The following is a 56,190-nucleotide window of genomic DNA, read 5'->3' on the forward strand; positions in this document are numbered from 1 at the left end:
TAGCATCGGCATTACCGAGGATGGCTGCGAGATCTTCACCGCGAGCCCGAAGGGGCTGCACAAGCCGCCTTATTGAGGATCGCTTGTTGTGACCCCAGGTCATGCTGAGCGAGATTCAGCATCCATCGGGCAGCCAAGCTCAATCTAACTGGGTGGAATGGCCCCTGAAACAAGTTCAGAGTGATGATGTCGTGGGCTGCAGCGTTTAAACTACAACCGCAACCCACTCACCTCATCCAGCCCGGCCATGATGTTCAAATTCTGCACCGCAGCGCCGCTGGCGCCTTTGCCCAGATTGTCGAGCATCGCGACCAAGCGCACCTGATCACCTTTGGGCGAAGCGAAGACGTAAAGGTCTAGCCGGTCCGAAGGGGCCTCTGCCTTGCGGATCAGCAATTCGGATGGCGCAGCTTCGCTATGCACGGTGACAAGCGGTGAACCAGCATAATGGGCGCTGAGCGCGGCGCGCAAGGCATCAGCATTGGCTGCACCGGGCATCGCAGCGAGTGGCAGCGGCACTTCGACCAGCATGCCGCGAAACGCCTGCACCACGGCGGGCGCGAAGATTGGCGGGTGGGTCAGCCCGGCATGGCCCTGCATTTCGGGCACATGCTTATGATTGAGATCGAGGCCATAGGCACGGAAGCCAATATCCGCCCCCTCCCCTTCGAACCGTTCGATCAACGCCTTTCCCCCGCCCGAATAGCCTGACACGGCGTTGACCGTGTAGGGCCAGTCTGCAGGGATCAGCCCTTCGGCAACGAGCGGCGCGACCAGCCCCAGAAAACCTGTAGGATAGCAGCCTGGATTGGAAACGAAGCGCGCGGCGGCAATCGCTGCGCGCTGGCCTTTGCGATATTCGGCGAAGCCATAGGCCCAATCAGGATCGACGCGGTGCGCGGTCGAGGCGTCGATCACGCGCGTGCGATCATTGGCGATCATTGCCACTGCCTCTTTCGCCGCATCGTCGGGCAGGCAGAGGATGACAAAATCGGCATCGTTCAGCGCTTCACGGCGAGCGGCCACATCCTTGCGCCTATCTTCGGGCAGGATGATCTGGGCAAATTCGCTGCGGCCCGAAAGCCTGTCGGCAATTTCGAGCCCGGTGGTGCCGACGGCGCCGTCGATGAAGACCGAAATGGTCACAGTTTCACGCGCTTCCGCGCCAGCACCGGCTTTGCATGTTCGGCAAAGCGGGCGGTTGCTGCCTCAAGCGGTTCGATCGAAACGGCCATTGCCGCGCCATTGGAATGGATCAGGTTGCTCTCATCCGCCATGATACCCACATGGCCGGGGAAGAAGACAAGATCGCCGCGCTGCAATGCCTCGTCTTCGCTCAGCTCCTCTCCAAAACCCGCCTGCTGCATATCGGCATCGCGCGGGGCCTTTATGCCCTTAAGGCCAAAGACAAGCTGGACCAGACCCGAACAGTCAAGCGCATTACCACTGCGTCCGCCCCAGCTATAGGGCACGCCCACCAGTTTCTCGGCAAGGTCTGCAGGCGATCCCTCCACCTTTCCGGGTTCGGAAAGGTGCACGCTGGGAATCCAGCCACCTTCGCAGGCAAGGAATTTGCCGCACTCGCTGGCCTCGCCGCACACAATCTGGGCGCCCATCGGGTAACGCGCCAGCACCGGTGCTTTGATAGACGGCGTTGCAACCAGCAAGGTCGCGGGCGCGCTGACCATATGGGTCGCGGTGAAATCGTCCCCCAGATCAGCAAAGCGCAAATAGCCGAGATAATCATCGTGCAGGCAATAGCCCCAGGCCCATTCGCCCGCGACATCCAGCACAGCAAATTCCTCGCCATGCATCAACGAACTGACCGGCATCGATGTCATATGCGGTTCGGCATGAATTTCGGTAACTGGCGCGATCCCGGTGCGGATCATCGGCACCGCGTAATGCGGCGCGAACAGTTTGCCTGCCAATTTGATGTCGGCAAGGTCGCCGCGGATTGGCGTCGTGCGCTTGTCGCCTTCTATGCTATGCCCACTAAGGCTATAGATGGCGCGTTCTTTGGGTGCCGTGTCGGCCACTGTTTTTCCCCTGACTTTGCGCGCCCCCTTAGCGGACGGGATAGGCCTGCGACAAGTAGCGATACACTGCGCGCAGCCCCAGCGCCTCGCCGCCCTTGGGTCGGCCGGGTTTCGCCGCAGGACGCCAAGCAAAGGTATCGAGATGCGCCCATTTCACATCATCGGGCACGAATTTCTGCATAAACAAGGCTGCGGTTATTGCACCGGCAAAGCCACCCCCGGCATTGGCTGTATCGGCAATGTCACTGTCGAGCATGTCGGCATAGGGTTTCCACAAGGGAAGCCGCCAGAGCGGATCGGCCACCGTCTTGGCGGCATCAAGCAGATCGTCAGCCAGAGCATCGTCATTGGCGAATAACGCCGGAAGATCAGGGCCAAGCGCCACGCGTGCCGCGCCAGTCAATGTCGCGAAATTGAAGATCAGCCCGGCCTTATCCTCCACCGCCTTGGTCAGCGCATCGGCAAGGATCAATCGGCCCTCGGCATCGGTGTTATCGATCTCCACATGGATGCCCACACGGCTTTTCACAATGTCGCCCGGACGAAGCGCGCCACCTGACACGCAGTTTTCAACCGCTGCGACCAGAAGGTGCAGCCGCACCGGCAGATGCGCCTTCATGATCAGGTCTGCGAGTGCGAGGGCATGGGCAGCCCCGCCCATATCCTTTTTCATCTGCCGCATTCCGGCCGCGCTCTTGATGTTGAGCCCGCCCGAATCGAACACGACTCCCTTGCCGACAATCGCGATGCGCGGATGGCGTTCATCGCCCCATTCAACTTCGATCAGCCGCGGAGCATAATCGCGGGATGATGCCATGCCGACCGCATGGATCAACGGATATCCGGTTTCCAGATCATGCCCCTTGGTAACGTGCAGCTTGCCCTTATGCACCTTTGCCAGCCGGGCAGCCTCTGCCTCCAATTCCTGCGGCCCAAGATCAATCGGCGGCCGGTTGACCAGATCGCGCACCAGCGCGGTCGCCTCTGCCTGGCGGACAGCATTCTCGATCCGCCCGGGTTCGCTTGTCAACAGGACCCGTGGCCCCTTGCGCTTGGGTTCGCTGCGATATTCGTCAAACCGATATTGGCCAAGAAGCCAGCCGAACAGCGCGTCACCGGTTTCCGCACCTTTCAGGCGATAAATGCCCTCCGGCAAGACATCGGCCGCTTTTGCCAGCGCCCAATGATCAAGCTTGGCCGCATCGGTCACAACCAACGCCGCCTTCCACTGTTCGCCCCCCGCAATCGGCAGGATCGCAAAATCACCGCTATTGCCGTCGCACTTCTGCGCTGCGGCAACTGCGCGTATGTCGCTAGGTTGCCCGGATAGCCATTCGGCAAAGCCCTGTTTGGCAATGATTTCGATGTCAAAGGCGGCCTGGCCATTGTCGGGCTGGATTAGTGCGGAATAATCGGTCATGCCTGCGCTGTTAGCGGTTTCATTCCTACTGGGGGAGAGATTTTCCATGGTCCGCAAAATTCTTCTGGCGCTGATCTTCGGCCTCGCTGTGATCGCGACGGGTGCATCCGCCCAAAGCCAAGATCAGGCCAAGGAAATCGATGCTGCCAAAATATCAGCCGAGGCTTTCCTGACGGCAATGCAGAAAGCCGACAGGGCCGGCGCGATAGCACTGGTCGCGGCCAATGCGCAGGATGAATTTACAGGGCGTTTCGGCAACGACAGCAAAAGGTTGAAATCGACAGCGCCGCTGCGTTTCGTCTTTGCCGCGCCGCTGAAAAGCCACAGCCTCGATCCGATCGAATATGAGGCTAATCTGCTTTACGCCGTGAAGAATGATGGTGAGTGGACCACCGTGACACTGCGCCTTTACCGCTTCGACACGGATGCGTACCGCGTTGAATATTGGCGGATCGACGATAGCGAACCCAACATCCTCGCCATGTCCGACGATCCGGCATTGCAGAATTTGCCCGCGATGATGCGCTGGATGGGGCTTGGCCTTGCATTTGGTGGCCTGTTGCTGATCGGCTTTATCGTCTGGCTGGCACGCCGCAGGCCGCACATCGTCGCCCCGGAAAGCATTGCCGAAAAGCGGACAGCCGCCGTCACGCGCCGCGACGGCGACCGCTAAAGCAGACTTTATTCGGCGGCTTCGAGAACCGGCGCGCCGCCCGTTTCCTTGGCCTTGCCAGCTGCCTTCTTCGCTTTCGAAAAGACCATCACGCCATCGTCGATGGGCTCCTGTGTCAGGATCTTTTTCTCTGCCTTATAATCCTGCAGCACACGCCAGGGATGGCGATCGCCGTTGATCGGCAGGTTCTGGAATGATCGGGCGAAATAGCCAGAGCTGAAATCCGAGACAAAGGGCAAGCGCGGCATATCGGTTTCACCCAATGCCGGATTGGCGATATCTGCACCCTTGGCGTCCATCGTTTTCAGCAACCGGCAGACATAGTCGGCAACGATATCGGTCTTCAGCGTCCAGCTGGCATTCACATAACCAAACACACTCGCCATGTTCGGAATGTCGCTGAACATCACGCCTTTATAGTTGAAATGGTCGGCGGATACCGTGGCCTTGCCGTCAACGCTGATCTGCGTCTTGCCCAGCGTGACCAAATTGAGCCCGGTCGCGGTGACGATGATATCAGCTTCAAGTTCGCGCCCAGATTTCAGTTTGATGCCGGTGGGCGTGAAATGATCGATATGATCGGTCACAATTTCGGCGCTGCCTTTGGTGATCGCCTTGTACATATCACCATCGGGGATGAGGCACAGCCGCTGTTCCCAAGGGTTGTAGGGCGGGGTGAAGTCACGCTTCAAATTTGTGCCAGCCGGCAACTCCTTCTTCGCCATTTCCAAAAGCTTTTGGCCGGTTTTTTCGGGCTTCTTGCGGGCATGGTTGTAAACTAGCCGCTGCATCAGGATGTTGCGCCACCGAGTGATATCATATGCAAGCTGCGACGGCAGTATCTTGCGCAGGTTATTGGCAAACCAGTCACGCGCCGGACGCGAGACCATCCAGGTCGGCGTGCGTTGCAGCATATAGACCTTGGTGGCGGTCTCGGCCATTACCGGCACGATCGTAACGGCGGTCGCGCCAGACCCAATCACAATGACCTTTTTCCCGCTATAATCCAGATCTTCCGGCCAATGCTGTGGATGGATGATCTGTCCTTGGAAATTTTCCTCTCCCGGGAAATCGGGGCGATAGCCCTTATCATAATCATAATAGCCGGCGCACATGAATAGGAAGTTGGCCGTATAGTGGGTCTCAACGCCGCTATCTTCATGCCGCGCCTTGATCGTCCATCGGGCCGTCTCTGTTGACCAGTCGGCGGAAAGCACGCGGTTGCGGAACCGAATTTTTGGGCCGATGCCATATTCGTCAACCGTTTCATGGACATAATCCCAGATCGCCGGTCCATCGGCGATGGTTTTTTCATGCAGCCATGGTTTGAAACGATAACCGAGCGTGTGCATGTCCGAATCGGAACGGATGCCAGGGTAACGAAACAGATCCCAGGTGCCGCCGACATCATGGCGTTGTTCAAGAATGACGAATGACTTGTTCGGGCATTGCATTGTCAAATGCGCGGCCGCGCCAATGCCCGATAGCCCTGCCCCGACGATCAATACGTCAAAATCGCCACCAAATTCCGTTGCACCCATGTCGACTCTCTCCGCTGCCCTTAACCGGGCGATTAAAGCGGAGATTAGTTACATCGTTGCAGATTGCAACGGATAAGGGGATCAGTTTGCAATCGCTCCGAACAGATCATGCTCGTCGGCATCCTCGATTGCGACATTGACAATTGCGCCGGGGGCGAGCCCTTCAGGAACGTCGCGCAGATAGACATGACCGTCAATTTCCGGGGCGTCCGCCTGCGATCTGCCGGTCGCACCGATACTGCCATCCTCGTCCGCTTCGCCAACCTCATCGATAATAACGGGCAGAACACGGCCAACCTTGACCGCCTGCTTTGCGGCGCTGATCGCAGCAGTTTTGGCCATGATCCGCTGATAGCGCTCTTCCTTCACCTCTTCGGGAACCGGATTGTCGAGCGCATTGGCCGAAGCGCCTTCGACGGGTTCAAATCGGAACGCTCCGACACGGTCAAGCTGCGCTTCATCAAGCCAGTCGAGCAGATATTCGAAATCCGCCTCAGTCTCGCCGGGAAAACCGACAACAAAGCTGGAACGAATGGCGATGTCGGGCGCGATCGCACGCCAGTTGCGAATACGTTCCAGCACCTTGGCTTCATTGGCAGGCCGCTTCATCCGCTTCAGCACCGAAGGTGCAGCGTGCTGGAAGGGGATATCCAGATAAGGCGTGAGCAGGCCTTCGGCCATCAACGGGATCACATCATCAACATGCGGATAGGGATAGACATAATGCAGCCTGACCCAAGGGGCATGACCGTCAATCGTGCGCAATCCGCCCAATTCGCGGGCCAAATCGGTCATATGCGCGCGCACCTGCGCGCCCTTCCATTCGCGCGCTTCGTGTCGGATATCGACGCCATAGGCCGAGGTATCCTGACTGATGACCAGCAATTCTTTCGTCCCGGCCGCTACCAGCTTTTCAGCCTCGCGCAGCACAGCATCAATCCGCCGGCTTGCCAGCTTTCCACGTAGTGACGGGATGATGCAGAAGGCGCAGCTATGGTTGCAGCCTTCTGAAATCTTCAGATAGCTGTAATGGCGCGGCGTCAGCTTCAGACCGCCTTCCGGAATCAGGTCGACAAAAGCACCACGCGCGGGCGGCGCTGCTTGATGGACGGCTGCGACGACATCCTCATATTGATGGGCGCCGGTAATGGCGAGAACTTCGGGAAATCGGGCGCGGATCAGCTCGGCTTCATTGCCCATGCAACCGGTGACGATCACACGGCCATTTTCAGCAATAGCCTCTCCAATCGCATCAAGGCTTTCTTCCTTGGCACTATCGAGAAAGCCGCACGTATTGACGAGCACGACATCCGCGCCTTCATAATCCGGCGACATGGCATAGCCATCGGCCCGGAGTTTCGTGAGAATGCGTTCGCTGTCGACCAGCGCCTTCGGACAGCCCAGGGAGACCATGCCGACCTTGGGCGCTGCTTCAATTTTGGTTGCCATGATGGCCGGGCGCATAGGCTTTTTTGCGACGCTTGTCACCACGCGGTTTGGGGCGCATGATATCGACCGGAGGAAACGACCATGGCGAATGCAAATATCCTGGCGATCCTGATCGCTGCAGCATCGGGTTTTCTGGTTGGCGGCATCTGGTACGGACCATTATTCGGCAAGGCTTGGCAGCGCGCAATCGGACTTTCAGATGACGAACTGAAGTCCGCAAACATGATCAAGATTTTTGGGATCACCTTTTTGTTCAGCCTGTTGTCGGCAGTGTTCCTCGGCCATCTTCTTGCCCATTTTGATACCGATTTTTATCGCACCATGATGATTTCAACCGGCATCGCGCTGGGCTTTGTCGCGCCCGCCATTGGCACCAACTATCTTTATGGCCGCAAATCCGGAAAGCTGTTTGCCATCGATGCCGGTTACTGGATCGTTTTTTACGCAGCGATGGGCCTGGTTTTCGGCTTACTTGGAGCCTAGCAGCACGAAAGCTATCGGGCGGGCAGCCGAGTGAGCGGATCAAGCGGCCTGCGATCTTTACGGATTTCGAAATGCAGTTGCGGGCTATCGACATGGCCTGTTTCCCCGACGCCACCCAGCCGCTGCCCGCGCTTTACCCTTTGGCCCTTTGCGACATCCAAACTGGCAAGGTGACCATAAGCGGTGATCCAACCGCCGCCATGGTCGACGAGCACTAGCCCACCTAGCACCGCAATCTCATTTCCAGCATAGACAACAACGCCATCCCCCGCCGCACCGACTGGGGTGGCAGAGGGGGCGGCGATCTTGATCCCGTCATTCACCCGACCGCCACCAATACTGCCAAAGCGCGAGACGACATTTCCTGCCACCGGCCAAGCGAAGCTGCCCGCAAAACCGACTGGCGCCGGGGCAATACGGGCCGGAGCCGACGCAGCACGGGCGGGCGCGCCACCGGTAACGATGCTGTCGATATCTAGGGAAAATGCCGCAGCCCGCGCCTCAGGCGATTGGCTGCTTTCTCGAGCCGGTGCAGCCTCGGCGTCACCATCGGGCAATTGCAGATTCTGTCCGATCTGCAGCGTATAGGGTGGCGGGATGTGGTTGAGCGCGACCACATCGAGCCAGTTGATGCCATAGGCGCGCGCAATCGCAATGCCGGTTTCGCCGACGCCTACACGGTGAAAACGACCGGCAGGAATCTGCAGTCGCTGCCCCGTTTTCAGCATATATGGCGGGGTCAGTGCATTTGCTTCTGCGATTGCCGTAGCACCGGCGCCTGTCGCGGCAGCGATGCCGAACAGCGTGTCACCGCCTTTAACAATATAACTTTGCGCCTCGACCTGGCGGGCATTGCGGTTGACCGCTGCTGGGCTCCAGCTTGGCGTCTGGGCGACGATCTCACGTTCCGGAACGATCACAGGTTCCGCCAGCGGCTCGGCAGGATCGCTTGCATATGGCGCACTATTGGTGTTGCTGGCGATCCGGTAGTCTTGACCTGCAGTTGGAATGCAGCCGGGTAGCAACAGGATCGCAATCGTAACGGCCAGCCCTGATGCCCGATCTGCCATTAACTGCCCCTCATATCTGCCGATAAGCCTCGGCAAGAGTGACGAGCGAAGGCTTATGCGTCAAGTCAAGCTGGAGCGGTGTCACTGCGATGTAACCGTCTTCGACGACTTCCAGGTCGGTGTCATGGCCGGAAGTGTGCTCGACGCCATGCAAACCAAACCAGTAATAATCATAACCGCGCGGATCGGTGCCCTTGACGATCGAACCACGGCTGTAATCGTGGAAACCCTGCCGAACGACCTGAATGCCCTTTACCGCTTCAGGTGCGATGGCGGGGAAATTGATATTGACCAGCGTACGTGGCTCGAACGGGGTCTCCAGCAAAGCCGCAACGACCTTCGCGCCCCACGCCTCTGCAGCCGAGAAAGGAACGGCATCGCCCATGCCTTCGCGGCCATAAACCTGGCTCATTGCGATCGAACGAACGCCGGCCAGCGCGCCTTCCATAGCCGCGGACACAGTGCCCGAATAAGTGATGTCATCGCCCAGATTGGCACCGCGATTGACCCCGGACAGGATGATGTCGGGCTTTGCATCCTTCATCAGCACCCCCAGCGCGATCATCACCGAGTCTGTAGGCGTACCGGTGACCGAATAATGCTGATGGCCATGTTCGCGAATGCGCACTGGCTTGCTCAGTGTCAGCGAGTGACCCGCGCCCGAATTTTCATCGGCGGGCGCCACGATCCAGATATCGTCGCTGAATTCGCGGGCAATCCGTTCAAGAACCCTCAGTCCGGGAGCATTGACGCCATCGTCATTGGTCAGAAGAATACGCATCAGATTATCCGTTCGGTTAGAGTCGATGAAGCTTCAGGCGCGCTTCTCAGGCGTTAATTCTGCAATACCACCCATATAGGGACGCAGCACCTCTGGCACTGTGACGCTGCCGTCTGCCTGCTGGTAATTTTCGATAACCGCCACCAAGGTGCGTCCGACGGCAAGCCCAGATCCGTTGAGCGTATGAACAAAAGCGGTGCCCTTTGCCTCTGCCGGGCGATAACGCGCGTTCATCCGCCGCGCCTGGAAATCGCCGCAGTTCGAGCAGCTTGAAATTTCGCGATACAGCCCCTGTCCCGGCAGCCAGACCTCCAGGTCAAAGGTCTTCCGTGCGCCAAAGCCCATGTCGCCAGTGCAGAGCAGCATTTTACGATAAGGCAGACCCAACGCCTGCAGCACGCTTTCCGCCGCGCCGGTCATCCGTTCATGCTCGCTGGCACTATCCTCCGCCCGGGCGATCGAAACCAGCTCCACCTTTTCAAACTGGTGCTGGCGGATCAGGCCCTTGGTGTCCTTACCGGCCGCACCTGCCTCCGACCGGAAACAGGGCGTCAGCGCGGTCATACGGATCGGCAGTGCCGCATCGTCGAGTATTTGTTCGCGGATGCTGTTGGTTAGCGACACTTCGGCAGTCGGGATCAACCAGCGGCCATCGGTGGTCTGGAAATTATCCTCGGCAAATTTGGGGAGCTGCCCGGTACCGAAAAGCGATTCGGTGCGCACCAGATAGGGCGTCGCACATTCGCTATATCCGTTCACACTGGTCTGGTGATCGAGCATGAACTGGCCAAGCGCCCGGTTCAACCGCGCCATTGCACCGCGCATGAAGGTAAAACGCGCACCGGAAATGGCCACCCCGGTTTCAAAGTCGAGGCCGAGTGGTGGCCCGATTTCGCTATGATCCTTTGGTTCAAAGTCAAAGGCGCGCGGATCGCCCCAGCGTGCAACCTCAACATTTTCCTTTTCATCCGCGCCATCGGGCACATCATCGAATGGCAGGTTGGGGATCGACGCGAGAAGCGCATCCAATTCCGTCGAAACGGCGCGCTCCTGCTCCTCAAGAAGCGGTAGCTTTTCTTTCAGCGCACCGACCTCTGCCTTCAGCGCCTCGGCTGTGGCGGTATCGCCCTTGCCCATTGCGGCTCCGATTGCCTTTGATGCCTCGTTGCGTCGCGCCTGGCCTTCCTGCAGCTCGCTCAGAACGGCGCGGCGACGTTCGTCGAGCGCCAATATCTCTGCAGAGGCAGCAGCAGCGCCGCGGCGCGCAAGGCCAGCGTCAAATGCGGACGGATTTTCGCGGATGGACTTAAGATCATGCATGGTTCCGGCCTATGCCGAGGCACGCCGCTGCGTGCAAGCCGGATAAAAGAAAAGGGCGACCCGCAGGCCGCCCTTCCCATAACATTAAAGCTGAAATCACGCCGTTTTGGTCAGCGCATTTTTCTTGGCTTGGCGACGGCGGGCGAACAGGCCGGCTGCTGCGGCGCCGAAAAGCAGCACCATCGGCGGGGCCGGAACGTCATGCCCGCCACTGCTGCCGCCCGATCCCCCGCTCGACGATGAACTGGACGACGATGAAGAGCTTGAACTGCTTGACGAGCTGCTACCCGACGATCCGGTCGAACCGGAGCTGGTGCCGCCAAAGCTGGACGAGCCGCCTGAAGACGTGCTCGATGACGACGACGAACTGCTGGAACCCGAAGAACCGGATGAACCGCTTGAGCCCGATGAGCCAGTGCTGCCACCATCATGGCCACCACTGCTGGTCCCCGGCTTGCCACCGGTGCTGCCGCCGCCGGAACTTGAAGACGAAGACGAGCTTGAGGAAGATGAACTGCTCGAGGATGAAGAAGAGCTGGATGACGAGCTGCTGACATTGCCCGACGAGGTCGAGACGTTACCCGACGAGGTGGAAACATTGCCGCTCGAGGTGCTGACACCGCCGGTTGACGTTGAAACACCACCCGTGGAAGTCGAAACACCGCCAGTCGATGTGCTGACACCGCCTGTGGACGTCGAAGTGCTGACACCGCCAGTCGAGGTCGAAATGCCCCCCGATGTACTGGATGTGCTCGAACCACCGGTCGATGTACTCGAACCACCGGTCGATGTGCTCGATCCGCCAGTCGATGTGGAGCTGGAGATGCCGCCAGTGCTGCTTGACGTTGACGATATCACGACGGTTCCACCGCCGCTGCTGCCACCACCGCCTCCACCGAAGAAGCCACCGAAGAAGCCACCGCCGCCAAAGCCACCAATGCCGCCGCCGACAACAACGGGGACCCCGCCACCGCCAAATTCGCTTTGTCCCGCAGGAGGCAGCGGCGCGTAAGGCAATTGCATGGGCATGGGCGTGCCCTGGCTGGCCACTGTCACTGTTGCAGGCGCACAGGTTGTCGTCACGGTACGCGTGACCTTGCGAACCCGCTTCACCTTGCGAACCGGTGCATAAGCAACCGAGCGCGCCTTGACCTTTTTCTTGGCTTTATGGACCTTCACCTGAGCCGGCGGATGATCCGCGATCTGGACAGCGCCACCCCCAATAAGCGCGCCACCGCAAGTGCAAGCACATAATTTGGCCAGTGCCATGCGTACAGACATAATGTCGACCTCTTCAGTCCCGGACCCAGCTGCCCTCGCCGAAAAACATTCGACGGCTGCATCCTTCATTGACGTACTTGGGCAGAAGATTGCTGCCGGTTCAATTACATTAACCGTGTTGCGGTTGCAGATTCAAAAAAAATCGGCAGATTTCCAATGTAAAATGGCGAAACGTCCCGAACTGGAACTGTTTACAAATGGGTATGTTAACCAGCACGCCGAATGGCCTTGCGTCTGCGATGACGAACCGCCCCTGATTAGCTGTCACGGCAATTGTCGCTTGTGCGGCCATGGGGGCGAGTCTATAGCGCCGCCAGTGAGTGTGTCCGGATGAATGTCCATCGTGGCGTCGCCGGCTCGATGTGGAGAATAGGGCATGAATGCCGGCACCAAGCTGCAGCACGAATCCGATCAAAACAACGAATTGGACTATGATCTAGACCCCGCTTACATTCCATCTGACGATGAAGAGTTTATGAGCGAAAAGCAGTTGCGGTTTTTCGAGCTGCAGCTTCTGAAATGGCGCAACGACATTCTGGAAGAATCGCGCGGTACGCTGAACCAATTGCAGGATGGCCCGATCCGTGAGCCCGATCTGAATGACCGGGCATCCAGCGAAACCGATTGGGGCATAGAATTGCGCACCCGTGACCGTCAGCGCAAATTGATCGCCAAGATCGATGCGGCGTTGCGGCGGATCAAGGAAGGCGAATATGGATATTGCCAGGTCACTGGCGAACCCATCTCGCTCGCCCGCCTGCGCGCACGCCCGATTGCGACAATGACGTTGGAGGCGCAGGAGCGCCATGAACGGCAAGAACGCGTCTCGCGCGACGATTGATCGCTAACGAAAACCCCGCCCGTCGAACCGGGCGCGCGTTGGCAGCCTTCAATAAGAAACGATCTTCACCTTCTGGCCGGCGGTCAGCTTGGCAGAACCCGTGAGTCCGTTAAGCGCAAGGAACCGTTCCGTCTGAAAGGTCCGGTAAGCCATGCGGGCTGCCAGCGTGGCGACACTATCCGACCTGCCAACCGTTACAACACGGATTTTGCGTGGCTTTATCGCCGATGCCTCATTCGCAGTCATGCGCGCGACGCTGCTATACATGGAATCAAATGGCGACCCGTTCGAGGGCGTAATGGTGACGAAATGAAACGCCTGGTTGGCACCCCATTCATAGGCAAAAACGGTCAGCCGCACCGTCCCCGATTGCTGCGTGTTGACATTGGCTGACGCATAAAAGGCAGGAATACCATTCACGGTTGTCGTCTGGACCTGGCCATAATCCACTTTTTGCTGGTCACCGACAACGGCCTTGAACGCCGCATCGACATAGGCGCGTCGATCACCGTTAAAGGCCTGCGTCGTGAACAGCCCTTTTCCGCCATTACCGTTGATCGTCACCGCCTGCGACCCGTTCGACATGCCGAAACCCTGCGGAACGGAAAATTTCAGGCGAAGGTCAGGATGCAGGAATTCATTGCCTTCGATCACGCCTTCGCGCGGATCGTCATCATACATCAGCCCGTCAATCGCGCGCAGATGCGCATCGGCATTACGCAAGGTGCTTGCCGGATACTTTCGTGCATTATTTGCCGCGCGCACGACGCGCCGCGCCGGGTCCGGGTGGGTGCTGGCCCATTCGGGAATGGAATGCCCGTTTATGCCGGCAACCTTAGCGTCCACCGCCGTTTGCAATGCCAGTGAATTGAGCATCGACGACAAGGCTGTCGGATCATAGCCTGCCCTGCTGAGATACTGGATACCCAGATCGTCCGCCTGTTCCTCCTGGCTGCGCGAATAGCTCAAGGTAAAAAGCTGTGCGATCGTCCCCGAATAATCGCGCGCCGCGCCGCCGAGGATGCCAGCAATCCCGCCCCTATCACCCAAAAGCGCGCCGCCAATCGATCCAACGGCGCCCAAAATATTGGCGATCGTGGCCCGTTGCTGGCGTTTGCGGCTGTGCCGTGCCGCCGTGTGGCCCACTTCATGGCCAAGGACACCCGCCATTTCAGCTTCGCTATTGCACAGCGCCGCCAATTGCCGAGTGATGTAAACATAGCCGCCCTCAATCGCCAAAGCGTTGTTAACAGCCGAATTCAGGAAGGTGACGGTAAAATCCTGTTCTGCGGTGGCCAAACCCGATTGAAGCGCAATTTTCTTTCCCACACGTTCGACATAGGCCGTCTGCGGGCTTTGATAGGCGCCGCCAAATTCCTTCAATATCTCGGGATGCAGTTTCGCGCCGGTCGCCTTTTCCTGCGCGGAAAAAGGCAAGGGCGCCCTTGCCGCTTTCTGGTTCGATGCCAAAGCACCATTGTTGGTGACGCAGGCAACCAGACTTGTCGTTGCCAATACCAATAAGATTTTGCGTCCCATGCCCGACTCCTTTGACTAACAAACAGATGTTAGCATGGTTGAGCGCGAAAAGAGGTAAATTGTTCCGTCAGTTGCCAGACGGCAAAATCAGCGGCAGCGGATCAGAATTGTCCCATCGCCAGGAATTTTTCATGCCGGCCTCGGCGAATGTCGGCCGCATCGCGCCCGTCAAATTCCTTTAGCGCAGAACCGATCGCGCGGCCGAGATTGGCACAGGCCATGGCATGATCGCGATGCGCGCCGCCAACGGGTTCCGGCACAATGGTATCAATCACGCCAAGCGACTTCAGATCGGCCGCCGTCATTTTCATTGCCTGCGCGGCATCGGGCGCGCGATCATTGGTGCGCCACAGGATCGAGGCGCAGCCTTCAGGCGAAATCACCGAATAGACCGCATGTTCGAACATCAATATCTGGTTGGCAGCGGCCAACGCAACCGCGCCGCCCGATCCGCCTTCCCCGACAATGCAGGCGATCATCGGCACGCCCAACTGCAGGCATTTTTCGGTCGAACGGGCAATCGCCTCGGCCTGCCCGCGTTCTTCTGCCTGCACCCCGGGAAAGGCACCCGACGTATCGACGAGCGAAACGACGGGAAGGCCAAAACGGTCGGCCAGTTCCATAAGGCGGATCGCTTTGCGATAGCCTTCGGGCTTACCCATGCCGAAATTATGGCGAAGGCGGCTTTCGGTATCATCGCCCTTTTCATGCCCGATCAGCACCATGCGCCGGTCGCCCATGCGAGCCAGCCCACCTAGGATCGCCTTGTCTTCGGCAAAGGCCCGATCACCGGCCAAGGGAAGGAAATCGTCAAATAGGGTCGCAACGAAATGCTTGAAATGCGGGCGTTCAGGATGGCGCGCGACCTGCGTTTTCTGCCAAGGCGTCAGTTTCGCATAGGTATCGGTCAACAGCTTGTCGGCCTTGGCGCGCAGCTTTGCGATCTCGCTGCTGGCGTCAATTTCGCTCTCCTCCGCCGTGTCCTGCAATTCCTGAATGCGGGCTTCGAGCGCGGCGACGGGCTTTTCGAAATCGAGATAGACTGTCATGCCTCGCCGATAGAAGCTGCGCGCGGCGGGGTCAACGAGAGAGCGAATGTTTCGCCAATGGATGGCGCTGATTCACAAGTTCGACCAGCTTCGATGAGTCGACATGGGTATAGATTTGCGTCGTCGCAATGTCGGCATGGCCGAGCATGGCTTGTAGCGCCCGCAAATTGGCTCCGCCCGCCAAGAGATGCGTTGCAAATGCATGACGCAGCACGTGCGGACTGACTTTGGCTGGATCAATACCGGACTCAGCCGCCAGTTCGCGAATGATCTGAAACAGACGGATCCGGCTGATATGAACATCCCCCTTGCCGGAAGCGCGGGCTGCGCGAGAAGGAAAGAGATATTTTGAATCCCTGGGTACAAAAGCATGCCAGGCCCCAACAGCATGTCGTGCCCGGTCGGAAATCGGAACCAACCGCTCTTTCCCGCCCTTGCCCGAAAGGATGATATAGGGTCTGTCACCAACAATCGACGTACGCGGAAGTGCCACCAACTCGGACGCGCGTAATCCCGATCCATAAAGCAGTTCGACCAGCGCAGAGAGCCGGTAATCGAGCGGCGCCGGCTTCACCTTGGCAAGGCGCCCTTCGATTGTAGCGAACAGGGCTTCGACTTCGCCGGTGTCGAGCACCTTGGGCAATGCGCGGATCTGAGTAGGCCGCGGAAGCGCGGACGAAGGATTATCGCTGCGCATCCCCTCTTCCTCCAAAAAGGCGAAGAAACCCCTGAGCGCTGCCGCTTTGCGCGCGACCGAGCTGTTGGCCAGATGGCTCCAGCCGGCAATAAGGATCGCAATCTTGTCCTTGGTGATCAAAGCCAATTGACCGGCAAGCATATCCGAAGCTGCTTCAAGATCGCTGCGATAGGCCAATAATGTATTGCGCGCGACGCCGCGCTCAGCCGCCAGCATCTCGAGGAAGCGTTCGATCAGGCCCGCATCGGCGCATTGCTTTGCGGAATCGGGCAATCCGATCAGCTCCAGCTGACCGCTTCAGCCGCGATCATTCGCGCTTCGCCATCAAGGCCAACTTTTCGCAAGGCGCGAACGATATGGTATAGGTGGTGCGGTGGGACATCCGACCAACCCGATCCCTGCAACCCTGCAGCAACAAGCAGAACCACCGTACCGCTTTCGCCGCGATCAGCAGCCGCAGCGATCGCTCGGCTCCAGCTGTTTTCTTTACGCACATTGGCATTCAGCGTTTCCGAAAAATCTGCGATAGTGGCGCTTTCGACGCGCCCCAGCCCAGAAAGGGCGGCCAGCAGGAACTTCGAACGACGATAATCGGCGCTGTCATCATTGCCTTGGAAATCGCCCAGTTCGCCGCTGCTCACGCTGCCATTCCATCCTGGCGATGCTGCGGCAAGCAGCCCCCAACCAAGCGATCCGGTATCGATCAATGATGCCCAGCGAACAGCCTGTTTATCGAATCCAGCAGACAGCATCGATGCAATCAACAGGTCCGCGTCACCTGCATAATCCTCATCAGGCGTGACCAGTGCCGCCGCACGTGCGGTCAATACCAGCAACGAACGACGCTCAACGTCACTGGCGGCACTGCCCCAGATATCGGCCATCGCCTCAACCTTGGCGGCGTTGGTTTCACCCGCATAGGCGGTGCGCAGCAATTCCGCACGATTGCGGGTTTCGCTGGTTACATCGGGGTCTTCAAATGCGATCGAATAGATGTCGACCATTGCCCGGTTGGACAAGATGCCAAGCATTGCCGCTTCGGGTACGGCGCGCATCCGCGTTGCCAGCGTTGCAGTCGGCAATTGCGCCACCCAACCCGACACATGACGACCAGCTTCATCATAAAGCCGCTGCGGCGGTTCAACCCCGGTCGCCTGGCCGATGCCATGCCGCCAGGTCGTAAAGCCGCGTGCATTTTCCCATTCAATCTTCACCGACCGTCGTCCTTGAACGCCAGCGCCTACCGCCTTTTCGCCGAGAAGATAGTCCGTGCCCTTCATCCAGCCGCGTGCCCGCGCCTGATTGAGAAGTGCGGTCGCCCGACCCTGTTCGCCTGCAAGCGAGGCGCAAATCGGCTGCGCCATTTTCCAGGTGGACTCGCCGGTGCGCTGGGCCGCCGCATCGGCCAGAGGGCACATTCCCGAAAGGTCGGCATTGGCCAAAAAGGTCGGCATCGCGACCTGATAGAGCCGTTTTGTATAGCGGTCAGGGTCAACCTGCTGGATCAACTGACGCGCCACCACGGCATCGCCCATACGCAGCAACAGCCAGCCACGCTCGGCCGTCCAATCGGCGCCGTTTATGTTGCGCGGTGTCAGCGTGCGACTGGCGAGCAGCCGGCGGGTCATGATCGTGCCCCAGCGCGAGGCCAGCGGCCCATTGGTTCGCTGCACCAACTGGGTCAGAAACTTGCCATCAATCACGCCATAGGCATTGGCAGGAAAGCCGCCTGCGGCATCGGTAAACAACCCGACAGCCTTTAACGAACGGCGCGCAGTGGGCGGCACATCATAGCGCGGTTCGCTATCCTCGGCCTCTTCCTCGTCTCCCTTGTCTTCGGCAGTTGCATCGGTTGCCGCTGTGACAGCGCCGCCCTGCGCAGGATCGGTCGCGGTTGCCGGCGAAGGCGCTGCAGGCCTTTCCCCACCGGCGGCAGGCGCAGATGAAGGCGCACGAGCTGGGGGCGGCGCGGGATCATTGAACCCCGGCGGCAGAAGCGATTCCGGACCCTGCTGGCCCCAAACCGGCAAGCTATAGACGAGTGCCGCCAAGCCTGCCGTCGCGCAAAGGGCTGCTGTAGCTCGCAACTTTGCCATGTCAGTTTTCCGAACTCTCTCCGTTGCTGCCAGCCTTTATTCCAGGCTGGACTTCGATCTGGACCCGTTTTTGCGTTTGTTCGCTGCCAAGCCATTCGAAGAAAAACAGCGCCGCGACAAGTATAATCAGCACCGCCAAAGCCATCGATGTAATCCGGAACCTAGGCACTAACTGCACTTTTCCTCCTTTTTCCGTTATTCGGCAAAAGGCTTTGCGGGTAGAATTACCCGATATATAGGCCGCATCGCAATGATTTCGGATAGCAACAGCACAAGTGTTACAAGTCGACATAATGATCGGCCGATCGTGCTTGTCGGCATGATGGGCGTTGGAAAATCGACTATAGGCAAGATGCTGGCCAGCAGCCTTGGCATCGAGTTTGTCGATTCCGACGATGAAATCGAAAAAGCAGCCGGTATGAAGATTGCCGAAATCTTTGAACGTTCGGGCGAAGATGGGTTCCGTGATGGCGAGCGGCGGGTGATTGCGCGGTTGATCAGCGAGGAGCCCAAGGTCATTGCAACCGGTGGCGGCGCGTTTGTAAACGAACAGACCCGCGCGCTCATCAAAGAACAGTGTATCTCGGTCTGGATCGACGCCGATATCGACATATTGGTGGAGCGAGTCGCCCGCCGCAGTCACCGCCCCTTGCTCGTTGGCCGTGATCCGCGCGAAGTATTGACTGAATTGTCGGTTAAGCGGACGCCATTTTACGAGCAGGCGGACATTCATGTACGCAGCGATTCGGGGCCGCACGCCCGCACCGTCAATTCGATATTGGAGGCACTTGCCTGATGGAACGCGTGAAAGTCGATCTGAAAGGTGCCCCTTATGATATCTTGATCGGCGAAGGGCTGATCGACGGGGCGGCCCAACATCTTTCATCGCTTGCCCGTAGCGGACGATTTCTGCTGGTGACCGACAGCGACGTTGCAGTCCATGTCCTTCCGCGTTTCAGCGCGGCAATGGCAGGTGCGGGTCTGGCTCTGGAAGTCCATCAACTGCCTGCAGGTGAGGGTTCGAAAAACTGGGCCGAACTGGAGCGGCTGGTCGATTGGCTGCTTTCGCGACATGTCGAGCGCAGCGACCATATCATCGCGCTGGGCGGCGGTGTGGTCGGCGATATTACCGGCTTTGCCGCCCATATCGTGAAGCGCGGCTGCCATTTCGTGCAGGTCCCGACAAGTTTGCTGGCACAGGTTGACAGCAGCGTTGGTGGCAAGACCGCCATTAACTGCGGCGCTGGCAAAAATCTGGTCGGTGCATTCCATCAACCCTCGCTGGTATTGATCGATCCAACGGTGCTTGAAACACTGCCTCGGCGCGAGCTCGGTGCGGGCTATGCAGAGGTGGTCAAATATGGCCTGATCGACGCGCCCGAATTTTTCGATTGGTGCGAAACCAATCTCGACACCTTCATGGCGGGTAATGCCGAGGCACGCCGCTATGCGATCGCCCGATCAGTCGAGGCCAAGGCTCGTATTGTCGCGGCCGATGAAAAGGAATTGAACGGCACGCGGGCACTGCTCAATCTTGGCCACACCTTCGGCCATGCGCTTGAGGCCGAGACCGGCTATTGCGACACCTTACTGCATGGCGAAGGCGTTGCCGCAGGCATGGCGCTTGCTTTTCGTTATTCGGTAAGGCGAGGTCATTGCCCTGCCGTCGATGCAGAACGCGTTACCGCGCATCTCGAACGGGCGGGACTGCCGACAAGCCTTCGCACAGCGCATGTCGATGCGAGCGGCGCGCGCCTTGTCGAACATATGCTCCATGACAAGAAAAAGAGCGGGGGCACTCTGCCCTTCCTGCTGGCAAACGGGATTGGCAAAACCTTCCTCGCGCGCGATGTTGACCTTGCCGATGTTGCGGAATTCCTGGACGAAGAACGCGCCCGCTAACCCTTGTCGAGTGCGAAATCGTCGGAGTCGTCACCGCCAAAGCTATGCTGCGCCCCGGCATGCATATTGCCGCTTGCAAATTGTTCGGCCAGTCGCGTTCCATCGCGACGGCGAAACTCATCAACGGCCTGCATCACGGCGGAGTCACTGGCGCCCAATTCGAGCAATGCCTGCTGAGCCATGCTGATTGACGATTCGAAAACCTCGCGCGTTACCCGCAGACCGCCATCCGGCATCAGCGCAAGCGCCTGCCGCCGGTCATAGGCGCGGACAAAGATGCGGGCCTTAGGAAAGTGGTGACGCAGCGGTTCGAGTGTCTCTGCATCGAGTTCACGATCATCGATGCAAAAAAATATCGCGCAGGCTTCGGCTGCCCCCGCCCGTTCGAGGAGATCGATTCGCGTACCATCGCCGTAAAAGACCTGCCGTCCGAATATCTGGCTCCGCTCAATCTGCTGCGGCTTGATGTCGATCATCGTCACTTGATGGCCGCCCGCCTGCATGATCTGTGTCACCGTCTGGCCAAAACGGCCCTGCCCGACGACGATGACATTGGATGGTGGCGCCGCAGCCGGGTCGACCAGAACGACATTGCTTTCATACCGTTCCCGAGCCAGTCGCTGCGCAAGGATCATCAGGAATGGCGTGGTCGCCATTGACAGGGTGATGATCGCGCCAAACAGGCTCGCGGCTTCCGGCTCGACAAGCAGCGCCCCTTGCGATGCAGCAAATAGTACAAAACCAAATTCACCGCCCTGGCTCAACAGCAGCGCCATGACGATTGAAGGCCGGTTGCCCAGGCCGAAAAGCCGACCCAGCCCAAAAATGATCGCGGTTTTCACCGCCACAAGGGTGGCCGCCAATCCGACAATCAACAACGGCTCTGCGATGATCACATCAAGGTCGAGCATCATGCCCACGGCAAGGAAAAACAGCCCCAACAATATCGATCTGAACGGATCGATATCGGCTTCAAGCTCATGCCTGTAAGGCGAATCCGCCAGCATGACCCCCGCGACAAATGCGCCCAACGCCGCAGATACACCGATTGATTGCATCAGCGCCGCACTGGCACACACGGCAAAAAGGCCGGTCACGATGAAAAGCTCTCGCTCCGACACTCGGCCGACCAAGCGAAGCAATGGCGAGAGGATATAGCGCCCCGCAAGGATCAGACCGGCAATCGCCAGCACCGCATAAATGGCGAGGAGAAACCCGCTTGGTGCGCCCTCGGCGGCAGGGGCACGCGACAATGCGGCAACAATTGTCAACAGCGGGACGATCGAAATGTCCTGAAACAGCAGGATCGCAAAACTCTTTTCGCCATAGTCGGTTTTCAGCCGTCCCCGCGATTGCAGCAGCGGCAATACCTGCGCGGTTGAACTCAACCCCAGCGGAAGGCCGAGCACCAATGCAGCCTGCCAACTGAAGGGCAGGACGAAGGAGATGATCGCAAACATGGCAAGGCCGCACAGCGCCACCTGCAATGGACCGAACAGCAATATGTCGCGCCGCATCAACCACAAACGGGATGGCGACAGTTCAAGCCCGACAAGAAAGAGCAGCAAGATGATGCCAACCTCGGCAAAACCGAGAATGGTTTCCGGATCACCCGATAGGCCAAGCCCGTCAGGGCCAATCACGATCCCGGCAACGAGATAACCAAGAACCGCACCGAGGCCGAGTTTGCGGAACAACAGGACCGCCACCAATGCGGCACCAAGCAGAAGTGCAGCGCCGGTCAGCAGGTCGGTAAGGAAATGATGGCCTTCCGCCATCAGTCCGCCATGCTCAATGCGTCAAGCAAGGCATCATAAGGCAGCAGGATCGCCGCATGCCGCCCCGGATGGTCACGTGCAGGCGCGAAACAAGCAAGTTGCGGCCAAAGTGCGTCAAACGGCCCCGTCCCGGAAAGCGCCGCTGCCAGATCATTGCGCACCTTAGCAATCTCTTCTCTTGACCGGCCGGCCGCACCTTCCCGCAACAGCCCTGCAGACGCCTGCCCCAGCGCACATGCGCGGGCCCGAAAGGCCAGCGCTGCCACCTTGCCATCGGAAGCAACGCTGACATCGGCGGCAATCTCGCTGCCGCACACCGGCGAGCGGCGCGTGGCACTGCCATCGGCATCGGCAATACGGTCGCCATGTGGCAGCGATGCTGCCAGTCGCAAAATGTCGCGAGAGTAGAGGTCCGCCTTCGCTGTTTGCGCAGCCGTGCCTGACGCGTCAGCCTGCATTGTCTTCATTGGCCGAAGGTTCTGCAGCGCGCCGTTCGCGCACGAATGAAGACAGCGCATCGCCTGACGCGTTGAGCAACGGATAGGTGCGTGACGACGTCATCCATTCGGGTCGGCGCGTATCACCACTAAATATCAGTTCGTAAATCATCACCAGCAGCAGGAACAAGAGGGTCGCGCCGATCAGACCCTTGAGCGCGCCAAAGCCAAAGCCCAGCACGCGATCAAAAGGCCCTAGAGCCGATTGACGGCTTTTCTGGCCGATCTTTCCAGCGATAAACTTGCCAAGGGCATATGTGATGCCGCCAATGGCAAGAAAGGCAAGGACCGCGGCCCCTGCTTCGCTTCCGACCGGCGCGTAAAGCCAGTCCGACACCGGACCATGTAGAAAGCGGATCGCGACGATCATCATGACCCATGCGATCAGCGTCAACACCTCCTGCACAAAGCCGCGCAGAAATCCCATGATTGCGCCTGCACCGATCAGGAACAGGATGATAATATCAAAAGCGGACATGCCGTTTTAGCTAGTCCCGTCCAAGCACATGGTCAACGAGATTGGCGAGCGTGCGGAACGGCTTCACCGTCAAATCATCATGGCCAGCGACCGAAGGCGGCACCAGCGCACGCTGGAAACCAAGCTTCGCCGCCTCTTTCAACCGCAGCGCCGCATGGGCGACCGGGCGTATCTCGCCAGACAACGCAACCTCACCAAACAGGACGCAATCCGAGGGCAGCGGCCGTTCCGAATGCGCCGAAACCAGTGCAGCTGCGACCGCCAGATCGGCGGCCGGATCGGAAATTCGATACCCCCCTGCAATGTTGAGATAGACTTCGGCGGTCGCAAAGCTGAGCCCGCAGCGCGCCTCCAATACGGCAAGGATCATCGCCAGCCGGCCGCTGTCCCATCCGACGACCGCGCGCCGAGGTGTTGCCCCGCTTGACAGCCGCACCGTCAACGCCTGAATTTCGACAAGCACGGGACGCGTGCCTTCGAGCGCCGGAAAGACAGTAGCGCCCGTCACCTGCTCCGCCCTGTCGGTCAGGAACAGCGCGGACGGGTTGCCCACCTCTGCCAGCCCCTTGTCATCCATTGCGAACACCCCGATTTCATCGGTCCCGCCAAAGCGGTTCTTGTTCGCGCGCAGGATCCGATATTGGTGGCTGCGTTCGCCCTCAAAGGCGAGCACCGTATCGACCATATGTTCAAGGACGCGCGGCCCCGCGATGCTGCCATCCTTGGTAACATGGCCGACCAGCATCAGCGCGCTGCCGCGTTCCTTCGCAAAGCGGATCAACTCCTGTGCCGATGCGCGCACCTGACTGACCGTTCCCGGCGCGCCTTCGATCAGATCGCTGTGCATAGTCTGGATCGAATCTATAATCAGCAAGGCCGGCGGCGCGGCCTGACCCAGCGTCGTCAAAATATCACGCACCGAAGTTGCCGAGGCGAGCCGCACCGGTGCCTCTCCAAGGCCGAGCCGGCGCGCGCGCAGCCGAACCTGATCGACGGCTTCCTCCCCCGAGACATAGACAACATCAAGCCCGCGAAGCGCCAGGTTCGCCGCTGTCTGCAACAATAAGGTCGATTTCCCGATCCCCGGATCGCCGCCCAGCAGCGTTGCGGAGCCGGCAACCAACCCACCGCCCAATGCACGGTCAAATTCGGAAATGCCCGTCGAGGCACGTTCCGGCAGCGCAATATCGCTGTTCAGGCCGACAAGCCCCAGATCGCGGCCACCACTTGCCAGATGATGCTTCGCTTCGAAGACGGTGGCTCCAGCCTCTTCGACAAGGCTGTTCCAATTGCCGCAATCCTCGCACTGGCCCTGCCAACGGGGCGAGACAGTGCCGCATTCCTGACAGACATAACGCTTTTTGGGTTTCGCCATGACCGACTATCTATCAGAACATAGAGGGAACGCCAGAGCGAATTTGTCGGCTCAGCCTATATCTTAGCCGGCATTTGCGATGTCAGATCAAAAGCCGAGGAAGGTCACCTGCTCATTCAGCGGCACGCGTTCACGCTGGAAACCGTTCACGGCATCACTCTCGTCACGATAGCCAATGGCTAGGCCGCAGAAGAGCAACTGATCTTCGCCGAGCCCGAGCTGGTCTTTGATCGTCTTGCCATACATGCCCATATATTCCTGTGGGCAGGTATCGAGGCCTTCTTCCCGGCAAAGCAGCATGATCGTCTGCAGCCACATGCCGGTATCAGACCATTGCGCTTCCTTCATGAATTTGGGGAAATGGCAAAGCAGCAGCACTGGCGCACCGAAGGAGACAAGGTTGGACTGGACGAAATCTGACCGCTGCTTGCCATCATCACGGGCGATGGCCATCGCCCCATACATTGCAGCGCCAACAGCCTGCAGCCGCACCTTATATTTGTCATGCTTGCCGGGTTCGGAAAAATCATAGTCCATCGGATCGTCGGGCTGGCTTGCCATCAGTCGATCCTGAAGCGCCTTCAACGGCGCGCCGGTCAGTACATGGGATTCCCATGGCTGAAAATTGCAACCCGAAGGCGCCATCCGTGCACGTTCAAGGATACGTTCGATGATCTCGAGCGGCACAGCTTTGTCCAAATAGGCACGAACGGAGCGGCGTGTGGCAACGGCTTCGGAAACAAGCATTTTCAATTTCCCCTGATAAGTACCGTAGCGCGGTAGGCAAAATGACGGTCGCGATCAATAGGCCGAAAGGCGGTATCTGCAAGCGGAGCAAACGCCCCTTGCGCGGCTGTGCCCACGCTGCCACATTTCCCTTATGCGTGAAAAGGAACTGCGACTGGCCCTTATCTGCTATGGCGGGGTCAGCCTTGCAGTCTATATGCATGGAATCACTCGCGAAATCTGGCATTTGGTGCGCGCCAGCCGCGCCTTTCTGGAGGATCAGCCCTCAGAAGGTGGCAGCGAGGATGTTTATCGGGAACTGCTGTCGCTAATCGAAGAGACATCGGGCACGCGCCTGCGCGTTTTGACGGATATCATCGCCGGGGCGAGTGCGGGAGGCATCAATGGCGTGTTCCTCTCGCAAGCGATCGTCACCGGTCAGTCGCTGGAACCACTGACCGACCTGTGGCTGAAAAATGCCGATGTCGAAGTGCTGCTCGATCCCGATGCGCGGCCGCTGTCGCGTTTCTCTAAATTCTGGGCTGCGCCCATTGCCTGGGCAATCCTGCGGCGACGCGGCGGTGCGGTTGCACGCACAGTCGCGAAAGAGGCGCAGGACGAGGTCGCGACCAAGCTGTCCGGTTTCGTGCGCGCCCGTTGGTTTCAGCCGCCCTTTGGCGGGCGCGGATTTTCCGCACTTCTGCTGGATGCGCTGAATGCCATGGCGGAAAAGGCGGCCTCGGCGCCTTTATTGCCGGCTGGGCAGCCGCTCGACCTATATGTCACCGTCACCGATTTTCACGGTCATCGCGAACAGCTGGTGCTGAACAGCCCGGCCAATGTTACTGAAAATGAACATCGGATCACCATCGGCTTTTCAACGCGCGGGCAAGATAGGGGCAAATTGGCAAACCCCATCGAACTTGCCTTCGCCGCAAGGGCGACGGCCAGCTTCCCGGGCGCATTCCCACCATTCAATGTGCGCGAAATGGAGGGCCTTTTGCAAAGCAAGGGCACGATATGGGATGGACGGGACAGTTTTCTAAAGCGCATCTTACCGCAGCAATTTGCCGCCGGCACGCTCGATTCGACCTTCCTTATTGACGGATCGGTGTTGGCCAATGCGCCCTTTTCCCAGGCGATCAGCGCACTGCGCAACCGGCCGGCACGGCGCGAAGTCGACCGGCGCTTCGTTTATATCGACCCGAAACCCGGCCTGCCCAGCTTCCGCATCCGGGGGCGCGGACAGGCCGATGAACGCCCCGCCAAACCCCCCGGCTTTTTCGCAACCATCTTTGGTGCAACATCGGACATACCCCGCGAACAACCGATACGCGAAAGCCTGAACATGATCGAAGACCGATCCCGCCGCATTGAGCGCATGCGGGAAATCACCGAGCATCTTGAGGTCGAGGTCGAAGCGATGATCGAAACCATGCTCGGCAAGACGTGGTTCCTCTCCAAGCCGACCACCGAAAGGCTGGGCAAATGGCGGCTGACCATGTCGCGAAAATCAGCGGCGGCAACTGGCTATAGCTATCCCGCATATGCCCATCTTCGCCTGATTGGCGTGCTCGACGATATTTTGGCAACCGCCCGCCGCGCTTGGCCAGAGGGCAGTCAGCAGCATTTCCAAGCCTTGCGCACATCGCTTTGGGACGAAATATGCCGCCGCGGGCTTGACCGGATGACGGGCAAGCGGGGCGAGGTAACCGCAGAGGCGTCGATCGGCTTCTTCCGCGATCAGGATGTCCGTTTCCGCATCAGGCGACTACGGTTTCTGGCGCGGCGGCTTGCAGAAGATATTGAAGGGAAAGGTAAGCTGTCGCCTGCTGCGGCAGATACGCTGCGCCACGCCATTTATTCATCGCTGTCCTATTTTCTCGAAGCCGAAACTGCAGAGTTTCTGGGTCTGGATGTGGCAGAGGCGGTGCGCGAAGGCGTTGCCAACCCGGCAAAGCTGCTTGATCAACTCGCCAGCAAGCGCAAGCTGGATACCGCCGACAGTGCAACCGATGCCGCAATCCACGCCGCCATGGCAGCCATTTCAGACGAGGCCGGGCGGAGCATCCTGCTCGGCTATCTCGGTTATATACTTTATGACATCGCGACTTTGCCCCTGCTCCAAGGTGAAGGGCAGGATGAATTTGATCCCGTAAAGGTCGATCGCATCTCGCCCGATGATGCGGCAACCATCCGCCCCGGCGGCGCTGCGGCCACGCTCAAGGGCATAGAGTTCAACAATTTCGGCGCATTTTTCAGCCGTGCCTATCGCGAAAATGACTATCTTTGGGGACGGCTGCATGGGATCGACCGCTTGGTCGACATCGTCCATTCCTCAATGACGGGCACGACTCCGCTCGACCCTACAGTCGTGCTGAAACTCAAGAAAAGGGCATTTCTCGCCGTCCTTGACGGGGAAGAAACGCGGCTCGGGCAGATCGGCCCGTTAATCACGGAACTACGCGCCGAAATTGCAGCGCTCAGTCCGGCTTGACTGTCGCATAGACGGTTTCAACAAAGCGGTTCGCAGTGATAAAGCCATTGGTATCCACGCCAAAGCCATCGGCAGGCTTCATCGCCTTCACTTCGGCAAGAGTTTTGCCCTCCTTGGCAGCCTTCTCCACCCGACTGACAATCTCCGACACCATGTCACGATAGGCCTTGAGGTCGGCCTTCGTCGCTACAGGCCCATGGCCGGGGATGATTTTGGTTGCATCATCCGCCATTGCCAGCGCCTTATCGGCAGCAATAATGACGCCGCGCACATCCCCGCCGCTGCTCCTGTCGACGAACGGAAAGGTCACCTTGTTGAAATACAGATCGCCCATATGGATGACGTTCGATTTCGTCCAATGGACGATGCTATCCCCGTCGGTATGCGCCGGAGGCACCGAAACCACGCGCACTTCCTCTCCATTGAGGTGCAGTTTCAATCCCTCTGCATAAGTGATCACCGGCAGCGCCGCCTTCGGGCTCGCTTTAACCTCACCAAAACCGGTTTTCTGGTCACTCGCCATGCGCACACGAACATTGTCATGCGCCATGATTACCGCGCCGGCTTTACCGAAATTCTCGTTCCCACCGGTATGGTCGCCATGCCAATGGGTATTGATCAGAAATTTGACCGGATTGGCGCCAAGTCCTGCAATCGCCGTCTGGATTTTCCCGGTGAGCGGCGCGAACTGATCATCGATCAATACCGTCCCATCCTCGCCATAGGACACGCCGATATTGCCGCCCGCGCCAAACAACACCGCGACACCGGGCGAAAGCTGTTCGGCCTTGATTTCAACCTTGCTCATATCCTGCTGCGCCTGTGCGACACTGGTGAGGGCGACGATAGACAGCGATAGGGCGATGGTTGGCTTCGGCATGGCAACTCTCCTCGAAAATATCAGGTCGCAGGATCTAACTTAATTTCACCAGCATCCTGAAGCAGTTTCAGCATCACCGCAGCACCACATTGCTGGGATCGCGCAGTTGCACTGAATTTTCCATCGGCAACATATTTGCCGCGATCATAATGGTTCGAAAAACTCCATAGATATGGGGTCGGCACCCCGAGCCCACGATAGCCAAGTCCGTTATAAACCTCGAGCCGGTAGAGCGTGCGTTCAAGGCTCCAGTCATTTTGGTCGGTAAAGCCGAGCAGGCGCATGGCGTCGAGCGCACTGGATTCCCAATCGGTCGGTGGCAGCCATTTCAGCGGTCGCCCTGCCGGCACCTGCCGCGTGCGCGCCGTGAGCGGATAATCACCATTGTGCAAATGGGCGCGGAAATTGAAGCTCGCCTCCAACGCGTGTGTCACGGCAATGAAGTACCAGGGCACGCCAGTCGAGCCACCGACATTTTCATAACGGTCTCGCGACCTGCGCATCATCGCAAGATGCCAGCCGGCGCTTTCGGCAAATTGTGGCCGAAGCTGCAACGTCCGGAACAAACGGCCATATTCGCCTTTGAGGCTGGCATAATCGCGCGCGCGGCTCAACGGAACTTCGCTGCTGTCATCAGCCGGACCGGCATCAGGCACCGGGCGGGCGGGTTCAACCGGTGGCGAGGTTTCCATCCCCGGCGGCACACCCGGCTGAAAAATGATTTCCGGTGGAGGTTCAGGCTGCACGAAGAAACGGAATTTCCCGGTCGGCAATGGGGACATGTCGACACCCGAGGGATTGAGGCGCAGCAAATCGGGCAGTTCATGCTGATTGAGATGCAGTTCGGCAAGCAATTCGCCCGCCTTGTCAGCAAATGTCGGATCGATCTTTTCCGACCGATCGATCAACGCCACAAGGCGCGGCATGGCAAATCGGTAGAGCGAATCCGCAACATCGGCCAGCGATTGGCCCTTGCCCAATGCCAAGGGGGACTGGGGCAATTTTTTGGCATCCGCTTCGCGTTCGAGCGCCAGCAGGCTTTCTGCGAGGCGCAGATAGTTGAGCGGCTTTCGCGGGATCAGCTCGCTGATTTCCCGCGGCAGATCAAGACCAAGGACATTTGTGTCCTGCGCAAATATCCGGCCACCGAACAGCAGCGCCGCGCCGCCGCCTGCCGTGATGCGCAAAACATCCCTTTTGCCGAACCTGCTGACCGCCATCGACTCGCTCCTGCGGTGTGATGCTATCACTGCGGAAGAGCCGCGTCTTGTAAGCGCGGGCAGATTTTACGTTGCAATAGATGATCGCCAAGATACGGCGATCAATCGGTCAGATCGTCCCAGAATTCCTTGACCTTATCGAAAAACCCGCGCGATTGTGGGCATTCGTCGCCAGTTTCGGTCTCGCGAAATTCGCGCAACAGCTCTTTCTGTCGCCCCGAAAGCCGCGTCGGCGTTTCAACGTCAATCTGGATCACAAGGTCACCCCTGCCCCGACCTTGGAGCACCGGCATGCCGGCGCCGCGTACCCGCAGTTGCTTGCCCGACTGGATGCCTTCAGGGATCGAGACACTGTGTTTGCTGCCGTCAGGGCCTGGAATTTCAATCTCGCCACCCAGAGCCGCCACGGTAAAGCTGATCGGTGCACGGCAGAACAGGGTCGTCCCGTCGCGTTCGAACACCTTGTGCCGTCGCAGGTGGATGAAGATGTAAAGGTCACCAGCAGGTGCGCCATTGGGCCCCGCTTCGCCCTTGCCGGCAACGCGGATGCGTGTGCCTTCGTCAACGCCCGGCGGGATCGTCACGTCGATCTTTTGCCGTTCATCAATCCGGCCATCACCGCCGCATTTGCGGCAGGGGCTTTCGATCACCTCGCCACGGCCGTGGCAGGTCGGGCAGGTTCGTTCGACGACAAAGAAGCCCTGCTGCGCGCGCACCTTGCCATGGCCTGCGCATAGATTGCAGCGCCGCGTGCTGGTGCCGGGTTTTGCGCCGGTGCCTTCGCAATCACCGCATTTTGCCGCAACGTCGATTGCGATCTCGGTGGAGCGACCGTTGAAAGCATCTTCAAGGCTGATTTCCAGATCATAACGCAGGTCGGCGCCGCGCACCGGGCCACGCTGGCGGCCACCGCTAAATGCGTCGCCGAAAAAGCTCTCGAAAATGTCGGAAAAGTCGGCAAAGCCGCCGCCTTGGCCGCCACCACCACCGCCACCCATGCCACCCTGTTCAAAGGCGGCCTTGCCAAAACGGTCATAGGCGGCCCGCTTTTGCGCGTCTTTCAGCACATCATAGGCTTCATTGATCGCCTTGAAGCGTGCTTCTGCCTCTGCATTGCCCGGATTGCGATCGGGGTGATATTGCATCGCCATGCGCCGATAGGCGCTTTTTAGCTCTTTCTCGTCGCAGCCGCGCTCGACTTCGAGCAGCTCGTAATAATCGATGTCCAGACTCAAGGCCCGCTTCTCCCATAGCTCCATCCGGCGTCCCTGCAAGGGCGGAAGTCCATTGTAAACGATCCGAAACCGAACCGCAGAAAATGGATCCCGCCCCTTGCGGGACGCGCGAACTTATGGAGTGTCAGTCCTTCTTGTCTTCGTCGACTTCAGAAAATTCGGCATCGACGACATTGTCATCAGCCGGTGCTTCGTCAGTCGAAGCGGCCGACCCGCCGGCTGCCTGTTCCTGCTCATAGATGGCCTGACCCATTTTCATCGCAACCTGGGCAAGGGCGTTGGCCTTTTCCTTCATTGCTTCGGGATCACCGCCTTCAATCGCGGTCTTGGTTTCAGCCACGGCAGCTTCGATTTCAGACTTCAGACTGGCATCGATCTTGTCGCCATGTTCTTCCAGCTGCTTCTCGGTGGTGTGGACAAGGCTTTCAGCATTGTTCTTCGCCTCGGCTGCCTCACGGCGCTTCTTGTCTTCCTCGGCAAACTGCTCGGCATCACGAACCATCTGGTCGATGTCCGCATCGCTGAGTCCGCCCGACGCTTGGATCTTGATCTGCTGTTCCTTGCCGGTGCCCTTATCCTTCGCGGTCACGCTGACAAGTCCGTTGGCGTCGATATCGAAGGTCACCTCAATCTGCGGCACACCACGCGGCGCCGGCGGAATGCCGACAAGATCGAAATTGCCCAGCAGTTTGTTGTCTGCCGCCATTTCGCGCTCACCCTGGAAAACCCGGATCGTCACTGCATTCTGATTGTCATCCGCGGTCGAATAGACCTGGCTCTTCTTGGTCGGGATCGTCGTGTTACGGTCGATCATGCGCGTGAACACGCCGCCCAGCGTTTCAATACCGAGCGAAAGCGGGGTCACGTCGAGCAGCAGCACGTCCTTGACGTCGCCCTGCAACACGCCAGCCTGAATGGCAGCGCCCATGGCAACAACTTCGTCCGGGTTCACGCCAACATGCGGTTCCTTGCCGAAAAAGCTCTTCACGACTTCGCGCACCTTGGGCATGCGGGTCATACCGCCGACCATCACGACTTCATCAATATTGTCCGCCTTTAGGCCGGCATCGGCGAGCGCCTTCTTGCAGGGCTCAAGCGTGCGCTTGATCAGATCATCGACCAGCTTTTCAAGGTCGGCGCGGCTGATATTTTTCACAAGGTGCTTCGGACCATTCTGGTCTGCAGTGATGAACGGCAGGTTGACTTCGGTCGTCTGCGCCGAGGACAGCTCAATCTTTGCCTTTTCGGCAGCTTCCTTAAGGCGCTGCAGGGCAAGCTTGTCCTTGGTCAGGTCAATGCCTTCGGCCTTCTGAAAATCGGCTGCAAAGAATTCGACCAGCTTGCTGTCAAAATCTTCACCGCCAAGGAAGGTATCGCCATTGGTCGATTTCACTTCGAAAACGCCGTCGCCGACTTCGAGGATCGAGATGTCGAACGTGCCGCCGCCAAGGTCATAGACCGCGATGGTCTTATTCTCGTCCTTGTCCATGCCATAGGCCAGCGCAGCGGCTGTCGGCTCGTTGATGATGCGCAGCACTTCAAGGCCAGCAATCTGCCCGGCATCCTTGGTTGCCTGACGCTGGGCGTCGTTGAAATAGGCCGGAACGGTGATGACGGCCTGCGTCACCTTTTCGCCAAGATAGGCCTCGGCGGTTTCCTTCATCTTCTGAAGGGTAAAGGCGCTGATCTGCGAAGGCGAATAATCTTCGCCGCCGGCCTTGACCCAAGCGTCGCCATTCTTGCCCTTGACGATGTTATAAGGAACGAGCTCCATGTCCTTCTTGGTCATGGGATCATCGAAACGGCGGCCAATAAGGCGCTTCACCGCATAAATTGTGTTGTCCGGATTGGTCACCGCCTGGCGCTTGGCAGGCTGCCCGATCAGGCGCTCACCATCTTTTGCAAAGGCGACGACAGACGGCGTGGTACGCGCGCCTTCCGCATTTTCAATAACCTTGGGTTGCCCGCCTTCCATTACGGCGACGCAGCTGTTTGTCGTGCCAAGGTCGATACCGATTACTTTTGCCATTCTCTCATTACCCCGAAAATTGGATTAGCCCTGTTCTTGACCGACAGCCCTATCAGGCACCGCAGCCAAACATGCGAGGGCGATATAGGAGGCAATTTGCTTGGCACAAGCCTCTGCCATACCTACATTGAGCAAGATCAGGGCCAATGGCCCGTTTCTGAACAGAAAATGAAACAATGGAAAGGCATCAGATGCAATTGAACATGCGGAGCCGTTTGGGATTGCTGGCCATGCCGGTTCTTGCTGCCATGCTGGCAAGCTGCGGGCCGACGCCGCAATTGCGCGTGCATGATGCGGTGATCAAGTTGAACCCCGTTGATAGCAATCCTTCAGCCATGTACTTCACCGTGCTTGGTGGCCCCAAGGAAATCTATCTGCTCTCAGTCAGTTCGACATCGGTCATCCGCACCGAAATGCACGAAAGCGCGATTGACCCGAAAACCGGCGCAATGACGATGAACAAGCTTGATCGGGTCAAAGTCCCGGTTGACGGAAAGGTCAAATTCAAGCGCGGCGGCAAGCATGTGATGGTTTGGGGCGTCAATATGGTCGGCCGCCGATTGGGCGAGGTTGAGGCACAGTTCCTGTTTTCGAACAATGAACGCATCCTGGTAAAGGCGCGCGTTGAGGAAATGGACGGCAGCGAACCCGACGAAAAGACCGGCAAGACCAGCGCGCCTGCAAAACCAGAAGCGCCCAAGGGCGATCATGGGGAGCATAGCGGCCACTGATGTTCGGGGCGCATCCTTCGGGGCGCAGCATGACCGGCCGGGAGGTTGCACTTGCCCGGTCGATTTTCGGCGACGCCATCGATTATGAACGGGTGCGCATCCACAACCGCAAATGGTGGTGGTTCCAGCCGCCTCGAATCACCATGGCGCCCGACGGGCATCTTTGGTTCCATCCCAAGAATGATTTGTTCTGCGACGATTTCTGCGATCGCGACTTATCACTGCAAGGGTTGTTCATCCACGAGCTCGTGCATGTATGGCAGCATCAGACCGGCATATTCCTGCCACTGAAACGGCACCCTTTCTGCCGCTATGATTATAGCCTGAAGCCGGGATGGAAGCTGCAACGCTATGGCATTGAGCAGCAGGCGGAAATCGTGCGGCACATGTTTCTGTTGCGCAATGGTGCAAAGATACCGGGGGCACCTCCCCTCAGCCAATATGAGGGAGTTCTACCCTTTTGAGGAAATCAGCCCAAGCCGGTGGCGCAGCAGCCAACGGCTGAGCATCATCAGTGCAACAATGCCCAAGCCGGTCGCAAGCCCCGTCCAGATTCCGACCCCGCCCCAGCCCGCGCGAAAGGCAAGCCAGGCGCCCACGCCGATACCGACCACCCAATAACCGAACGCGGCAAAGGCCATCGGCCAGCGCGTATCGTGCAACCCGCGCAGCATGCCTGCACCCACCACCTGTGCGCCGTCGGCAATCTGAAACAACGCGGCGATTGCGAGGAAACTGATCGCCAGTTTGACCACCTCGGCATTTTGCGGGGCGTTTGCATCAATAAAAATGGAAACCAGCAGATCGGGCAAGGTCCAGATCAATAGCGCCATCATCGCCATAAAGGCAGTGCCCATGACATAACTTGTCCACCCCGCGCGCCGGACCATGGCGGGGTCTTTGCGGCCATAACCGATGCCAACCCGCACCGTTGCCGCCTGTGCAAGCCCCATGGGCACCATGAAGGTCACGCTCGCAATCTGCAGCGCGATTGCATGTGCAGCGACCGACACCGTGTCGATCAGCCCCATCAGCATAACTGCAACGCCAAAAACTGCGCCCTCCAAGCCCATGGTGATCCCGATCGGCACGCCGAGCCAAAGCAAGGCGCGGAAGCGCGGCCAATCGGCGCGCCACCAGCGACCGAAAAGACGATAACGGCGAAATTTGGGGTGCAGACTGATAACGGCGACCATGCCGACAAACATGAAACTATTGGCAAGAATACTGCCAACGCCCGCGCCCACAATCCCCAGTGCGGGAAGGCCCAGCTTCCCGAAAATCAGCACATAGTTGAAGCCCGCATTGGCAAAGACGCCAGCAACGCCGATGATCAGCGACCATTGCGGCCGTTCAAGCGCGGAGAGGAAATTGCGCGTCACGATCAGCCACATGAAGGGCAGGATCGACCACATATAGGCCCGAACATAGGTCTGCGCCTTATCTGCAAGCTCGGCCTGTTGGCCGACGGCAAGCAGGATAGCCTCAGTCTGCCATAGAAACGCCCAGACAGGGACCATGATCGCAAGCGCCAGCCACAGTCCCTGACGAAATGTACGACGTATATCGCGGACGCTATGCGTTTTGCGTCCCCTTTCGCTCGCCATCATCGGCGAGGTAGCGGTGAGCACACCCATCGCAAAAATTGCGCAGATCATGCTGAGATTGAAGCCGAGCGAGGCAGCGGCAAGTTCAGTGGGCCCCAGCCAGCCGACCATCACCACATCGGTCGCGCCGATCATCGTCATGGCCAGATTGGTAAGCACCAGCGGCCATGCCAGCGCCGCCGTAGCGCGCAGTTCGTCTTGCCATTCAGGTTTCAGCATAGCGATCACGCGCGCGGGCTTGCGCGAAGGGCAGGAAAAGCGCAACAGACATCTTTTTTCATGAGGATTCCAGATTGACTGCGCCGAAACGTATTCAAGAAAATCTGACCGCAGGGCTCGAACGCAGGCTGCTCAACTGGATATGTCAGCGACTACCGCTCTGGTGGACGCCCGACAGGCTTACCGCGATTGGCTTTTTCGGCGCGGTTTTGATTGCCGTGGGCTATACGGCAAGCAATTGGGGCCGTGACTGGCTTTGGCTGTCGGTCTTTGGATATTGGCTTAACTGGTTCGGCGATTCACTCGACGGCAGCGTGGCGCGCTATCGCAAGATCGAGCGGCCCAATTATGGCTATTTCATCGACCACAGCCTTGATGCGCTTGCCAACACCGTTTTCATCATCGGCATGGGCCTTAGCCCCTATATGCGAATGGACACGGCGCTATTCGGCCTCGCCGGCTATCTGTTGCTATCAATCCATACCTTCATCTCGGCGAAGGTCTTCGGGGTGATGAATCTCACTTATTTGGGCGGCGGCCCCACCGAAGTGCGGATGATGCTGATCGTGCTGACCATTTTCATGTATCTTGTGGGGCCAGAGGCCAGCATTCACTGGCCGGTCGCAGGGCAGCTTTTCTCGCCTTTCGACATCTTTGCCGTCGTGCTGGGCACAATATTGATCGGAATTTTCGTGTTTCACACGACCAGATGGGGACGGGAGCTTTTCCGCAAGGGGCAATGATGCCCCTTGCGAGTTAAGGCGGCTATTCCGGCTTTTTGGCCACGCCGACCATGGCTGGGCGCAGCAGGCGATCCTTAATCATATATCCCGCCTGCATTTCGGCGACCACGGTCCCCGGCTCGGCATCTGCGGTCGGGATCTCGACCATCGCTTGATGCTGGTTAGGATCAAGTGGGAGGCCCATTGCCGCGATGCGGCTGATGCCATGCTTTGCAAAAATGCTTTCCATCTCCCGGCCGGTCGCTTCAAGCCCGGTGACCAGCGGCTTCATCTTTTCGTCTTCGCGCATTTCGGCAGGGATCGCTTCCAAAGCACGCGTCAGATTGTCGGACACGGAGAGAATGTCGCGGGCAAATGCGGTCGCGGCATAAGCGCGCGCATCTGCCGCTTCCTTTTCCATGCGGCGGCGCACATTCTGCACTTCGGCCTGCGCATAAAGCACATCCTGACGCGCCGTTTCCAGTTCAGCCGCAAGCTTGTTCATATGTTCCGCAGCGCTGTCTGCGGCGCTGTCCTCAGCCTTTAAATGCTCCGGCACGCCATCAAGTTCCTTCTCGGCAGCTGCGTCACTGGTATTTTTGTCGTTCATAAAAGCCCCGAATAACTGTGTGTAGGCGCATATAGGCGCTTGCCACCATTCATCAAGCGCGGGTTACTTCATCAACCGGCCCAAAGCCTGCGCAGTAAAATCGACCATCGGCACGATCCGCGCATAATTGAGGCGGGTCGGGCCGATCACACCCACGACCCCCACAATCTTTCCGCCCTGATCGCGATAAGGTGCCGCAATCACCGACGACCCCGAAAGCGAAAACAAGTTGTTTTCCGATCCGATGAAGATGCGTGTCGCCTCTGCTTCGCGTGCACCGTCGATCAGCCGGGCGATTTCCTCTGTATTTTCAAGCTCGTCGAGCAACTGGCGAACACGATCAAGATCGGCCGCCGCGATATCATCCAGCAGGTTCGATTGCCCGCGCACAATCAAGACCGGTCGGTCATTGGCATCGAGTGACCAGACAGCCAACCCTTTGCGCACAAGATCGGCACTTGCCTGATCGAGCGCCGCTTTTTGCCCGCGAATTTCCGCATCGAGCCGCGCCAGCGCGTCTGACAAGGTCAAACCGGAAAGCCGCGCGCTGATATAGTTGCCCGCCTCGACAAGCGCGCCGTCGCTGACAGACGCTGCAATCTCCACCAGCCGGTTTTCGACGGTACCATCAGTGCCAACCATGATCGCCAATGCCTGGCGGCCCGACAGCCGGGCAAAACTGAACTGCTTCAGCACCGCCTCCCGCTTGGGCACCAAGACCACCCCCGCACAGGCAGAAAGGCCAGATAGCGCCGCTGTCGCCGCCGCCAACGCGCTTTCTATTGGCCCATTGCCTTCCAACCGCGATTCGATCGCGCGCCGTTCTTCGGCAGTCGGCTCGGCTGCGTGCATCATGCCATCGACGAATAGTCGCAGACCGCTCTCGGTTGGCATTCGCCCGGCACTGGTGTGCGGCGCGGCCAAGAGGCCTGCTTCTTCAAGATCCTGCATCACATTGCGGATCGATGCCGGCGAGAGGTTAAGGCCGCTGACCTTGGACAGCGTGCGCGAGCCGACCGGCGCGCCCGATTCCAGATAGCTTTCAACGACGATGCGAAAGATCGTGCGCGTGCGATCATTGAGTTCGGTGATAGGCGGATTGTTCACACCCCAATAGTTAGCGAGCCTGCTATGCAAAGCAAGGCCGCCAAGCTATGGCGCGGTCAAACCCCTTATCAGGAGATCAAAATGCGTCCTTCAGGCCGCGCGCCAGACGAAATGCGCGCCATTACAATCGAGACCGGTTTCACCAAACATGCCGAAGGAAGCGTGCTGATCGGATTTGGGGACACACGTGTGCTTGTGACCGCGAGTGTTGAAGACCGGATCCCGCCATGGCTGCGCGGCAAGGGTGAAGGCTGGGTCACTGCCGAATATTCGATGCTGCCCCGCGCCACACATACCCGTGGAAGCCGCGAAGCGGCCAAGGGCAAACAATCGGGCCGGACGCAGGAAATCCAACGACTGATCGGGCGCAGCCTTCGCGCAGTCGTTGACCTAAAGAAGTTGGGCGAATTCCAGATCACACTCGACTGCGACGTGTTGCAGGCCGATGGCGGCACCCGCACGGCGGCAATTTCGGGCGCATGGATCGCATTGCGTCTGGCCGTGAACAAGCTGATGGCTGAGGGGAAGGTCAAGGAAGATCCGATCACCGGCCGCGTCGCTGCCGTGAGTTGCGGCATCCATCAGGGCACGCCGGTGCTCGACCTCGATTATATCGAGGACTCATCTGCAGACGCCGACGCCAATTTCGTGCTGATCGAGGGCGGGAAAATCGCCGAAGCGCAAGCAACCGCCGAAGGTGCGCCTTATGATGAGGAAGCCCTGCTGCGCCTGCTTCGCCTTGCCCGCATGGGCTGCGACCGGATCTTTACTGCTCAGGAAGAAGCGGTGAAGTGACCCACCGAAAGCTCGCCCCCGGCAAGCTGGTCATCGCCAGCCATAATGCAGGCAAGGTCCGTGAAATCCGCGCGCTGCTCGAGCCCTTTGGCATCGAGCCTGTTTCGGCGGGCGACCTTGGCCTGCCCGAACCGGAGGAAACGGGCACGACCTTTGCCGAAAATGCCCTGTTAAAGGCGCATGCCTCGGCCAAAGGATCGGGCCTGCCCGCTCTTGCCGACGACAGCGGGCTGTGCGTTGCTGCATTAGCTGGCGCGCCCGGCGTTTACACTGCCGACTGGTCCGAAAAGCAGTGGTTCGAGGCGCAGGCATTGGGCGGGCCGGGCCGCGACTGGTATCTTGCCATGGGCAAGGTCGAAGGCAAACTCGCCGAACAGGGCCCTGATGTTGATCGCAGCGGCTATTTCATCTGCACGCTCGCGCTCGTCTGGCCAGACGGGCATGAGGAAGTCTTTGAAGGCCGCGTCCATGGCACGCTTGCCTGGCCGCCACGCGGGACCCTCGGCTTCGGCTATGATCCGGTGTTTGTGCCCTTGGGCCGCGACCAGACCTTCGCCGAAATCGACCCGACAGAAAAACATGCGATGAGCCATAGGGCGGACGCATTCCGCAAACTGGTTGAGGCGCTGTTTTGAGCGATAGCCTCGCCCTCTATATCCATTGGCCCTTCTGCGTTTCCAAATGCCCCTATTGCGACTTTAACAGCCATGTCCGCGACACGGTCGACCAGCAGGCGTGGGCAGCGGCGCTTCTTGCCGATCTGGCCCATGAGGCGCGGCTGACAGAAGGCCGTAAGCTCGGGTCGATCTTTTTCGGCGGCGGCACGCCCTCACTGATGCCGCCCGCAACAGCAGCTGCTTTGATCAGCGCGGCCGAGGCGCATTGGGGCTTTGCCAACGATATTGAAATCACACTCGAGGCCAATCCATCGTCGGTCGAAGCAGCCCGTTTTGCAGAGCTATCCGCCGCCGGGGTCAACCGGGTATCGCTCGGTCTGCAGGCGCTCGATGACGAAATATTGGGCTTTCTGGGACGTGCACACCGCGTCGATGAAAGTCTAGCCGCGCTCGAGACAGCACAGTGCCATTTCGAACGAGTCAGCATCGACCTGATTTATGCGCGTCCGAACCAGACTGCGGACCAATGGCAGGGCGAACTGGCCCGCGCCATCGGATTTGGCACAACGCATATGTCGCTTTATCAGCTAACCATCGAAGCCGGCACACGGTTCGCCACCGATGTCGCCAAGCAGCAATGGCAGCCATTGGACGACGATCTAGCTGCCGATCTTTATGTGATGACGCAGGAAATGACGGCGTCGGCTGGCCTACCGGCTTATGAAATCAGCAACCATGCTGCACCCGGCCATGAAAGCCGGCACAACCTCGCTTACTGGCGCTATCAGGATTATGCAGGCGTCGGCCCCGGCGCACATGGCAGGCGCGGCGGGATGGCGACGATGCGCCACAAAAAGCCCGAAAACTTCCTAAGCGCCGTGGCGCGTAACGATCATGGCCTCAAAAGCGAGGATGCGCTCGATCGTGAAACGCAAGCCATGGAAGCACTGCTGATGGGCCTACGCTTGGGTGAGGGTGTGGATATCTCAGCATTAAGTGCCCGATTCTCAATCGACTCCGGCGACCTGCTCGATTGGAAGGCTGTGGATAAATTGGAGGTCCTTGGATTTGTCCACAGGGCCGGCCGGCACGTCTCGGTCACGTCCAAAGGCTTTCCGCTGCTCGATGCGATCCTGCCACAGATCGTGGCGATTGAGCCGGCGCCCGAGGCCTGATAGCATCCCGCCCCATGGCCGATGCAATGATCGCCGAATATCGCAGCTGGCTTGCTGACAATCGCAGGCGGTCGGCGCATAGCGTGCGCGCCTATGTCGCAACGGCGGAGCGCATGTGCAACTTTCTTTCCGAGCATCTGGGCCAGGCCATCGACCGCCCTGCCCTGGCAAAGCTGACCGCAGCCGATCTGCGCGCATTCCTTGCGGCGCGGCGCGGGGACGGTCTGGCCAACCGGTCGACCGCGCGTGAATTGTCCGCCGTGCGCAATTTCCTGCGCTTTGCATTGGGCGATGATGCAGCCATTCCCGCAATGAAAGGCCCGCGCGTGCAGCGCAGCCTGCCGCGCCCGGTCGATCCAGAAACCGTGCTCGCGCTCGCCGGCGATGCAGCGGACAGCTCGCTTCAGGGCTGGATAGGTGCCCGCGACTGGGCGGTCCTACTGTTGCTTTATGGCTGCGGGCTGCGTGTCAGCGAGGCGACCGGCCTGACTGGCGACGTGCTGCCTCTAGGCCAGACACTGCGCGTAACTGGAAAGCGGAACAAGACGCGCATCGTTCCCTTGCTTGATAATGTCCGCGCCGCCATCGAGGGCTATCTGGCCGTCTGCCCCTATCCAACGGCGAAGGGCGAACCGCTGTTTCGCGGTGCGCGCGGCGGACCGCTTTCCCCTGCGCTCATCCGCCGCACGGTACAAGGCGCGCGCCACCGGTTGGGCCTTTCGGAGCGAACGACACCGCATGCGCTGCGCCACAGTTTTGCAACGCACTTGCTGGCCGGCGGTGCCGACCTGCGATCGTTGCAGGAACTGCTGGGTCATGCCAGCCTATCGTCCACGCAGGTCTATACGGCAGTCGATACGGCTATGCTTCTGGATGAGTATCTGAATTCGCATCCGCGGGCGCAATAGCGCCCCGTTTCGGCTTCCAGCTTAGCAATCGCCAGATGTAAGTGCCGATAATCGCGACTATCACCAGCGTCGACAATGGCCCCAGCCATTTTTCGACATCTGCAAACTGGCTGCCAAGGAAATAACCCGCGCCGGCCAGCGCCGCACTCCAGCCCGCCGTCCCTATAGTAGAAAATATCAGGAAACGGCGCAGTGACATTTGAAACAGCCCGGCAGGGATTGAGATCAACGAGCGAAGCGTGGGGATCATGCGGGCGACAAGCACGATGATCGATCCATGTTTGCGGAACAGCGCATGGCCGCGCTCAACCTCTTCCCAGTCAAGCGTCAGCCAACGACTGTACCGGTCGATGAAGATATTCATCCGCTTTTCGCCGAACTTGATCGCCAACCAATACCAGAACCAGTTGCCAAGCATGGCACCTGCAGTTCCCGCCGCAATTGTCCCTGCCAAGGTCATATGGCCACGCGATGCCGAAACGCCTGCCACCGTCATGATCACTTCAGACGGCACCGGAGGAAACACGGTTTCGATGAGCATCAGCATTGCGACGCCCCAGTAACCGGCCCATTCGACCAGCCGGATAATCCAGTCTTCCATCTATCTTATCTCTTCAGTCTGCGCTCGATCGCGTCCCAGATCTGCGACGGCGTATCGGTGCCGTTGAAACGGTCGATAGCAACGATCCCAGTGGGCGAGGTCACGTTGATTTCTGTGAGCCATTCGCCCCCGATCACGTCGATACCCACGAATATCAGGCCCAGTTCCTTTAGGCGCGGGCCCATTGCGGCACAGATTTCCTGTTCGCGCGGCGTAAGCTCGGTCGCCTCGGCGCTGCCGCCTACGGCAAGATTGCTGCGAAATTCACCCTCGCCCGGGCGGCGGTTAATCGCACCTGCGACCTCGCCATCAATCAGCACAATGCGCTTATCGCCTTTTGCTACATCGGGAAGGAAAGGCTGCACCATATGCGGTTCGGGCCAGGTGGTGTTGAACACTTCAAACAGCGCGCCCAGATTGTCACCCTCTGCCGGCACACGGAAAATCGCCTTGCCGCCATTGCCGTGCAGCGGTTTGACCACGACGGCTCCATGCATTTTCTGGAATTCGCGCACCTCGTCGGCCGAACGGGTGATCAGCGTCGGCGGCATGAAGCGGCGATAATCGAGCACCATCACCTTTTCAGGCGCGTTGCGAACACTGACCGGATTGTTGACGACCAGCGTTTCATGCTCGATCCGTTCGAGAAGGTGCGTCGCAGTGATATAACCGACATGGAATGGCGGATCCTGCCGCATCAGCACCACATCGACATCGCGGCCCAGATCGATCTTTTGCGCCTCACCAAAGCGATAATGCGCGCCGGCAACGCGTTGCAGATCATGCACCGGATGCGCGACGGCGCTCAATCGGTCATCGGCATCAAGGCTCAACGTTCCTACATCATAATGCCAGATGGAATAACCGCGCGACTGGGCAGAAAGCATCAATGCAAAGCTGCTGTCACCATGGATATTGATACCGTCCATCGGGTCCATCTGGACGGCGACGCGCAATGTCATGTTGGGCCCTCTTCTCTCTTATCCATGCCAGACGTTGACCAGATGGTGCGGCAAACGCCAAGGTGCAACCAATATCACGTCAATCCGCATATTTTCCGCACCCTTTGCATAGCGCGGAAGCAATTGTTCGGCCGCCGCCGCAACCCGCCGCAGCCGCCATCCGTCGATCGCCGTGGCAAGATCCGCATCACTCACCCGGGTTTTCACCTCGATAAAGGCAATAGTGCTTCCGCGTCGCGCGACCAGATCAACCTCGCCCCATGGGGTTTTCAGCCTTTGCCCGACAATCCGCCAGCCCTGCAAGCGCAGCCACCACGCCGCAACCATTTCTCCGTGGCGTCCGCGCTTCTCGGCTAGCTCGCGCCGGTTGCTCAATTTTTGGCCTTGATTGCCATGGCCCGGTCATACACCTCCGCCCGGTCCAGCCCGAACCGTTTGGCAACCTCCTTCGCGGCCTTGGCAGGCGGCAGCGTTTCAAGCGCGAGAGCGAGGGCGGCGTCAAAATCGCCCTCTTCGGTTTGTGCCTCTTGCGGTGGGCCAACGATCACGACAATTTCGCCCTTGGGTTCAGCTTCGACATAGCGCGCGGCAAGCTCGTCGAGCGGGCCGGTCACGACTTCCTCAAACTTCTTGGTCAGTTCGCGGGCGACGGCTGCGTCGCGATTGCCCAGCCCATCATGCAGTGCCGCCAACGTCACGGCGAGGCGCGGGCCGCTTTCGTAGAAGAGCAGCGTAGATTTTACAGCTGCCAATTCGGCAATCGCATCGCTGCGCGCCTTTGCCTTGTTCGGCAAAAATCCCGCAAACAAGAAACGGTCGGTCGGCAGCCCGCTGATCGACAGCGCTGCGATGGCGGCGCTTGGCCCGGGGGCGGTGGAAACCGGAATGCCAGCCTCGCGTGCGGCGCGCACCAGCTTGTATCCGGGGTCGGAAATCAGCGGCGTTCCGGCGTCGGACACCAGCACAACTATCCCGTTGCGCGCAGCAGCCAACAGGTCTTCGCGATCATTCTCGCTGCTATGATCATGATAGGGCCGCATGCGTTTCTTGAGGCCCAGATGGTGCAGCAATTTGCCGGTGACGCGGCTATCTTCAACCGCGACCAGATCTGCCGCGCGCAGCAGATTGATGGCCCTTTGTGATATATCTGCCAGATTGCCGATAGGGGTAGCGACGATATAAAGCCCCGAATCGAATGATTTTGTGGCCATTTCTGGTCCGGCATCTGGATAATCATGGGGGCGGGAAGACATGAGCATGACCATTGCAGCAATGAGCGCTCGGCCGCAAGCGCGCGCGAAGGATTGGCGGAACATCACACGGCAAACCGCAGCATTGATGGCACTGCTGTTTCTTGCGGCATGCCAGTCAGTCGTGCCCAAAGGCGGACAGAAACCGGTGGGCCCGCCGCCGGTAGTCAGCCCCGATCCCGCCAATGTCGTCGCTTCCGATGGTGATCGCCACCGTGTCGCGCTGCTTTTGCCGGTCACCGGCAGCGACGGCGATATGGGCCAATCGATCGCCAATGCGACAACGCTGGCGCTGCTCGATACGCGCAACACCAATATCCGTATGACAACCTATGACACGGCATTGGGCGTCGATGCTGCTGTTCGCAAGGCAGTTGCCGACGGCAACAGGCTAATCCTTGGTCCGTTGCGCAGTGACGATGTGATCACCGTAGCCAATGTCGCAAAGCCAGCGGGCGTGCCCATGATCAGCTTTTCAAATGATGTGGGTGCCGCGGGGCCAAATGTCTTTCTGCTGGGCCATCTGCCCAACCAGTCGATCGACCGCGTGATCCGCTATGCAAAGGCGCAAGGGCTAACGCGATTTGGCGGGATCGTGCCAAAGTCGGTCTATGGCCAACGCGCGCTATCCAACCTGACCAATTCGGTCCGCGCAGCCGGTGGTACGCTGGTCTCGATCCAGGAAATTGATGGTTCCACCGTATCGATCGATGCCGCAGCGCGCAGACTGGCTGCAGCCGGTCCAGTCGATGCCGTTCTGATTGCCGACAACGGGCGGGTTGCAATTGCGACTGTGCCCGCATTACGCAAGGCAGGACTTGCCAGTGCCAAGATCTTGGGCACCGACCTGTGGAATATCGACAATAGTATCACTGCCAATCCGATGATGCGCGGCGCTTGGTTCGCCACTGTTTCCGATACGATGTACCGCCAATATTCGGAAAAATTTCGCACACGTTTCGGAAAGTCACCCTCGCGCTTGTCGAGCCTGGGCTATGACTCGGTCCTGCTGGTCGCCCGCGTCGCGCAGGATTGGAAAGTCGGCACCCGTTTCCCGGTCAGCCGCCTTACCGATCCCGACGGCTTTATTGGCATTGACGGCGCGTTCCGCTTTACGGCCAATGGCATGTCCGAACGTACGCTGGAAGTTCGCGAGGTACAGGCCGGCAAATATGGGGTGCTGGACCCGGCCCCGCGCGGCTTCACTCCCACCGCCAAATAGGCCCTGCAGATATGCCCCTCGCCCAAGCCCGGCAAATGATGGAGGCTGCGCTTGATCTTGCACGCCTTGCGGCCGATGCCGGCGAGGTGCCCGTAGGTGCGGTCGTTGTGAAGGACGGGCAGATCATCGGCCGCGGCGGTAACCGCCCGATCGCAGGGCATGATCCCACCGCCCATGCCGAGATTGTCGCGCTACGCGAAGCTGCAGCGGCACTAGGGACCGACAGGCTGACTGGTTGCGATCTGTGGGTGACGCTTGAACCCTGCGCCATGTGCGCTGGCGCCATCGCCCATTCCCGCATCGCGCGCCTTTATTATGGCGCAAGCGATCCCAAGGGCGGCGCCGTCGAACATGGCCCCCGGCTTTTCGAGCAGCAGACGGTGCACCACAAACCCGAAATATATGGCGGTATCAGCGAAACCGAATGCGCGGATTTGCTCCGCACATTTTTCCGGGATCGCCGCTAGCGCAGATACTCCTCAAAAAAGGCGAGCGTGCGTTGCCATGACAGTTCGGCCGCCGCCTTTTCATATCGCGGCGTTGAATCATTATGGAAACCGTGCTGCGTGCCCGGGTAGAAATATTGCTGGTGGCGTTTGCGATTAGCGATCAGCGCCGCCTGATACAGACCTGCACCCGCGTTGATACGTTCGTCATTCTCGGCATATTGGATCAGCAGCGGGGCCTTGATCGCTGGCACTTCTTCGGGCCGGGGTTGGCGGCCATAATAGGGCACGCTGGCCGCAAGGTCCGGGCAGGCAACGGCCAGCGCGTTGCAAATGCCGCCGCCATAGCAGAAACCGACCGCCCCCACCTTCCCGCTCGACCGGCTGTGCGTTTTCAGAAAGTCAAACGACGCCAACCAATCTTCGAAAAGCTTTTTGGGATCGAGTTTCGCCTGCAGCTCACGTCCTTTTTCGTCATTCCCGGGATAGCCACCGACAGAGGTTAGCCCGTCTGGCGCAAAGGCCAAATAACCGGCCTTCGCCAATCGCCGCGCTACATCCTCTATATAAGGATTGAGACCGCGATTTTCGTGGATGACAAGCACTGCGCCCAGCTTGCCGCGCGCCTTTGCGGGCATCGCGAGCAGGCCCGCAATCCTGCCATGTCCCTTGGGGCTAACAACTGATGGCCGCTCGGTAAGAATCGCCGGATCGTCCGGCTTCACCTGTTGCGCCAGCGCATAATCGGGTGCCAGTTGATCGAGGATCATCGCCCCGGTCACGCCCGCGGCGGCAAACTTCGCTGCACGCTCAATGAATTCGCGCTTGCTCAGCTTGCCATGCACATAGCCGTCGAAGATTTCGAGGATGGCTGGATGGAAATCCGCTGCGGATTTACGCTCGGTCATCGTCAATGAACGAAGCGTGCCACAACATCGCGATAGCTGCGGCTGACCTTCACTTGCGCGCCAGATTCAAGAATCAGGAAACATTCACCATTGGTGTGCGGCTTCACCTGCCGGACAAGATCGAGATTGACGATCTTGGAGCGATGCACCCGCTGGAATGTCCTCGGGTCGAGGCGTTTTTCCAGATCCTTCATCGTTTCGCGCAGGATCAGCGAGGTATCGGCGGTGATGATGCACATATAATCACCCGCTGCCTCGATCCGTTCGATGGTATCGACATCGACGCGGAAAATCTGTCCGCGATCTTTCACGTTGATCAGCTTTTCAAAGCGGCCTGTGGAAACCTCTTCCTCACCTGCGGGCATATTCTCAGCAGCTTCGGGCGCGACTTCGTTGATTACAGTGCGCAGCCGTTCCAGTTCATCTGCGTTGCGCCGCGTGGCGAGCCTATTGCGCACACGCTCCATCGTGTCGGCCAGACGGTCGGGCTCAACCGGCTTCATCAAATAATCGACTGCCTGCGCCTCGAATGCGCGAATTGCATGTTCGCTATAGGCGGTGACGAAAACGAAAAGCGGCGGATCAATGTCCATCACGCCCTGCACGACCGAAAAGCCGTCAAATCCTGGCATCTGGATATCGAGGAAAACCAGGTCAGGTTTCAAAGTCTTGATTTTGCGGATCGCCTCGCGGCCATTCTGGCACGTTGCCACAATCTCTACATCTTCGAACGGCTCCAACCGTATCTGCAACCCTTGGATTGCGAGTTTCTCATCATCGACCAATATGGTGCGGATAGTCATGCGGTCACTGCTCCTTGCAGTGCAGCTGGCGTCTTGCCCGCTGCCTCGATAGCTTGCGTTTCGCCCCCACTGTTTTTCGTCTGATAGGGGAATTCTATCACAACCTCAAATCCCCCCCCGCTTCTGGTGTAACTGTCGAAGCGCTGGTCGTCCCCATAAGCCTGCAACAATCGTTCACGCGTATTCGCCATTCCAACCCCGGTTGACAATTTGGGGTCTGGCAGGCTGGCCTGCAACCCCGGCCCGGTATCTGACACGATTATCCGCACCCGATCGCCGACACGGCGCGCATCAATTGAAATATCTGCCCCCTCCTCTTGCGGGGTGACGGCATATTTAATCGCATTCTCGACCAGCGGCTGCAACATAAGCGAGGGCACCAACGCTTCGCTGACATTTTCGTCGAAGTTGAAATGCGTGCGCAGCCTTTCTTCAAACCGCATCTTTTCAATGTCGAGATAGAGTTTGAGTGTCTCAATCTCTTGCGCCAGCGATACCTTCGCCGCGGCCTCGTTGATCAGCGTAAAGCGCAGGAAAGAGGAAAGGCGGGAGAGCATGGCATTGGCCTGCTCAGTCTGTTTCAAGAGCACGAGGGTCGAAATGCTGTTGAGCGTGTTGAAAAGAAAATGCGGATTGAGCTGGTAACGCAGCATCGTGAGCTGCGCGCTTGTCGCGGCAGCCTCCAGCCGCAAAAGCTGGTCAGCCTGTTCCTCGGCACGGACGAAATAGTTGATCGCATAGTATAGCGCCGACCAGGCAACGAGCAGCACCCCGTTCAAGAAGATCGCGCCCACCAATAGCTGCGCAAAAGGCGTTTCATCCGCACCTTCACGGATCGTTTGCAAGACCCATACATCGACATAGCCATAGATCAGCGTCGCCACTGTCACCGATATCCCGGTGATCGACCAGGTGATAATCGGCCGGCGATCGATGATGTTGCGGAAAATGACCGAAAGGATCAGCGAGATCGAAAATCCGGTAACCGCGGAAATCAGCACCGGCACCAGCAGGCTGAACGGCTGGCCGTTGGCGATGGTCGAAGCACTGCGCAAAATCGCAGCCCCCCCCCACCCGATGCTATGCAGGTTCCAGAAAGCGCGGTTTTTGTCAGAGAAAAAGGGCTTGTCGCCAAGTTCGAGCACGGCCATTGCCAGTGTCTAGCGCGAAACTGCAACGGCATGAAGCCCTTGTTTGCGATTACCGTTATGATACAGTTTTCGTCAGGATTTCAGGAGAGAGAAATGGCTGAAGGACAAAGCCGCGCGACATTCAGCGATATGTCGCAAAGTACGCAGGAAGACTGGCAGGCGATCATGGTCGAACATGTCCCCTTTGCGCGCGGCGGCGGGGCCCGGGTTCTTGACCATTTGCGGCTGCTGGCGGGCGATTATGGCGGCTTTCCGGTCGATCGGCTGACGCATTGCCTGCAGACCGCAACCCGCGCCTATCGCGACGGGCGCAGTGAAGATTATATCGTGATGGCGTTGCTCCACGATATTGGCGACACATTGGGCGCCTATAACCACCCCGAAATCGCAGCCGCGATCCTGAAGCCTTTTGTTTCCGAAGAATTGCATTGGATCGTCGAGCATCATGGCATTTTTCAGGGTGTGAACTTTTTCCACCACATCGGCCTCAACCGCGACATGCGCGAGCAGTTTCGTGGGCATAAATATTTCGACGCCACAGCGGAATTCATCGACAAATATGACTGCCCGGCGTTCGACCCCGATTATGACACACTGCCACTCGAATTTTTCGAGCCGATGGTAATGCGGCTCTTCGAAAAGCCACTGAAGAGCATTTATAAAAAGACCGAGCAAGAGGTCGCCGCCTGAAACGGCGGTTGCGTTCGCCCAAAGAAAGGGCCGCTCCGGAAGGAACGGCCCAGTATTGGCGTCTAGCCAGTTAGGGAGGAAAGCGTGCCCAAATGATGGCACGATCCCCCATTAACCCCGTTACGGTTAACAGGGGCTTAAACGACCGCGATTTGTCAGCAACTACCCTGTCGGCGCGCCTCGACCGAGAAGGAAAAAGGTGCATTGTTGCGGATGCCTTGTGACTGGATCTGGATCAGCCGATCGGTTTCGCGGCGAATAGTGGTGAGGCCCTGCCCGCTTCCCCGGCAGGAATAGCTGATCGTCACCGAATTTGGGCTCGATTTCACGACCAACTGTGAACAGGCACTGCTACCGTGTTGAATCTGGGCGAGTTGCTTTGGATCGGTGACGCACAACTGCGACGCTCCGGGCGCGCTGCTACTTCCAATCGGACGGAATTGCCACAGGCCCTTTTCCATTTGTTGCAGCAGATCTCCGCCGCCGGTTACAGGCGCCGCAAACACCGCGGGCAAGATTGCAAGTCCCGCGACTGCCGACGCCACTGCTATCCATAATGTTCGTGTCATGACTGCTTCGTTCCGCCGTTTCAATATCCAACCCAGCGACCCGACCCGTTATTGATTTCGGTACTTACGCCTTTTTGGCGCCGCTGCCAACGATAAACCGTGGCTTATGAACGATGAATAGGTGAAGGCTGGTTAATTGGGGCTGAACGAAACCCACGCTTTTCAGTTGGAAAGGCTCACCAGGCTGATCGGGAAGCGACGCGAACAGAATTCACAATTGACGACAATGTCACCCTTTTCATCGACCATTTCAGCACGTTCGGTCGCTGGAAAACGGGCAATAACATCGCGAATATGGTCAGGATCGCAGCGGCATCCCTTCGACATGCCATGCCCTGCCTCGATGCGGACTTCCTGTTCCTCATGAAACAGACGCCAGACGATTTCTTCCAGCGGCAAAGCAGGATCGGCAAGTTCTTCGGGCCGGATCGTGCTCGAAAGCATGCGCACATGTTCCCAATCGGGATGGTCAAGCCGGACATGCAAACGCTCGCGCCCAACCTCACCTTCTGCAAGGTGCTGCACCATCAGGCCGCCTGCAACGCAGCGCCCGTCAACATGATCAATCGCAATGCGGATGAAAGTCGGCAATTGTTCGGACTGGTCGAAATATTGCATCGCCGCTTCGCTCAGGCTGTCGCCCTCCAGCGGCACGATCCCCTGATAGCGCCCCCCGCCCTGCGCCTCTGGCAGCGGCCGGTCAAAGGTGACAGCCAGATAGCCCTTACCAAACAGCGCGAAAAGATTGGGATTGGCAGGCACCTCGGCCAGGCGGGCAAGATCAAACTGAACATAGCCGCGCACTGCGCCATCGATATAATCGCAGACAAGCAGCGAAATCGGGCCGTTCTGGGTCTGCGCCTGAATGGTCAACTGGCCTTCGCGATCCTTGAGCGTCGTACCCAGCAACGCGGTAAGCACCAGCGCTTCGGCCAAGGTCTTTTCGATCACCGGCGGATAGGCGTGCGCCGACAGCACATCGTTCAGCACAGCGTCCAACCGCACCACACGGCCGCGCGCGTTGAGCGCCGGTATCGAAAAGCGCAACGGACGATCGGAAAAGGTTTCTGACTGTGCAGTCATCACAGCTTGCCGAAGCACCAGAGCAGGATCGATTTCTGCGCGTGCAGCCGGTTTTCAGCCTCATCCCAAATCAGCGACTGCGGGCCATCGATCACCGCCCCGGTTACTTCCTCATCACGATGCGCGGGAAGGCAGTGCAGGAATTTGGCATCGGGTTTCGCAGCCGCCATCAGCCTTTCATCGACCTGGTAGGGCATCATTGCCGCAATCTTGTTATGGGCATGTTCCTGACCCATCGACACCCAGGTATCGGTGACGATCATATCAGCCCCGGCGGCCGCCTCCATGGCATCGCGGGTCACCATGATCTGCGCGCCTTGCGCCCGCGCCGCGTCGATAAAGCTGGCGTCACAATCATAGCCTTGCGGAACGCCGATGCGAACGTTGAACTTCATCAACCCCGCTGCCTCGATGATCGAATGCAGCACATTATTGCCGTCGCCCAGCCATGCGACCTCCAGCCCGGGCAGCGCCTTGCCATGTTCAACCAGCGTTAGCAGGTCGGCGACAATCTGGCAGGGATGCGAAAGATCTGTCAGGCCATTGATCACCGGCACTGTCGCATGATGCGCCAGTTCTTCAATCTTGGCATGATCATCGGTGCGGATCATGATCGCATCGACATAACGGGACAGCACCCGGGCCGTATCGGCGATGGTTTCGCCACGTCCCAACTGCATCTGGCCCGACGCCATGAACATGCTGTCACCGCCCAATTGCTTGATCGCCATTTCAAACGAGGCACGGGTGCGGGTGGAATTTTTCTCGAAAATCATGCCCAGCGTATGGCCCGCCAGCGGAGCATCGGCATCCGCCTTACCCTTCGGCCAGCCCTGGCGCGCTGCTTTTCTATCAATCGCGTCACTGATCATTGCGGCGATCGCATCCCCGCCGGCATCCGACAGGTTCAGGAAATGGCGGTTCATGCCTCTGGCTTCACATAGTCGGCAGCTCCGGCCGACAGTTTTTCCATAAAGGTTGCGATTTCGGCATCCCCGATGTTGAGCGGCGGCAGCACGCGGAAGGTGTTGTCACCCGCAGCGACCGTCAACAGCCCGTGATTGTCGCGCAGATGGGCCACAAAGGCACGCGTTTCATGCGTCATCATCACGCCCAGCATCAGCCCCATGCCGCGCACGCCGGTGAACAGATCTGGATAATTGCCTATGAACTGCTCGATAGCGGCGCGCAGTTTTTCACCGGTAGCGCGCACCTGCGCAAGAAATTCGTCATTGGCAACGACATCCCAGACCGCCTGGCCTGCCGCCATCGCCAGCGGATTGCCGCCATAGGTCGAACCATGTGTGCCGAAAACCATACCGCGTGCAGCCTTTTCGGTTGCAAGGCATGCGCCCATCGGGAAACCGCCGCCAATACCCTTGGCCGAGGCCATGATATCGGGCGTAATGCCATAATGTTCATATGCATAAAGCGCGCCGGTGCGCGCGACACCGCACTGCACTTCGTCAAAAATCAGGATCAGGTCATGCTCATCCGCCAGTGCACGCAAGCCTTTCAGGAAAGCCTCTGATGCGGGGCGGATGCCGCCTTCGCCTTGGATTGGTTCAACAAGGAAGCCGGCAGTGTTTGGACCGATTGCTGCCTTTGCGCCTTCCAGATCGTCAAAATCGACATATTTGAAACCGTCGAGAAGCGGCATAAAGCCCTTATGCATCTTCTCCTGATTGCTCGCCGAAATCGTCGCCATGGTGCGGCCATGAAAGGCATTTTTGAAGGTGATCAGTTCAAATTTATGTTCATTGCCTGCCGACTGATGATAGGCGCGCGCCGCCTTGATCGCGCATTCGCAAGCCTCTGCGCCCGAATTGGTGAAGAACACCGTGTCGGCAAAGGTCGTGTCTACAAGCCGCCGGGCAAAGGCCTCCCCCTGCGGGCTGCCATAGAGGTTTGACACATGCATCAACGTCGCGGCCTGATCCTGGATCGCCTTGGTCAGGTGCGGATGGCCGTGGCCCAAAAGGTTGACCGCGATTCCACTGGCAAAATCCAGCGCACGACGGCCGTCGTCGGAAATAAGCCACGCACCCTCGCCTCGAACCGGCCGGAACCCGCAACGGGGATAGACAGGCATCAGAGGCGTTATTGTCATGGGATTTCCCTTTCCATTTGTCCCAAAAGCGAAAAGCGGCCCCCTCGGGAGCCGCCAATATCTAAGTCCGTGGTATAGGCCCCGGTCAAGGTCGAATCAACCCCCGCGGCCTGCGGCGTTTCACCCCAGCAAGCTATTGATACTGATCTGATTGGTCAGCGTACGGTGCACCGGGCATTTCTCTGCAATTTCGAGCAGCTTCGCGCGCTGAGCGTCATCCAGCGCGCCTTCAAGGCGGATGATCCGGTCGATCATATCCACTGGTTTTCCGCCATTTTCACCCGCCCGTTCCTCCTTTGAATGCTCCAGCGTGACATGAACCTTTTCAAGCGGCCAGCCCTTACGCGCAGCATATATTTCAAGCGTGATCGAGGTGCAGGCGCCAAGCGCTGAAAGCAGCAGTTCATAGGGTGTCGGACCATTGTCGATGCCGCCCACCTCCACAGGCTCCCCCGCTGTCCATTCATGGATGCGCGCTTTAATGCGTTGGGCATAAACGCCTTCGCTGCTTTCGACGGTGGTGCAGGGATTATCCTTCATCTGCATTATCCTTCGCGCGTTTAGCCGCAGCAATCTGACGGCGCAGATAGCCATATAGCAACAGATGCGATCCGATCAGCAGCAGCAGGATGATTACAACCGTTTTCCACATGGCTAGCCATCCCCCAATTGCGCGCGTGCCGTTTCCCAATTGCGGCCGTCAAAGGGCCTTATGTGGACATTGACCCCATGGCCTTCGTCAATGCAGCGCCAATTGACGCTCCACGCCTCCGGATGGGATCGCGGCTGGTAAAAGGATTTGACGCCGCAGGTCGCGCAGAAAAGATGCTCGGCCACGCCACTTCCAAAACGATATGCGGTCATTGCCGATACGGGTGTCAAAAGGCTGAAATCTTCATGCGGCACGATCAAGTGCAGATAGCCTGAACAACTGCACATCGAGCAATTGCAATCGAGCAGATCCACCTCGGCCGCTGGCAGCTTAAAGCCGAAACGCACCGCGCCGCAATGGCAGCCGCCGGTCAGGTCAATCCCGCTCATTCGGCCTCTGCCGGTGGCGCAATCGCCTTGGCCAGCGCGTCGCTTGGCAGTTTGAGTGCGCGCAGCATCGCCCAGATTTCCTCTCTTGCAGCCGGCTGCAATTTGCCGAGGCCGGGGATCGCCTGCAGATCGAACAGTGTCAGCCCCATCGGAAACAATTCCCTATAAGTCACGCGCTCCCGCAGCCCCGGAATGATCCGGAAACCCGCAACCGGTGCGATCTGCCCCAAAGCATCCAGCACCTTGCGTTCATTCTTGGTCGCGAAATTGCGCGAACGGTTCTGCATCACCACCCAGTCGAGCGGTTTCGGCCGTATCGCAAGGCCAGGTTCTTTCAGATGTTCGACCAACCGTGCAAAATTGCCCAATGTCTGGAATTCACCGGTACGCGGGTTGATCCTGCCCAACATGTCGAGATCGATGAAGCTGTCATTGACCGGAGTCACGATCGTATCGGCCATGAAGATCGCCCGCCGGGCAATGGGCGAATCATGGCCGCCTACGTCAATCACGATGAAATCATGATGGATGCGCGCCATGCGCAGCTTTTCCTCCAGTTCCGCCTCATTCTGCTGAACCAGCATGATCTGTTCGGGCCCTGGCAGACGGACACCATATTCCCGCTCGCTTTCTTGCCGCGCCCAAAGCGCGCGATGGAGCGTCAATTGGCGAAGATCGACGTCAAGTGCCGCGACCTTCTCTCCTGCGTTGCACAGCGCGATGCAGGTATGAAAGGCGCTGGTCGATTTGCCGACGCCGCCCTTTTCATTGGCAAAAACGATGATGTGCCCGCGTTGCCCCGACAACGGATATTTCATCCATGCCGGTTCTGGCTGTTGCGGCGACAATCCGCCCGGCGTGCCAAATTCCGTACCCTGATCAAATGTGGATACCGGAAAAGCAGGAACGGAACCTGGGGATAGCGTGGCGATCGGTGCAGGCGGCCATGCAGCGGGCGCGACATTGACCGGCGGCGGCAATGCCATCCGCTTTGGCTTTAGCCTGAACAAGCGCGAGAAAAACCCCAATTGCCGCGACCTCCGCTGTCCGGTTGATGGCGCAATGTGCCGCAGCGATCAAGGGGATCGCGGCGACTACCGGATCATTCCACCGTGACGCTTTTCGCCAGATTGCGCGGTTGATCGACATCGGTGCCCTTGGCAACGGCAACATGATAGGCAAGCAGTTGCACCGGCACGGCATAGACCAAGGGCGCGATCAGCGGATGCACGCTCGGCATCTCGATCGTGGCAAGGCAGCCTTCGCCCGCCTCTGCAATCCCTTCGGCATCGGAAATCAGCACCACCTTGCCGCCGCGTGCGCGCACTTCCTGCATGTTGCTGACGGTCTTTTCGAACAGCGGGCCCGATGGTGCGAGCACGATCACCGGCACCGCTTCGTCAATGAGGGCGATCGGACCATGCTTCATCTCACCGCTGGCATAGCCCTCCGCATGAATGTAGCTGATTTCCTTGAGCTTGAGCGCACCTTCAAGCGCCAGCGGATAATCCGGACCTCGACCGAGATACAGGACATCGCGCGCCGGCGCGATCAGATGCGCCATGTCGGCAATATCTTCGTCATGGGCAAGCGCAGCATTCAATGCCGCCGGCGCCTCGATCAGATGGCGGACAATCTCCCGCTCTTCTTCCGCCGACAGCTTGCCCTTCACCAGCGCAAGGTGCGCGGCCAGCGCGGCCAGCACAGCGAGTTGGCAGGTAAAGGCCTTGGTCGAGGCGACACCGATTTCCGGGCCGGCATGGGTGGGCAGCAGCAGGTCCGCCTCACGCGCCATTGATGAGGTCGGTACATTGACGACGACCGCGATCGTCTGCCCCTGTTCCTTGCAATGGCGGAGCGCCGCCAGCGTGTCTGCCGTTTCACCCGATTGGCTGATGAACAGCGCCAAGCCGCCTTCCTCCAGCACCGGATCGCGATAACGGAATTCGCTCGCTACATCGATATCG

The 56,190-nt window shown here is 58.8% G+C and carries 59 protein-coding genes (2 of these 59 cut by a window edge); 18 read left to right on the forward strand and 41 right to left on the reverse strand.

Annotation, left to right across the window (positions count from 1 at the left end; translation table 11 throughout):
• A protein-coding gene (gene map / locus RSE16_13480) for a type I methionyl aminopeptidase (protein ID WRH75698.1) crosses the window boundary here: on the forward strand, positions 1 to 76 show its end. 752 nt of this gene lie to the left of the window's left edge; 76 of the gene's 828 nt are visible here — the last part of the coding sequence; its start codon lies off the left edge, out of view; it ends in the stop codon at positions 74 to 76.
• A gap of 134 nt (positions 77 to 210) precedes the next feature.
• On the opposite strand, the gene argC is transcribed toward map, so the two are convergent.
• From argC to RSE16_13495, 3 genes are read right to left on the reverse strand one after another with little or no spacing between them, the layout of a single operon-like run.
• On the reverse strand, positions 211 to 1,146 hold the full coding sequence (gene argC, locus RSE16_13485; protein ID WRH75699.1) for an N-acetyl-gamma-glutamyl-phosphate reductase: 936 nt from the start codon (positions 1,144 to 1,146) through the stop codon (positions 211 to 213).
• Entirely contained in the window at positions 1,143 to 2,039 is an 897-nt protein-coding gene (locus RSE16_13490) for an NlpC/P60 family protein (GenBank protein WRH75700.1), read from the reverse strand. The genes argC and RSE16_13490 overlap by 4 nt, the downstream gene beginning before the upstream one ends.
• Before the next feature lie 28 nt (positions 2,040 to 2,067).
• Positions 2,068 to 3,459, reverse strand: coding sequence for a leucyl aminopeptidase family protein (locus RSE16_13495; protein WRH75701.1), 1,392 nt, complete (start codon positions 3,457 to 3,459; stop codon positions 2,068 to 2,070).
• 46 nt (positions 3,460 to 3,505) lie between these two features.
• Between RSE16_13495 and RSE16_13500 the strand changes: the two genes are divergently transcribed.
• Positions 3,506 to 4,132: a hypothetical protein gene (locus RSE16_13500; protein WRH75702.1), complete on the forward strand. Its 627-nt coding sequence runs from the start codon at positions 3,506 to 3,508 to the stop codon at positions 4,130 to 4,132.
• Between the two features lie 8 nt (positions 4,133 to 4,140).
• On the opposite strand, the gene RSE16_13505 is transcribed toward RSE16_13500, so the two are convergent.
• Complete coding sequence (locus RSE16_13505; protein ID WRH75703.1) at positions 4,141 to 5,673, reverse strand: NAD(P)/FAD-dependent oxidoreductase; 1,533 nt, start codon at positions 5,671 to 5,673, stop codon at positions 4,141 to 4,143.
• A gap of 81 nt (positions 5,674 to 5,754) precedes the next feature.
• A complete protein-coding gene (rimO, locus tag RSE16_13510) occupies positions 5,755 to 7,122 on the reverse strand; it encodes a 30S ribosomal protein S12 methylthiotransferase RimO (GenBank protein ID WRH75704.1) in 1,368 nt (455 codons plus the stop codon).
• Positions 7,123 to 7,203: 81 nt separating this feature from the next.
• Here rimO and RSE16_13515 point away from each other — a divergent pair, with 81 nt between their 5' ends.
• A complete protein-coding gene (locus RSE16_13515; GenBank protein ID WRH75705.1) occupies positions 7,204 to 7,605 on the forward strand; it encodes a DUF1761 domain-containing protein in 402 nt (133 codons plus the stop codon).
• Positions 7,606 to 7,616: 11 nt separating this feature from the next.
• Here the strand turns inward: RSE16_13515 and RSE16_13520 are convergent, their stop codons facing one another.
• Genes RSE16_13520 through serS form a run of 3 tightly spaced genes read right to left on the reverse strand, consistent with a single transcriptional unit; the run spans position 7,617 to position 10,776 of the window.
• The gene (locus tag RSE16_13520) at positions 7,617 to 8,675 is read right to left on the reverse strand and encodes a M23 family metallopeptidase (protein WRH75706.1); all 1,059 of its coding nucleotides are present in this window, start codon (positions 8,673 to 8,675) and stop codon (positions 7,617 to 7,619) included.
• Positions 8,676 to 8,685: 10 nt separating this feature from the next.
• On the reverse strand, positions 8,686 to 9,456 hold the full coding sequence (surE, locus tag RSE16_13525; protein WRH75707.1) for a 5'/3'-nucleotidase SurE: 771 nt from the start codon (positions 9,454 to 9,456) through the stop codon (positions 8,686 to 8,688).
• A 33-nt stretch (positions 9,457 to 9,489) separates the two neighbouring features.
• A complete protein-coding gene (gene serS, locus RSE16_13530) occupies positions 9,490 to 10,776 on the reverse strand; it encodes a serine--tRNA ligase (GenBank protein ID WRH75708.1) in 1,287 nt (428 codons plus the stop codon).
• 124 nt (positions 10,777 to 10,900) lie between these two features.
• On the opposite strand from serS, the gene RSE16_13535 reads away from it, so the two are divergent.
• Together RSE16_13535 and dksA are read left to right on the forward strand one after the other, a co-directional pair.
• A complete protein-coding gene (locus tag RSE16_13535; protein WRH75709.1) occupies positions 10,901 to 11,788 on the forward strand; it encodes a hypothetical protein in 888 nt (295 codons plus the stop codon).
• A 744-nt stretch (positions 11,789 to 12,532) separates the two neighbouring features.
• Entirely contained in the window at positions 12,533 to 12,898 is a 366-nt protein-coding gene (dksA, locus tag RSE16_13540) for an RNA polymerase-binding protein DksA (GenBank protein ID WRH77366.1), read from the forward strand.
• A gap of 48 nt (positions 12,899 to 12,946) precedes the next feature.
• On the opposite strand, the gene RSE16_13545 is transcribed toward dksA, so the two are convergent.
• From RSE16_13545 to RSE16_13565, 5 genes are all read right to left on the reverse strand, one after another.
• On the reverse strand, positions 12,947 to 14,437 hold the full coding sequence (locus tag RSE16_13545) for a M48 family metalloprotease (GenBank protein ID WRH75710.1): 1,491 nt from the start codon (positions 14,435 to 14,437) through the stop codon (positions 12,947 to 12,949).
• A gap of 101 nt (positions 14,438 to 14,538) precedes the next feature.
• Positions 14,539 to 15,486: an acetyl-CoA carboxylase carboxyltransferase subunit alpha gene (locus RSE16_13550; GenBank protein ID WRH75711.1), complete on the reverse strand. Its 948-nt coding sequence runs from the start codon at positions 15,484 to 15,486 to the stop codon at positions 14,539 to 14,541.
• A gap of 31 nt (positions 15,487 to 15,517) precedes the next feature.
• Positions 15,518 to 16,456: a tyrosine-type recombinase/integrase gene (locus RSE16_13555; GenBank protein WRH75712.1), complete on the reverse strand. Its 939-nt coding sequence runs from the start codon at positions 16,454 to 16,456 to the stop codon at positions 15,518 to 15,520.
• Between the two features lie 5 nt (positions 16,457 to 16,461).
• Positions 16,462 to 18,279, reverse strand: a complete 1,818-nt coding sequence (locus RSE16_13560; GenBank protein ID WRH75713.1) for a hypothetical protein — start codon at positions 18,277 to 18,279, stop codon at positions 16,462 to 16,464.
• Position 18,280: 1 nt separating this feature from the next.
• Positions 18,281 to 18,457 (reverse strand): hypothetical protein, encoded by a 177-nt coding sequence (locus RSE16_13565; protein WRH75714.1) that lies wholly within the window; start codon positions 18,455 to 18,457, stop codon positions 18,281 to 18,283.
• A 72-nt stretch (positions 18,458 to 18,529) separates the two neighbouring features.
• Here RSE16_13565 and RSE16_13570 point away from each other — a divergent pair, with 72 nt between their 5' ends.
• Together RSE16_13570 and aroB are read left to right on the forward strand one after the other, a co-directional pair.
• Entirely contained in the window at positions 18,530 to 19,075 is a 546-nt protein-coding gene (locus RSE16_13570; protein ID WRH75715.1) for a shikimate kinase, read from the forward strand.
• Complete coding sequence (gene aroB / locus RSE16_13575; protein ID WRH75716.1) at positions 19,075 to 20,181, forward strand: 3-dehydroquinate synthase; 1,107 nt, start codon at positions 19,075 to 19,077, stop codon at positions 20,179 to 20,181. Before RSE16_13570 ends, aroB begins: the two co-directional genes overlap by 1 nt.
• Here aroB and RSE16_13580 read toward each other — a convergent pair.
• The 5 genes from RSE16_13580 to RSE16_13600 all read right to left on the reverse strand — a co-directional run bounded on the left by RSE16_13580 (position 20,178) and on the right by RSE16_13600 (position 25,056).
• Positions 20,178 to 21,959 carry a cation:proton antiporter gene (locus RSE16_13580; protein WRH75717.1) on the reverse strand — a complete coding sequence of 594 codons (1,782 nt, stop codon included), beginning with the start codon at positions 21,957 to 21,959 and terminating at the stop codon, positions 20,178 to 20,180. The two genes, aroB and RSE16_13580, sit on opposite strands and share 4 nt — an antisense overlap.
• On the reverse strand, positions 21,959 to 22,426 hold the full coding sequence (locus RSE16_13585) for an iron-sulfur cluster assembly scaffold protein (protein WRH75718.1): 468 nt from the start codon (positions 22,424 to 22,426) through the stop codon (positions 21,959 to 21,961). Before RSE16_13585 ends, RSE16_13580 begins: the two co-directional genes overlap by 1 nt.
• On the reverse strand, positions 22,407 to 22,934 hold the full coding sequence (locus RSE16_13590) for a CvpA family protein (GenBank protein WRH75719.1): 528 nt from the start codon (positions 22,932 to 22,934) through the stop codon (positions 22,407 to 22,409). The genes RSE16_13585 and RSE16_13590 overlap by 20 nt, the downstream gene beginning before the upstream one ends.
• Positions 22,935 to 22,944: 10 nt before the next feature.
• Complete coding sequence (gene radA, locus RSE16_13595; GenBank protein WRH75720.1) at positions 22,945 to 24,309, reverse strand: DNA repair protein RadA; 1,365 nt, start codon at positions 24,307 to 24,309, stop codon at positions 22,945 to 22,947.
• Between the two features lie 87 nt (positions 24,310 to 24,396).
• Entirely contained in the window at positions 24,397 to 25,056 is a 660-nt protein-coding gene (locus RSE16_13600) for a nitroreductase (GenBank protein WRH75721.1), read from the reverse strand.
• Positions 25,057 to 25,189: 133 nt separating this feature from the next.
• Between RSE16_13600 and RSE16_13605 the strand changes: the two genes are divergently transcribed.
• Positions 25,190 to 27,532 (forward strand): patatin-like protein, encoded by a 2,343-nt coding sequence (locus RSE16_13605; protein ID WRH75722.1) that lies wholly within the window; start codon positions 25,190 to 25,192, stop codon positions 27,530 to 27,532.
• On the opposite strand, the gene RSE16_13610 is transcribed toward RSE16_13605, so the two are convergent.
• The 4 genes from RSE16_13610 to dnaK all read right to left on the reverse strand — a co-directional run bounded on the left by RSE16_13610 (position 27,519) and on the right by dnaK (position 32,896).
• Positions 27,519 to 28,412 carry an MBL fold metallo-hydrolase gene (locus tag RSE16_13610; GenBank protein WRH75723.1) on the reverse strand — a complete coding sequence of 298 codons (894 nt, stop codon included), beginning with the start codon at positions 28,410 to 28,412 and terminating at the stop codon, positions 27,519 to 27,521. The two genes, RSE16_13605 and RSE16_13610, sit on opposite strands and share 14 nt — an antisense overlap.
• Before the next feature lie 20 nt (positions 28,413 to 28,432).
• A complete protein-coding gene (locus RSE16_13615) occupies positions 28,433 to 29,632 on the reverse strand; it encodes a hypothetical protein (protein ID WRH75724.1) in 1,200 nt (399 codons plus the stop codon).
• 101 nt (positions 29,633 to 29,733) lie between these two features.
• Positions 29,734 to 30,867, reverse strand: a complete 1,134-nt coding sequence (dnaJ, locus tag RSE16_13620; GenBank protein ID WRH75725.1) for a molecular chaperone DnaJ — start codon at positions 30,865 to 30,867, stop codon at positions 29,734 to 29,736.
• 124 nt (positions 30,868 to 30,991) lie between these two features.
• Positions 30,992 to 32,896, reverse strand: a complete 1,905-nt coding sequence (dnaK, locus tag RSE16_13625) for a molecular chaperone DnaK (protein ID WRH75726.1) — start codon at positions 32,894 to 32,896, stop codon at positions 30,992 to 30,994.
• Positions 32,897 to 33,087: 191 nt separating this feature from the next.
• Between dnaK and RSE16_13630 the strand changes: the two genes are divergently transcribed.
• Both RSE16_13630 and RSE16_13635 read left to right on the forward strand, forming a co-directional pair.
• On the forward strand, positions 33,088 to 33,627 hold the full coding sequence (locus RSE16_13630; GenBank protein ID WRH75727.1) for a copper chaperone PCu(A)C: 540 nt from the start codon (positions 33,088 to 33,090) through the stop codon (positions 33,625 to 33,627).
• Entirely contained in the window at positions 33,627 to 34,091 is a 465-nt protein-coding gene (locus RSE16_13635; GenBank protein ID WRH75728.1) for a vgr related protein, read from the forward strand. The genes RSE16_13630 and RSE16_13635 overlap by 1 nt, the downstream gene beginning before the upstream one ends.
• Here the strand turns inward: RSE16_13635 and RSE16_13640 are convergent.
• Positions 34,080 to 35,498 carry an MATE family efflux transporter gene (locus tag RSE16_13640; GenBank protein ID WRH75729.1) on the reverse strand — a complete coding sequence of 473 codons (1,419 nt, stop codon included), beginning with the start codon at positions 35,496 to 35,498 and terminating at the stop codon, positions 34,080 to 34,082. The two genes, RSE16_13635 and RSE16_13640, sit on opposite strands and share 12 nt — an antisense overlap.
• Positions 35,499 to 35,527: 29 nt before the next feature.
• On the opposite strand from RSE16_13640, the gene RSE16_13645 reads away from it, so the two are divergent.
• Positions 35,528 to 36,196 carry a CDP-alcohol phosphatidyltransferase family protein gene (locus RSE16_13645; GenBank protein ID WRH75730.1) on the forward strand — a complete coding sequence of 223 codons (669 nt, stop codon included), beginning with the start codon at positions 35,528 to 35,530 and terminating at the stop codon, positions 36,194 to 36,196.
• A gap of 22 nt (positions 36,197 to 36,218) precedes the next feature.
• On the opposite strand, the gene grpE is transcribed toward RSE16_13645, so the two are convergent.
• Positions 36,219 to 36,785, reverse strand: a complete 567-nt coding sequence (grpE, locus tag RSE16_13650; GenBank protein ID WRH75731.1) for a nucleotide exchange factor GrpE — start codon at positions 36,783 to 36,785, stop codon at positions 36,219 to 36,221.
• Positions 36,786 to 36,848: 63 nt separating this feature from the next.
• Positions 36,849 to 37,892, reverse strand: coding sequence for a heat-inducible transcriptional repressor HrcA (gene hrcA, locus RSE16_13655; GenBank protein ID WRH77367.1), 1,044 nt, complete (start codon positions 37,890 to 37,892; stop codon positions 36,849 to 36,851).
• Between the two features lie 81 nt (positions 37,893 to 37,973).
• Between hrcA and rph the strand changes: the two genes are divergently transcribed.
• Genes rph through RSE16_13675 form a run of 4 tightly spaced genes read left to right on the forward strand, consistent with a single transcriptional unit; the run spans position 37,974 to position 41,387 of the window.
• A complete protein-coding gene (rph, locus tag RSE16_13660) occupies positions 37,974 to 38,687 on the forward strand; it encodes a ribonuclease PH (GenBank protein ID WRH75732.1) in 714 nt (237 codons plus the stop codon).
• Positions 38,684 to 39,322 carry an RdgB/HAM1 family non-canonical purine NTP pyrophosphatase gene (gene rdgB, locus RSE16_13665; GenBank protein WRH75733.1) on the forward strand — a complete coding sequence of 213 codons (639 nt, stop codon included), beginning with the start codon at positions 38,684 to 38,686 and terminating at the stop codon, positions 39,320 to 39,322. Before rph ends, rdgB begins: the two co-directional genes overlap by 4 nt.
• Positions 39,319 to 40,479 (forward strand): radical SAM family heme chaperone HemW, encoded by a 1,161-nt coding sequence (hemW, locus tag RSE16_13670; GenBank protein ID WRH75734.1) that lies wholly within the window; start codon positions 39,319 to 39,321, stop codon positions 40,477 to 40,479. The genes rdgB and hemW overlap by 4 nt, the downstream gene beginning before the upstream one ends.
• A 14-nt stretch (positions 40,480 to 40,493) precedes the next feature.
• Positions 40,494 to 41,387: a tyrosine recombinase XerC gene (locus RSE16_13675; GenBank protein ID WRH75735.1), complete on the forward strand. Its 894-nt coding sequence runs from the start codon at positions 40,494 to 40,496 to the stop codon at positions 41,385 to 41,387.
• Here the strand turns inward: RSE16_13675 and RSE16_13680 are convergent.
• Genes RSE16_13680 through rsmI form a run of 4 tightly spaced genes read right to left on the reverse strand, consistent with a single transcriptional unit; the run spans position 41,341 to position 44,161 of the window.
• Positions 41,341 to 41,988 (reverse strand): DedA family protein, encoded by a 648-nt coding sequence (locus RSE16_13680; protein ID WRH75736.1) that lies wholly within the window; start codon positions 41,986 to 41,988, stop codon positions 41,341 to 41,343. The genes RSE16_13675 and RSE16_13680 overlap by 47 nt on opposite strands.
• A gap of 5 nt (positions 41,989 to 41,993) precedes the next feature.
• On the reverse strand, positions 41,994 to 42,950 hold the full coding sequence (gene gshB, locus RSE16_13685; GenBank protein WRH75737.1) for a glutathione synthase: 957 nt from the start codon (positions 42,948 to 42,950) through the stop codon (positions 41,994 to 41,996).
• Positions 42,951 to 42,968: 18 nt separating this feature from the next.
• The gene (locus tag RSE16_13690; GenBank protein ID WRH77368.1) at positions 42,969 to 43,277 is read right to left on the reverse strand and encodes a YraN family protein; all 309 of its coding nucleotides are present in this window, start codon (positions 43,275 to 43,277) and stop codon (positions 42,969 to 42,971) included.
• Positions 43,278 to 43,321: 44 nt separating this feature from the next.
• The gene (rsmI, locus tag RSE16_13695; GenBank protein ID WRH75738.1) at positions 43,322 to 44,161 is read right to left on the reverse strand and encodes a 16S rRNA (cytidine(1402)-2'-O)-methyltransferase; all 840 of its coding nucleotides are present in this window, start codon (positions 44,159 to 44,161) and stop codon (positions 43,322 to 43,324) included.
• 40 nt (positions 44,162 to 44,201) lie between these two features.
• Between rsmI and RSE16_13700 the strand changes: the two genes are divergently transcribed.
• Positions 44,202 to 45,422: a penicillin-binding protein activator gene (locus tag RSE16_13700; GenBank protein ID WRH75739.1), complete on the forward strand. Its 1,221-nt coding sequence runs from the start codon at positions 44,202 to 44,204 to the stop codon at positions 45,420 to 45,422.
• An 11-nt stretch (positions 45,423 to 45,433) separates the two neighbouring features.
• The gene (tadA, locus tag RSE16_13705; protein ID WRH75740.1) at positions 45,434 to 45,889 is read left to right on the forward strand and encodes a tRNA adenosine(34) deaminase TadA; all 456 of its coding nucleotides are present in this window, start codon (positions 45,434 to 45,436) and stop codon (positions 45,887 to 45,889) included.
• On the opposite strand, the gene yghX is transcribed toward tadA, so the two are convergent.
• Genes yghX through RSE16_13720 form a run of 3 tightly spaced genes read right to left on the reverse strand, consistent with a single transcriptional unit; the run spans position 45,886 to position 48,730 of the window.
• On the reverse strand, positions 45,886 to 46,776 hold the full coding sequence (gene yghX / locus RSE16_13710) for a YghX family hydrolase (GenBank protein WRH75741.1): 891 nt from the start codon (positions 46,774 to 46,776) through the stop codon (positions 45,886 to 45,888). The two genes, tadA and yghX, sit on opposite strands and share 4 nt — an antisense overlap.
• Before the next feature lie 2 nt (positions 46,777 to 46,778).
• Positions 46,779 to 47,579, reverse strand: a complete 801-nt coding sequence (locus RSE16_13715) for a LytTR family DNA-binding domain-containing protein (protein ID WRH75742.1) — start codon at positions 47,577 to 47,579, stop codon at positions 46,779 to 46,781.
• Positions 47,576 to 48,730 (reverse strand): histidine kinase, encoded by a 1,155-nt coding sequence (locus RSE16_13720; protein ID WRH75743.1) that lies wholly within the window; start codon positions 48,728 to 48,730, stop codon positions 47,576 to 47,578. Before RSE16_13720 ends, RSE16_13715 begins: the two co-directional genes overlap by 4 nt.
• Before the next feature lie 93 nt (positions 48,731 to 48,823).
• On the opposite strand from RSE16_13720, the gene RSE16_13725 reads away from it, so the two are divergent.
• Positions 48,824 to 49,420, forward strand: coding sequence for an HD domain-containing protein (locus RSE16_13725; protein WRH75744.1), 597 nt, complete (start codon positions 48,824 to 48,826; stop codon positions 49,418 to 49,420).
• 155 nt (positions 49,421 to 49,575) lie between these two features.
• Here the strand turns inward: RSE16_13725 and RSE16_13730 are convergent, their stop codons facing one another.
• From RSE16_13730 to glmS, 9 genes are all read right to left on the reverse strand, one after another.
• Positions 49,576 to 49,989, reverse strand: coding sequence for a hypothetical protein (locus RSE16_13730; protein ID WRH75745.1), 414 nt, complete (start codon positions 49,987 to 49,989; stop codon positions 49,576 to 49,578).
• Positions 49,990 to 50,151: 162 nt separating this feature from the next.
• Entirely contained in the window at positions 50,152 to 51,072 is a 921-nt protein-coding gene (locus RSE16_13735; protein WRH75746.1) for an Hsp33 family molecular chaperone HslO, read from the reverse strand.
• Complete coding sequence (argF, locus tag RSE16_13740; GenBank protein ID WRH75747.1) at positions 51,072 to 51,998, reverse strand: ornithine carbamoyltransferase; 927 nt, start codon at positions 51,996 to 51,998, stop codon at positions 51,072 to 51,074. Before argF ends, RSE16_13735 begins: the two co-directional genes overlap by 1 nt.
• Entirely contained in the window at positions 51,995 to 53,182 is a 1,188-nt protein-coding gene (locus RSE16_13745; GenBank protein ID WRH75748.1) for an aspartate aminotransferase family protein, read from the reverse strand. Before RSE16_13745 ends, argF begins: the two co-directional genes overlap by 4 nt.
• Before the next feature lie 120 nt (positions 53,183 to 53,302).
• Positions 53,303 to 53,722, reverse strand: coding sequence for an OsmC family protein (locus RSE16_13750; GenBank protein ID WRH75749.1), 420 nt, complete (start codon positions 53,720 to 53,722; stop codon positions 53,303 to 53,305).
• Entirely contained in the window at positions 53,712 to 53,834 is a 123-nt protein-coding gene (locus RSE16_13755) for a hypothetical protein (protein WRH75750.1), read from the reverse strand. The genes RSE16_13750 and RSE16_13755 overlap by 11 nt, the downstream gene beginning before the upstream one ends.
• A gap of 2 nt (positions 53,835 to 53,836) precedes the next feature.
• Positions 53,837 to 54,223: a GFA family protein gene (locus tag RSE16_13760; GenBank protein ID WRH75751.1), complete on the reverse strand. Its 387-nt coding sequence runs from the start codon at positions 54,221 to 54,223 to the stop codon at positions 53,837 to 53,839.
• Positions 54,220 to 55,209, reverse strand: a complete 990-nt coding sequence (locus RSE16_13765; protein WRH75752.1) for a division plane positioning ATPase MipZ — start codon at positions 55,207 to 55,209, stop codon at positions 54,220 to 54,222. Before RSE16_13765 ends, RSE16_13760 begins: the two co-directional genes overlap by 4 nt.
• Before the next feature lie 116 nt (positions 55,210 to 55,325).
• Positions 55,326 to 56,190 carry the end of a glutamine--fructose-6-phosphate transaminase (isomerizing) gene (glmS, locus tag RSE16_13770; GenBank protein ID WRH75753.1) on the reverse strand. It continues 959 nt past the right edge of the window, so the window shows 865 of its 1,824 coding nt (coding positions 960-1,824); its start codon lies beyond the right edge, outside the window; its stop codon occupies positions 55,326 to 55,328.

It is taken from the genome of Sphingobium sp., assembly GCA_035196065.1.
Classification (GTDB): domain Bacteria; phylum Pseudomonadota; class Alphaproteobacteria; order Sphingomonadales; family Sphingomonadaceae; genus Sphingorhabdus_B; species Sphingorhabdus_B rara.

What these genes read in the sequence shown, in the direction of transcription:
- RSE16_13505 (WRH75703.1), bottom strand. Translation starts at nt 5,673, where the DNA reads ATGGGTGCAACGGAATTTGGTGGCGATTTTGACGTATTGATCGTCGGG.
- dksA (WRH77366.1), top strand. Translation starts at nt 12,533, where the DNA reads ATGAGCGAAAAGCAGTTGCGGTTTTTCGAGCTGCAGCTTCTGAAATGG.
- tadA (WRH75740.1), top strand. Translation starts at nt 45,434, where the DNA reads ATGCCCCTCGCCCAAGCCCGGCAAATGATGGAGGCTGCGCTTGATCTT.
- RSE16_13545 (WRH75710.1), bottom strand. Translation starts at nt 14,437, where the DNA reads ATGGGACGCAAAATCTTATTGGTATTGGCAACGACAAGTCTGGTTGCC.
- RSE16_13690 (WRH77368.1), bottom strand. Translation starts at nt 43,277, where the DNA reads ATGGTTGCGGCGTGGTGGCTGCGCTTGCAGGGCTGGCGGATTGTCGGG.
- RSE16_13590 (WRH75719.1), bottom strand. Translation starts at nt 22,934, where the DNA reads ATGTCCGCTTTTGATATTATCATCCTGTTCCTGATCGGTGCAGGCGCA.
- RSE16_13745 (WRH75748.1), bottom strand. Translation starts at nt 53,182, where the DNA reads ATGACAATAACGCCTCTGATGCCTGTCTATCCCCGTTGCGGGTTCCGG.
- dnaK (WRH75726.1), bottom strand. Translation starts at nt 32,896, where the DNA reads ATGGCAAAAGTAATCGGTATCGACCTTGGCACGACAAACAGCTGCGTC.
- RSE16_13725 (WRH75744.1), top strand. Translation starts at nt 48,824, where the DNA reads ATGGCTGAAGGACAAAGCCGCGCGACATTCAGCGATATGTCGCAAAGT.
- rph (WRH75732.1), top strand. Translation starts at nt 37,974, where the DNA reads ATGCGTCCTTCAGGCCGCGCGCCAGACGAAATGCGCGCCATTACAATC.
- RSE16_13520 (WRH75706.1), bottom strand. Translation starts at nt 8,675, where the DNA reads ATGGCAGATCGGGCATCAGGGCTGGCCGTTACGATTGCGATCCTGTTG.
- surE (WRH75707.1), bottom strand. Translation starts at nt 9,456, where the DNA reads ATGCGTATTCTTCTGACCAATGACGATGGCGTCAATGCTCCCGGACTG.
- RSE16_13735 (WRH75746.1), bottom strand. Translation starts at nt 51,072, where the DNA reads ATGACTGCACAGTCAGAAACCTTTTCCGATCGTCCGTTGCGCTTTTCG.
- aroB (WRH75716.1), top strand. Translation starts at nt 19,075, where the DNA reads ATGGAACGCGTGAAAGTCGATCTGAAAGGTGCCCCTTATGATATCTTG.
- RSE16_13515 (WRH75705.1), top strand. Translation starts at nt 7,204, where the DNA reads ATGGCGAATGCAAATATCCTGGCGATCCTGATCGCTGCAGCATCGGGT.
- argF (WRH75747.1), bottom strand. Translation starts at nt 51,998, where the DNA reads ATGAACCGCCATTTCCTGAACCTGTCGGATGCCGGCGGGGATGCGATC.
- rimO (WRH75704.1), bottom strand. Translation starts at nt 7,122, where the DNA reads ATGGCAACCAAAATTGAAGCAGCGCCCAAGGTCGGCATGGTCTCCCTG.
- yghX (WRH75741.1), bottom strand. Translation starts at nt 46,776, where the DNA reads ATGACCGAGCGTAAATCCGCAGCGGATTTCCATCCAGCCATCCTCGAA.
- RSE16_13615 (WRH75724.1), bottom strand. Translation starts at nt 29,632, where the DNA reads ATGGCGGTCAGCAGGTTCGGCAAAAGGGATGTTTTGCGCATCACGGCA.
- RSE16_13720 (WRH75743.1), bottom strand. Translation starts at nt 48,730, where the DNA reads ATGGCCGTGCTCGAACTTGGCGACAAGCCCTTTTTCTCTGACAAAAAC.
- RSE16_13635 (WRH75728.1), top strand. Translation starts at nt 33,627, where the DNA reads ATGTTCGGGGCGCATCCTTCGGGGCGCAGCATGACCGGCCGGGAGGTT.
- RSE16_13560 (WRH75713.1), bottom strand. Translation starts at nt 18,279, where the DNA reads ATGGCAAAGTTGCGAGCTACAGCAGCCCTTTGCGCGACGGCAGGCTTG.
- RSE16_13585 (WRH75718.1), bottom strand. Translation starts at nt 22,426, where the DNA reads ATGAAGACAATGCAGGCTGACGCGTCAGGCACGGCTGCGCAAACAGCG.
- RSE16_13730 (WRH75745.1), bottom strand. Translation starts at nt 49,989, where the DNA reads ATGACACGAACATTATGGATAGCAGTGGCGTCGGCAGTCGCGGGACTT.
- RSE16_13570 (WRH75715.1), top strand. Translation starts at nt 18,530, where the DNA reads ATGATTTCGGATAGCAACAGCACAAGTGTTACAAGTCGACATAATGAT.
- RSE16_13750 (WRH75749.1), bottom strand. Translation starts at nt 53,722, where the DNA reads ATGAAGGATAATCCCTGCACCACCGTCGAAAGCAGCGAAGGCGTTTAT.
- rsmI (WRH75738.1), bottom strand. Translation starts at nt 44,161, where the DNA reads ATGGCCACAAAATCATTCGATTCGGGGCTTTATATCGTCGCTACCCCT.
- RSE16_13605 (WRH75722.1), top strand. Translation starts at nt 25,190, where the DNA reads ATGCGTGAAAAGGAACTGCGACTGGCCCTTATCTGCTATGGCGGGGTC.
- RSE16_13610 (WRH75723.1), bottom strand. Translation starts at nt 28,412, where the DNA reads ATGCCGAAGCCAACCATCGCCCTATCGCTGTCTATCGTCGCCCTCACC.
- RSE16_13760 (WRH75751.1), bottom strand. Translation starts at nt 54,223, where the DNA reads ATGAGCGGGATTGACCTGACCGGCGGCTGCCATTGCGGCGCGGTGCGT.
- RSE16_13680 (WRH75736.1), bottom strand. Translation starts at nt 41,988, where the DNA reads ATGGAAGACTGGATTATCCGGCTGGTCGAATGGGCCGGTTACTGGGGC.
- RSE16_13630 (WRH75727.1), top strand. Translation starts at nt 33,088, where the DNA reads ATGCAATTGAACATGCGGAGCCGTTTGGGATTGCTGGCCATGCCGGTT.
- RSE16_13715 (WRH75742.1), bottom strand. Translation starts at nt 47,579, where the DNA reads ATGACTATCCGCACCATATTGGTCGATGATGAGAAACTCGCAATCCAA.
- RSE16_13580 (WRH75717.1), bottom strand. Translation starts at nt 21,959, where the DNA reads ATGGCGGAAGGCCATCATTTCCTTACCGACCTGCTGACCGGCGCTGCA.
- RSE16_13700 (WRH75739.1), top strand. Translation starts at nt 44,202, where the DNA reads ATGAGCATGACCATTGCAGCAATGAGCGCTCGGCCGCAAGCGCGCGCG.
- serS (WRH75708.1), bottom strand. Translation starts at nt 10,776, where the DNA reads ATGCATGATCTTAAGTCCATCCGCGAAAATCCGTCCGCATTTGACGCT.
- RSE16_13675 (WRH75735.1), top strand. Translation starts at nt 40,494, where the DNA reads ATGGCCGATGCAATGATCGCCGAATATCGCAGCTGGCTTGCTGACAAT.
- RSE16_13500 (WRH75702.1), top strand. Translation starts at nt 3,506, where the DNA reads ATGGTCCGCAAAATTCTTCTGGCGCTGATCTTCGGCCTCGCTGTGATC.
- RSE16_13550 (WRH75711.1), bottom strand. Translation starts at nt 15,486, where the DNA reads ATGACAGTCTATCTCGATTTCGAAAAGCCCGTCGCCGCGCTCGAAGCC.
- grpE (WRH75731.1), bottom strand. Translation starts at nt 36,785, where the DNA reads ATGAACGACAAAAATACCAGTGACGCAGCTGCCGAGAAGGAACTTGAT.
- gshB (WRH75737.1), bottom strand. Translation starts at nt 42,950, where the DNA reads ATGACATTGCGCGTCGCCGTCCAGATGGACCCGATGGACGGTATCAAT.
- RSE16_13765 (WRH75752.1), bottom strand. Translation starts at nt 55,209, where the DNA reads ATGGCATTGCCGCCGCCGGTCAATGTCGCGCCCGCTGCATGGCCGCCT.
- RSE16_13755 (WRH75750.1), bottom strand. Translation starts at nt 53,834, where the DNA reads ATGTGGAAAACGGTTGTAATCATCCTGCTGCTGCTGATCGGATCGCAT.
- radA (WRH75720.1), bottom strand. Translation starts at nt 24,309, where the DNA reads ATGGCGAAACCCAAAAAGCGTTATGTCTGTCAGGAATGCGGCACTGTC.
- RSE16_13495 (WRH75701.1), bottom strand. Translation starts at nt 3,459, where the DNA reads ATGACCGATTATTCCGCACTAATCCAGCCCGACAATGGCCAGGCCGCC.
- RSE16_13600 (WRH75721.1), bottom strand. Translation starts at nt 25,056, where the DNA reads ATGCTTGTTTCCGAAGCCGTTGCCACACGCCGCTCCGTTCGTGCCTAT.